Annotated in this window: 45 protein-coding genes (1 of these 45 running past the window's edge); 22 read left to right on the forward strand and 23 right to left on the reverse strand. The window is 71.6% G+C overall.

The window, feature by feature from the left end; genetic code table 11:
* The 3 genes from ACGFK0_RS00005 to ACGFK0_RS00015 all read left to right on the forward strand — a co-directional run.
* On the forward strand, window positions 1–407 hold a 407-nt coding region (locus tag ACGFK0_RS00005), incomplete at its 5' end, for an alpha-glucosidase C-terminal domain-containing protein (RefSeq protein ID WP_392897654.1).
* Between the two features lie 2 nt (window positions 408–409).
* Window positions 410–1,867, forward strand: a complete 1,458-nt coding sequence (locus tag ACGFK0_RS00010) for an aminoglycoside phosphotransferase (RefSeq protein ID WP_392897657.1) — start codon at window positions 410–412, stop codon at window positions 1,865–1,867.
* A 276-nt stretch (window positions 1,868–2,143) separates the two neighbouring features.
* Window positions 2,144–3,127: a C40 family peptidase gene (locus tag ACGFK0_RS00015; RefSeq protein ID WP_392897660.1), complete on the forward strand. Its 984-nt coding sequence runs from the start codon at window positions 2,144–2,146 to the stop codon at window positions 3,125–3,127.
* Window positions 3,128–3,350: 223 nt separating this feature from the next.
* Here ACGFK0_RS00015 and ACGFK0_RS00020 read toward each other — a convergent pair whose 3' ends face one another.
* Both ACGFK0_RS00020 and ACGFK0_RS00025 read right to left on the reverse strand, forming a co-directional pair.
* The gene (locus ACGFK0_RS00020; RefSeq protein ID WP_392897663.1) at window positions 3,351–5,174 is read right to left on the reverse strand and encodes an N-6 DNA methylase; all 1,824 of its coding nucleotides are present in this window, start codon (window positions 5,172–5,174) and stop codon (window positions 3,351–3,353) included.
* Between the two features lie 106 nt (window positions 5,175–5,280).
* Window positions 5,281–6,087 (reverse strand): PP2C family protein-serine/threonine phosphatase, encoded by an 807-nt coding sequence (locus tag ACGFK0_RS00025; RefSeq protein WP_392897666.1) that lies wholly within the window; start codon window positions 6,085–6,087, stop codon window positions 5,281–5,283.
* A gap of 139 nt (window positions 6,088–6,226) precedes the next feature.
* Here ACGFK0_RS00025 and ACGFK0_RS00030 point away from each other — a divergent pair, with 139 nt between their 5' ends.
* From ACGFK0_RS00030 to ACGFK0_RS00055, 6 genes are all read left to right on the forward strand, one after another.
* Window positions 6,227–7,165, forward strand: a complete 939-nt coding sequence (locus ACGFK0_RS00030; protein WP_392897669.1) for a metal ABC transporter solute-binding protein, Zn/Mn family — start codon at window positions 6,227–6,229, stop codon at window positions 7,163–7,165.
* Window positions 7,162–7,824 (forward strand): metal ABC transporter ATP-binding protein, encoded by a 663-nt coding sequence (locus ACGFK0_RS00035; protein ID WP_392897673.1) that lies wholly within the window; start codon window positions 7,162–7,164, stop codon window positions 7,822–7,824. Before ACGFK0_RS00030 ends, ACGFK0_RS00035 begins: the two co-directional genes overlap by 4 nt.
* Entirely contained in the window at window positions 7,821–8,714 is an 894-nt protein-coding gene (locus tag ACGFK0_RS00040; protein ID WP_392897676.1) for a metal ABC transporter permease, read from the forward strand. The genes ACGFK0_RS00035 and ACGFK0_RS00040 overlap by 4 nt, the downstream gene beginning before the upstream one ends.
* 294 nt (window positions 8,715–9,008) lie before the next feature.
* A complete protein-coding gene (locus ACGFK0_RS00045) occupies window positions 9,009–10,073 on the forward strand; it encodes a rod shape-determining protein (RefSeq protein WP_392897679.1) in 1,065 nt (354 codons plus the stop codon).
* Between the two features lie 121 nt (window positions 10,074–10,194).
* Window positions 10,195–11,196 carry a DUF5954 family protein gene (locus tag ACGFK0_RS00050; protein ID WP_392897682.1) on the forward strand — a complete coding sequence of 334 codons (1,002 nt, stop codon included), beginning with the start codon at window positions 10,195–10,197 and terminating at the stop codon, window positions 11,194–11,196.
* A gap of 94 nt (window positions 11,197–11,290) precedes the next feature.
* Complete coding sequence (locus ACGFK0_RS00055; RefSeq protein WP_392897685.1) at window positions 11,291–12,229, forward strand: MBL fold metallo-hydrolase; 939 nt, start codon at window positions 11,291–11,293, stop codon at window positions 12,227–12,229.
* Window positions 12,230–12,320: 91 nt separating this feature from the next.
* Here ACGFK0_RS00055 and ACGFK0_RS00060 read toward each other — a convergent pair whose 3' ends face one another.
* A complete protein-coding gene (locus ACGFK0_RS00060) occupies window positions 12,321–13,709 on the reverse strand; it encodes an FAD-dependent oxidoreductase (protein ID WP_392897688.1) in 1,389 nt (462 codons plus the stop codon).
* A gap of 113 nt (window positions 13,710–13,822) precedes the next feature.
* Window positions 13,823–14,920, reverse strand: a complete 1,098-nt coding sequence (locus ACGFK0_RS00065) for an amidohydrolase family protein (RefSeq protein ID WP_392897691.1) — start codon at window positions 14,918–14,920, stop codon at window positions 13,823–13,825.
* A gap of 173 nt (window positions 14,921–15,093) precedes the next feature.
* Between ACGFK0_RS00065 and ACGFK0_RS00070 the strand changes: the two genes are divergently transcribed.
* The 5 genes from ACGFK0_RS00070 to ACGFK0_RS00090 all read left to right on the forward strand — a co-directional run bounded on the left by ACGFK0_RS00070 (window position 15,094) and on the right by ACGFK0_RS00090 (window position 20,686).
* The gene (locus ACGFK0_RS00070) at window positions 15,094–16,557 is read left to right on the forward strand and encodes a hypothetical protein (protein ID WP_392897694.1); all 1,464 of its coding nucleotides are present in this window, start codon (window positions 15,094–15,096) and stop codon (window positions 16,555–16,557) included.
* 105 nt (window positions 16,558–16,662) lie between these two features.
* Entirely contained in the window at window positions 16,663–18,039 is a 1,377-nt protein-coding gene (locus tag ACGFK0_RS00075; protein WP_392897697.1) for an aromatic acid exporter family protein, read from the forward strand.
* Between the two features lie 50 nt (window positions 18,040–18,089).
* The gene (locus ACGFK0_RS00080) at window positions 18,090–19,112 is read left to right on the forward strand and encodes a LacI family DNA-binding transcriptional regulator (RefSeq protein WP_392897699.1); all 1,023 of its coding nucleotides are present in this window, start codon (window positions 18,090–18,092) and stop codon (window positions 19,110–19,112) included.
* Window positions 19,113–19,262: 150 nt separating this feature from the next.
* Window positions 19,263–19,835 carry a TetR/AcrR family transcriptional regulator gene (locus ACGFK0_RS00085; protein ID WP_392897702.1) on the forward strand — a complete coding sequence of 191 codons (573 nt, stop codon included), beginning with the start codon at window positions 19,263–19,265 and terminating at the stop codon, window positions 19,833–19,835.
* Between the two features lie 65 nt (window positions 19,836–19,900).
* The gene (locus tag ACGFK0_RS00090; protein ID WP_392897705.1) at window positions 19,901–20,686 is read left to right on the forward strand and encodes an MBL fold metallo-hydrolase; all 786 of its coding nucleotides are present in this window, start codon (window positions 19,901–19,903) and stop codon (window positions 20,684–20,686) included.
* Here the strand turns inward: ACGFK0_RS00090 and ACGFK0_RS00095 are convergent.
* Both ACGFK0_RS00095 and mtnA read right to left on the reverse strand, forming a co-directional pair.
* Window positions 20,677–22,935, reverse strand: coding sequence for an ATP-dependent RecD-like DNA helicase (locus ACGFK0_RS00095; protein ID WP_392899549.1), 2,259 nt, complete (start codon window positions 22,933–22,935; stop codon window positions 20,677–20,679). The genes ACGFK0_RS00090 and ACGFK0_RS00095 overlap by 10 nt on opposite strands.
* A gap of 9 nt (window positions 22,936–22,944) precedes the next feature.
* Window positions 22,945–23,961 carry an S-methyl-5-thioribose-1-phosphate isomerase gene (gene mtnA, locus ACGFK0_RS00100; protein WP_392897708.1) on the reverse strand — a complete coding sequence of 339 codons (1,017 nt, stop codon included), beginning with the start codon at window positions 23,959–23,961 and terminating at the stop codon, window positions 22,945–22,947.
* A 161-nt stretch (window positions 23,962–24,122) separates the two neighbouring features.
* Between mtnA and ACGFK0_RS00105 the strand changes: the two genes are divergently transcribed.
* The 4 genes from ACGFK0_RS00105 to ACGFK0_RS00120 all read left to right on the forward strand — a co-directional run bounded on the left by ACGFK0_RS00105 (window position 24,123) and on the right by ACGFK0_RS00120 (window position 32,310).
* Window positions 24,123–24,989: a hypothetical protein gene (locus ACGFK0_RS00105; protein WP_392897711.1), complete on the forward strand. Its 867-nt coding sequence runs from the start codon at window positions 24,123–24,125 to the stop codon at window positions 24,987–24,989.
* Entirely contained in the window at window positions 24,986–26,503 is a 1,518-nt protein-coding gene (locus ACGFK0_RS00110; protein WP_392897714.1) for a DNA polymerase Y family protein, read from the forward strand. Before ACGFK0_RS00105 ends, ACGFK0_RS00110 begins: the two co-directional genes overlap by 4 nt.
* A gap of 84 nt (window positions 26,504–26,587) precedes the next feature.
* On the forward strand, window positions 26,588–29,908 hold the full coding sequence (locus ACGFK0_RS00115; RefSeq protein WP_392897717.1) for an error-prone DNA polymerase: 3,321 nt from the start codon (window positions 26,588–26,590) through the stop codon (window positions 29,906–29,908).
* 182 nt (window positions 29,909–30,090) lie between these two features.
* Window positions 30,091–32,310 (forward strand): protein kinase, encoded by a 2,220-nt coding sequence (locus tag ACGFK0_RS00120; RefSeq protein WP_392897720.1) that lies wholly within the window; start codon window positions 30,091–30,093, stop codon window positions 32,308–32,310.
* A 534-nt stretch (window positions 32,311–32,844) separates the two neighbouring features.
* Here ACGFK0_RS00120 and ACGFK0_RS00125 read toward each other — a convergent pair.
* Together ACGFK0_RS00125 and ACGFK0_RS00130 are read right to left on the reverse strand one after the other, a co-directional pair.
* Window positions 32,845–33,774 carry a Ppx/GppA family phosphatase gene (locus ACGFK0_RS00125; protein ID WP_392897723.1) on the reverse strand — a complete coding sequence of 310 codons (930 nt, stop codon included), beginning with the start codon at window positions 33,772–33,774 and terminating at the stop codon, window positions 32,845–32,847.
* Between the two features lie 274 nt (window positions 33,775–34,048).
* Entirely contained in the window at window positions 34,049–35,023 is a 975-nt protein-coding gene (locus tag ACGFK0_RS00130) for a ribokinase (RefSeq protein ID WP_392897726.1), read from the reverse strand.
* Window positions 35,024–35,541: 518 nt separating this feature from the next.
* Between ACGFK0_RS00130 and ACGFK0_RS00135 the strand changes: the two genes are divergently transcribed.
* Entirely contained in the window at window positions 35,542–36,600 is a 1,059-nt protein-coding gene (locus ACGFK0_RS00135; protein WP_392897729.1) for a DUF2293 domain-containing protein, read from the forward strand.
* A gap of 168 nt (window positions 36,601–36,768) precedes the next feature.
* Here the strand turns inward: ACGFK0_RS00135 and ACGFK0_RS00140 are convergent, their stop codons facing one another.
* The 3 genes from ACGFK0_RS00140 to ACGFK0_RS00150 all read right to left on the reverse strand — a co-directional run bounded on the left by ACGFK0_RS00140 (window position 36,769) and on the right by ACGFK0_RS00150 (window position 39,294).
* Window positions 36,769–37,560, reverse strand: coding sequence for an aldo/keto reductase (locus ACGFK0_RS00140; RefSeq protein ID WP_392899552.1), 792 nt, complete (start codon window positions 37,558–37,560; stop codon window positions 36,769–36,771).
* A 274-nt stretch (window positions 37,561–37,834) separates the two neighbouring features.
* Window positions 37,835–38,302 (reverse strand): MarR family winged helix-turn-helix transcriptional regulator, encoded by a 468-nt coding sequence (locus ACGFK0_RS00145; protein ID WP_392897732.1) that lies wholly within the window; start codon window positions 38,300–38,302, stop codon window positions 37,835–37,837.
* Between the two features lie 176 nt (window positions 38,303–38,478).
* Window positions 38,479–39,294, reverse strand: coding sequence for an SDR family oxidoreductase (locus ACGFK0_RS00150; RefSeq protein ID WP_392897736.1), 816 nt, complete (start codon window positions 39,292–39,294; stop codon window positions 38,479–38,481).
* 770 nt (window positions 39,295–40,064) lie between these two features.
* On the opposite strand from ACGFK0_RS00150, the gene ACGFK0_RS00155 reads away from it, so the two are divergent.
* Window positions 40,065–41,396 carry a DUF222 domain-containing protein gene (locus tag ACGFK0_RS00155; protein ID WP_392897737.1) on the forward strand — a complete coding sequence of 444 codons (1,332 nt, stop codon included), beginning with the start codon at window positions 40,065–40,067 and terminating at the stop codon, window positions 41,394–41,396.
* Window positions 41,397–41,868: 472 nt separating this feature from the next.
* On the opposite strand, the gene ACGFK0_RS00160 is transcribed toward ACGFK0_RS00155, so the two are convergent.
* The 4 genes from ACGFK0_RS00160 to ACGFK0_RS00175 all read right to left on the reverse strand — a co-directional run bounded on the left by ACGFK0_RS00160 (window position 41,869) and on the right by ACGFK0_RS00175 (window position 45,524).
* On the reverse strand, window positions 41,869–42,672 hold the full coding sequence (locus ACGFK0_RS00160; RefSeq protein WP_392897739.1) for a transposase: 804 nt from the start codon (window positions 42,670–42,672) through the stop codon (window positions 41,869–41,871).
* Window positions 42,615–44,063 carry a group II intron reverse transcriptase/maturase gene (ltrA, locus tag ACGFK0_RS00165; protein ID WP_392897742.1) on the reverse strand — a complete coding sequence of 483 codons (1,449 nt, stop codon included), beginning with the start codon at window positions 44,061–44,063 and terminating at the stop codon, window positions 42,615–42,617. The genes ACGFK0_RS00160 and ltrA overlap by 58 nt, the downstream gene beginning before the upstream one ends.
* Before the next feature lie 562 nt (window positions 44,064–44,625).
* Window positions 44,626–45,108: a hypothetical protein gene (locus tag ACGFK0_RS00170; protein WP_392897744.1), complete on the reverse strand. Its 483-nt coding sequence runs from the start codon at window positions 45,106–45,108 to the stop codon at window positions 44,626–44,628.
* The gene (locus ACGFK0_RS00175) at window positions 45,105–45,524 is read right to left on the reverse strand and encodes a transposase (protein ID WP_392897747.1); all 420 of its coding nucleotides are present in this window, start codon (window positions 45,522–45,524) and stop codon (window positions 45,105–45,107) included. Before ACGFK0_RS00175 ends, ACGFK0_RS00170 begins: the two co-directional genes overlap by 4 nt.
* Before the next feature lie 311 nt (window positions 45,525–45,835).
* On the opposite strand from ACGFK0_RS00175, the gene ACGFK0_RS00180 reads away from it, so the two are divergent.
* On the forward strand, window positions 45,836–46,759 hold the full coding sequence (locus ACGFK0_RS00180) for a LysR family transcriptional regulator (RefSeq protein WP_392897749.1): 924 nt from the start codon (window positions 45,836–45,838) through the stop codon (window positions 46,757–46,759).
* A gap of 28 nt (window positions 46,760–46,787) precedes the next feature.
* The gene (locus tag ACGFK0_RS00185; RefSeq protein ID WP_392897752.1) at window positions 46,788–47,285 is read left to right on the forward strand and encodes a DinB family protein; all 498 of its coding nucleotides are present in this window, start codon (window positions 46,788–46,790) and stop codon (window positions 47,283–47,285) included.
* 155 nt (window positions 47,286–47,440) lie between these two features.
* Here the strand turns inward: ACGFK0_RS00185 and ACGFK0_RS00190 are convergent, their stop codons facing one another.
* The 8 genes from ACGFK0_RS00190 to ACGFK0_RS00225 form a co-directional block, all read right to left on the reverse strand.
* A complete protein-coding gene (locus ACGFK0_RS00190; RefSeq protein ID WP_392897755.1) occupies window positions 47,441–48,883 on the reverse strand; it encodes an arabinose isomerase in 1,443 nt (480 codons plus the stop codon).
* Window positions 48,884–49,128: 245 nt separating this feature from the next.
* Window positions 49,129–51,270, reverse strand: a complete 2,142-nt coding sequence (gene rhaD / locus ACGFK0_RS00195) for a bifunctional rhamnulose-1-phosphate aldolase/short-chain dehydrogenase (RefSeq protein ID WP_392897758.1) — start codon at window positions 51,268–51,270, stop codon at window positions 49,129–49,131.
* Between the two features lie 19 nt (window positions 51,271–51,289).
* On the reverse strand, window positions 51,290–52,471 hold the full coding sequence (rhaI, locus tag ACGFK0_RS00200) for an L-rhamnose isomerase (protein ID WP_392897760.1): 1,182 nt from the start codon (window positions 52,469–52,471) through the stop codon (window positions 51,290–51,292).
* A gap of 28 nt (window positions 52,472–52,499) precedes the next feature.
* Window positions 52,500–52,838: an L-rhamnose mutarotase gene (locus tag ACGFK0_RS00205; RefSeq protein WP_392897763.1), complete on the reverse strand. Its 339-nt coding sequence runs from the start codon at window positions 52,836–52,838 to the stop codon at window positions 52,500–52,502.
* Window positions 52,839–52,842: 4 nt separating this feature from the next.
* Window positions 52,843–53,940 (reverse strand): rhamnose ABC transporter substrate-binding protein, encoded by a 1,098-nt coding sequence (rhaS, locus tag ACGFK0_RS00210; RefSeq protein ID WP_392897766.1) that lies wholly within the window; start codon window positions 53,938–53,940, stop codon window positions 52,843–52,845.
* A 92-nt stretch (window positions 53,941–54,032) separates the two neighbouring features.
* The gene (locus tag ACGFK0_RS00215; RefSeq protein ID WP_392897768.1) at window positions 54,033–55,031 is read right to left on the reverse strand and encodes an ABC transporter permease; all 999 of its coding nucleotides are present in this window, start codon (window positions 55,029–55,031) and stop codon (window positions 54,033–54,035) included.
* Window positions 55,028–56,197, reverse strand: a complete 1,170-nt coding sequence (locus ACGFK0_RS00220; protein ID WP_392897771.1) for an ABC transporter permease — start codon at window positions 56,195–56,197, stop codon at window positions 55,028–55,030. Before ACGFK0_RS00220 ends, ACGFK0_RS00215 begins: the two co-directional genes overlap by 4 nt.
* 4 nt (window positions 56,198–56,201) lie before the next feature.
* Window positions 56,202–57,671 carry the 3' portion of a sugar ABC transporter ATP-binding protein gene (locus ACGFK0_RS00225; RefSeq protein WP_392897774.1) on the reverse strand. Its footprint extends 84 nt past the window's final position, so 1,470 of the gene's 1,554 nt are visible here — the last part of the coding sequence; the start codon falls outside the window, past its right edge — the gene reads right to left on this strand; the stop codon is at window positions 56,202–56,204.

A 57,671-nucleotide genomic window follows, 5' to 3' on the forward strand; every position in this document is an offset into this window, starting at 1 on the left:
TCGAGATCCGCCAACGCCACCCCGTCTTCGGCGTCGGCTCCTACGTCGAACTCTCCGCCTCCAACCCCTCCGTCCTCGCCTTCACCCGCGAGATCACCGAGGATGAGAGCCCGTGGGGCGAGATGGACACGGTCCTGTGCGTCAGCAACCTGTCGCGCTTCCCGCAGCCGGTCGAACTCGACATGAGGCGTTTCGAGGGCTACTCCCCCGTCGAGTGCATGGGCGGCGTCCAGTTCCCCGCCATCGGCGAGCTGCCGTACCTGATGACGCTTCCCGCGCACGGGTTCTTCTGGTTCCAGCTGATCCCCCCGGACGACGGCGACACCGGCCCGGCCGCGATGCCGGGCACGGCCACCGGCGCGGCCCGGAATTCGGCCCCCGGCGCCGGCGCGGGAAGGACCGTCTGAACGTGCTGCCACCTCACCCCGCCCTCACGCGCGACCTCGCGGAGTGGCTGCCGCGCCAGCGGTGGTTCGGCGGCAAGGACGGTCCCATCGACGAGCTGTCCATCGGCACCGCCACCGAACTGCGCGCCGGCGACCCGGGCCTGCACCACCTCATCCTCGACGTCACCCAGAACGGCGTCACCGACCACTACCAGCTGCTCCTCGGCGTCCGCCGCGACCTGCCGGACCGGCTCCTGCACGTCGAGATCGGCGGGACGTCCGGTGATCCCGGCCTGCGGGAAGGTCCGGACGTCCCGGAGGCGCACCTGTACGACGCCGCCCACGACCCGGACCTGACCCGGATCCTGCTGGACGACCTGGCCGCCGAGGCGTCCGTCGGCCCGCTGCGGTTCCGGCACACCGCCGGCGCCGGCATCCGGACGGATCTGACGAGCCTGCCCATCACCGCCGAGCAGAGCAACACCTCGCTGCTGTTCGGCGACGCCTACATCTGCAAGCTGTTCCGGCGGCTCAGCACCGGCGTCAACCTCGACCTGGAGGTCAACCTCGCCCTGACCCGCGGCGACTGCACGCACGTCCCCGCCGTCCTCGGCTGGATCGAACTGGAGCCGGGACGGGGCGCACGGGCCGGCGGGAACGGTGAGCCGGTCACACTCGCCCTGCTGTCGGACTACCTGCACACCGGCGCGGACGGCTGGAGCCTGGCGATCGCGAGCGTCCGGGACTGGTTCGCGCACACGCCGCCGGCGGGCGACGACGAATGGGCGGAGCTGGACGCGAGCGCCGCGGGCGGCGACTTCGCGGCGGAGGCCGAACGCCTCGGGGCCGCGACCGCCGAGGTGCACCGGGCGCTCGCGGACGCGTTCGGCGTGACGACGCTCCCGGCCGCGGAGGTGCACGCGATGGCGGCGCGGATGAACGCCGAGCTGACCGGCACCTGCCGCGCGGTGCCCGGCCTGGCCCCGCACGCGAAGGCGCTCACGGGGGCGTTCCTCGACCTGGCCGCGCAGGCGGGACCGCTGCCCGTCCAGCGCGTGCACGGCGACTACCACCTCGGGCAGGTCCTGCGCACCGAGAGCGGCTGGACGCTGCTGGACTTCGAGGGCGAGCCGGCACGGACGCAGCACGAGCGCCGGGCCCTCGCGCATCCGCTGCGGGACGTCGCCGGGATGCTGCGCTCGTTCGAGTACGCGGCCCGGTACCTCATCGCCAAGTCCGGCACGGTGCCGCCCGAGCCGGGAGGCCGGCTGGAGACCCGGGCGCACGCCTGGGCGGCGCGGAACAGGGCCGCGTTCTGCCGCGGCTACGCGGCCGCCGGCGGCGCCGACCCGGCGGCGCACTCGGTGCTCATCCGCGCCTTCGAATTCGAGAAGGCGATCTACGAGGTGCGGTACGAGGCACAGAACCGGCCGGCCTGGCTGCCCGTTCCGCTCACCTCGCTGGCTCATCTGGCCACATGATCAAAGACACCAAAGAGCGCCACTAATTCCACGCCATGATCATGCAAAATCGGCGGGCTCTCCCAATTCCGGCACGATCAACGGGGTACCCGGACTCTCGGCGGGGTGCTGATCACCGCCTCGCGGAAATCCCGCGGCACATCCGGCAATGGAACGGAGAGCAGAGAAATGTCCATCGCACGCCAGTCACATGCACGCCACCCACGGGGGGACGCCGGAAACGGAGTATTCGCCCGCCATACCCGCCACGACAGGGCGGGCGCCCGAAAACAGGGGATGCTCCGGACGGCCGTCACCGTGACGGCGACCGGGCTCGCGCTGGCGGTCCCGCTGAGTTCGCAGGCCTTGGCGGACCTCAATCCCGCCGTGCTGAAGAGCCTGCATCTGGACTCCGCCACGCTGAAGAAGGTGAAGGCGTACGACAAGTACCGGACGCGTGAGGCGGCCCAGCGTGAGGGCGCGAGGAAGGCCCTCAAGTTCGCCCGCAAGCAGATCGGAAAGCCGTACCGATGGGGCGCGGAGGGACCGGGCGGCTACGACTGCTCCGGGCTCGCGATGGCCTCGTGGCGCAAGGCGGGCGTCGAACTTCCCCGCGTCACCTACGCGCAGTACCGGAAGGTGGATCGGAAGGTGAAGCTGAAGGACCTCAAGCCCGGGGACCTCATCTTCTTCCGAGGCCGCCGACATGTCGGAATATATGTGGGTGACGGTAAGTATCTCCATGCGCCGCGCACCGGGGAGAGGGTGAGGATCGACAAGCTCACCAAGCGGCGCAGGAAACAGTTCGCCGGAGCGGTCCGGCCCGGTGCGCCCGAGTACAGGAAGTGGTCGCCTTCGGTGAAGGAACTCGTCGAGAAGATCGATCGGATGAGCACACAGAAGAGAGCGGACCAGAAACCGCCTGATAAGCAGCGGACCCCCCAGGTTCCGCCACCTACCGACACACTGCCCAAGAACGATGACAAGCCCAATACACCCGGCAATCCCCCACTGAACGCCCCCGGACACACCCCGGCGGACCAGGCGGCGCCACCCGGCGGCCCTGCCCCGGAGCCGGGCGATTCCGCGGCCCAGGGGCCGCGAAGCGACGCACCGTCGGACGAGACGAAGCCCGAACCGCGGCCCAGGTACGAAACCGGGCAGGCCGCGCAATCGCAGCCGGGGCCAGCCCGGAACCGCTCGGAATTCCGCCCGTGGGCCAAGTACGTGGGCCAGGGCCCGTTCGGCGCCCTGACGGCACCCGGTCACACCGCGAACTGACGACGAACCGTCAGCGAGACCGCCCGCGAGCGGAACGCTGAACGAGGGCGGTTGAACTCGGCAGGCACACCGGGAACGGCGGGGGCCGTTCCCGGACGTGCTTGTGAACACCCGGCTCGACGAACACCCGGCTCGACGAGTACCCGGCTTGTCGGGTACCGCGTACGAAGTCCGGCCCGCGAAACGGGTGCCGTCACGGGAAGACGAGGGGTCTTTCCGGAGGTTAGGGGTTCGGACGGAGGTGTCCGTCCACGAGCCCGTCGAAGCTCAGCCGGACCAGCGTCTCCCCCAGAGACGACATTTCGCGCAAGGTCTCCGTCAGGCAGGCCAGCTCCTGGAATGCTCGGCCGTAGGCGCGCTGACGTTCGAGGGACAGCCGGGGAATGCGGGTCCGGCGCAGGTCCATGCGGCTCGATCCGGTGCCGGTGCGGGCGTGCGCGAAGGTCAGGAAACCGGCGAGGAACCGCGCGTCGAGCCGCTTCCCGTCCGGGCGGTAGAGGGTGAGGTAGGGGCCGAGCGCGGCTCCGTGCTCGGTGATCACCCGGGCGGAGCCGGCGGTGGTGGAGACGACGTCACCGGGTTCGAGCATGATGAGGCCCGGACCGGCGGCGGACGTCCCGGACGGGCCCGTTCCGGCGCTCACGTCGCCGGCGGTGAGGACCGGCACGTCGCCACCGGGCGGCAGCCGCGCGGGCGCGTGGCTGATCGCGACGACCCCGGCCTTGGCCAGTTCGGACAGCGTCGTGAACGGCAGCGGCCGCCGGTCGGGCAGCAGTTCCAGGGAGGGCGGGGCGGGCGCGGCGGCGGCCAGCCGGTCCAGCGCCTCGGTGAAGCGGCGGCCGAACGCCTCGCCGCTCTGCCGGGGACGGTGCCGGGACGGGCTGACGTCGACCTCGTCGTCGAGCAGGTCGATGACCGGCACGGAGAACTCGCCGTCCGGGTGCCGTTCCCATTCGTACTCGGCCCGCTCCAGGTCGCCCTCGGCGTCCAGCAGCAGGACGGCGGCGGGCGGCCGCTCGCCCGGCTTCGGGCGGTGCAGGAGCCACAGGTCGGGGCCGCCGGGCGCCAGCGTCATCACGGCGCGCAGCGCGCCCGACCGCAGCAGGTTGCCGCGGACGCGGCGGCCTGGGCGCCGGCTCGCCGCCGCCGACGGCATCAGAACGGCGGCGCATCCGCCCGGCCGCACGTGGGCGAGGCAGTGCTGGGCCCAGGCCAGCTCGGATTCGCCGCGCGGCGGCAGCCCGTGCTCCCAGCGCGGATCGCCGGCCAGGTCCTCGTGCCCCCACGCGCGATCGCCGAACGGCGGGTTGCAGACGACGGCGTCGGCGACCTCGCCGGGAAAGCCGTCGCGCCGCAGGGAGTCGCCGGGGATGATGTCGGCCGGTGTCCCGGCCAGCAGCAGCCGGACCGCGGTGATCCGGGCGGCGGAGGCGTTGCTGTCCTGGCCGAGCGCCACCCGCGCGCCGGGCACCGACAGCAGCAGCGTGCCGAGCCCGCACGCCGGGTCGAGGACGACGTCGCCGTCCCGGCAGGCGAGGCGCGCCATCAGACCCGCCACGTCCCCGCGCGTCACGACCAGCCGCCGCGAGTGGGCCTGCACGTAGCGCTGGACCAGCAGGTCGAACGCGGCGGCGTGGCCGTGCAGGGCGGCGAGGTCGGCGAGCAGGTGGGGCAGGTCGGGATCGTCGGGGTCGATGGCGGGCGGATGCGGCCTTCCGAGCGTCGGTGCCCCGGAAGTCTCCGGGGCGTCTCCGCGGAGTTCGAGGAGGCGCAGGCCGGCCCAGCCGACGAGGTCGGCGAGCTGGAAGTCGTCGCCGGACGCGCGCAGCCGCTGCCAGAGCCGGTCGGCCGGCGACACCTCGAACGGCTTGCCGTTGCGGCGCAGCCAGTCCTCGACGTCGGCGATCGAGAACAGCGGGCTCGTCGCGGTACCGCCCACCGGGCGCGGGAAGTCGTCATGCCGGCGGCGCCAGTTGCTGACCGTCGCGCGCCCCACGCCCGCCAGCCGGGCGATGTCGCCGGCGGTCACACCCGGATCGCCGCTCATGCCGTCACCATACTTGATCTTTGCAACATCGATCGGCTCGAAGAATGACTGTGAACAGAGTCAATTTACCAGTTGTTGACCATGTCGGCTTGCGTCACGGGCCGGGTCACGGGCGGCGGAGCCGGCGGCCCAACCGGGCGAGCAGTCCGGGGTCCTCGGCCGCGCCGAGCGTCAGCGGCTCCTGCCGCGGGGCGATCGAGGGCGCGATGACGTCCGCGACGACGCAGGTGATGTTGTCCTGGCCGCCGGCCTCGTTGGCGAGTTCGATGAGGCGCGTGACGGCGTCCGCCGGACTTGCCGCGCGCGCCATCGTCTCGCGTATGTCCTCCGGCGCGACGAACCCGGAGAGCCCGTCGGAGCACAGCAGGTAGCGGTCGCCGGGTCGCGCGTTCTGCGAGAACACGTCGGGCTCGGCGCTGCCCCCGCTCTGCAGCGCCTTGATCAGCGCCGATCCCCGCGGATGGCGTGCGGCCTCCTCCTGGGTGAGCTGCCCGCCGTCGACGAGCGACTGGACCATCGTGTGGTCGCGGGTCAGCTGGACAAGGTCCCCGGCGCGCAGGACGTAGGCGCGGGAGTCGCCTATGTGCGCCACCGCGAATCGGACCCCGTCCCAGGCCATCGCGGTCAGGGTCGTGCCCATCCCCGCCAGGTCGGGATCCTCCCGGGCCAAGTCGTCCAGCCGGGCGGCGATCTCGGCCACGCCGTCGGCGAGGCCGGCGGCCGGGTCATCGGTGAGCGTCAGGTCGACGATGATCGCGATCGCGGTCCGGCTCGCGACGTCGCCGTGCGGGTGGCCGCCCATCCCGTCGGCGACCGCGAGCAGCCCCGGACCGGCGAACGCCGAGTCCTCGTTCACCTTCCGCCGCTTGCCGATATCCGTACCGGCCGCGAACCGAAGCGCATGGTGAGCCATGCATCCTAGTGAACCACGCTAAAACTCAATTCACAAGCATCCAGCGCAATAATCGGCTCCCGTCGGCGCACAACCGCGCCCGCAGATAGATCATGCTATGTTCTGCAATGAAAACCGTTTTCATTCTCGGGAGTCCCCCATGACCTCGCTTCAGCGTGCCCCTGGTCAGCGTGCCCGCCTGCTCGGTGCGGGCGCCGTGGTCGCCGCCGCGGCACTGGCGGCCGCCGCCTGCGGTTCGTCCTCCGACACCGGCGCGGTGACCTCGGGCGGCGCCCCCGTCGCCGTCGTCGCCTCGACGAACGTCTACGGCGACTTCGCGCGCCAGATCGGCGGCGACAAGGTCGAGGTGACGTCGTTGATCAGCGACCCCGCACAGGACCCGCACTCCTTCGAGGCCGGGACGCGCGCCCGCCTCGCCGTGTCCAAGGCCGCGGTCGTGATCGAGAACGGGGGCGGCTATGACGACTTCGTGGGCACGCTGCTGAAGGGCTCCGGGTCCAAGGCCGAAGTGCTCAACGCCGTCCGGATCTCCGGGAAGACCGCGCCGGACGGCGAGGAACTGAACGAGCACGTCTGGTACGACCTGCCGTCCGCCGGGCTGCTGGCCGACCGGCTCTCCGCCGCGCTCGCCAAGGCCGACCCCGGCGACGCCGGAACGTATTCGGCGAACGCCGCCGCGTTCAAGGCCAGGCTGAAGGCCCTCGAAGGAAAGGTGGCGGCGCTCAAGGCCGCGCACTCCGGCGACGGCGTCGCGATCACCGAACCCGTCCCCGTCTACCTCCTGGAGGCCGCGGGGCTGCGCAACCGGACGCCCGAGGCGTTCAGTGAGGCGATCGAGGAGGGCGGCGACGTGCCGCCGAGGGCGCTCCAGGAGACGCTCGCGCTGCTCACGGAGAAGAAGGTCGACGCGCTCGTCTACAACGCGCAGACCGGCGGGCCGCAGACCGAGCGTCTCAAGAAGGCCGCGGAGGACGCCGGCGTGCCCGTCGTGCCGGTCACCGAGACCCTCCCGGAGGGCCAGAACTACATCACCTGGATGGACGGCACCATCGCCGCCCTCCAGAAGTCGCTGTCGTGATCTCACTGCGCGACGCCGCGCTGGCGTACAGGGACCGGACGCTGTGGCGCGGACTCGACCTCGACGTCGCGGCCGGCGAGTTCCTGGTCGTGCTCGGGCCGAACGGATCGGGGAAGACCAGCCTGCTGAAGGTGCTGCTCGGGCTGCGGCGCCTCACGGCCGGGACGGTCACGGTGGACGGCCGTCCGCCACGGCGCGGAAGCGACCTCATCGGGTACGTCCCGCAGCACACGGCCGTCGCGCCGCACACCCCGCTGCGCGCCCGTGACCTGGTGCGGTTCGGGATCGACGGGCACCGGTGGGGGCCGCGGCGGCCACGTCCGGAGACCCGCCGCCGCGTCGAGGACGTCCTGCGGGACGTCGGCGCCGCGCCGTTCGCCGACGTCCCGCTCGACCTGCTGTCGGGCGGCGAACTGCAGCGCGTGCGGGTCGCGCAGGCCCTCGCGGCCGGCCCGCGCATCCTGCTGTGCGACGAGCCGCTGCTGTCGCTGGACGCCGAGCATCAGCGGATCGTCGCCGACCTCGTCGACCGGCGGTGTCGCGAGCACGGCACCGCCATCGTGTTCGTCACGCACGAGGTCGAGCCGGTCCTCCCGCTCGCGGACCGCGTGCTCGACCTCGGCGGCGTGCGGGGCGGTGTGGAGGTGGAGGCGGCATGAGCTGGCACGAGGTCTGGGGCGAGATCTTCAACTTCGAGGACTACGGGGCACTGCTCGGGCTGGTCCGCAACTCGCTCATCGCCGGGGCGGTGCTCGGGCTGGTCGGCGGGCTCGCCGGGACGTTCGTCGTCATGCGCGACCTCGCGTTCGCCGTGCACGGCATCGCCGAGTTGTCGTTCGCCGGCGCCGCGGCGGCGCTGCTGCTCGGGACCGGCGTCGCGGGCGGATCGATCGCGGGCGCGCTGCTGGCCGCCGCGCTCATCGGGGTGCTCGGCTCCCGGGCACGCGACCGCGGGTCGGTCATCGGGGTGCTGATGCCGTTCGGGCTCGGGCTGGGCGTGCTGTTCCTGTCGCTCTACAAGGGACGGTCGGCCAACAAGTTCGGCCTGCTCACCGGGCAGATCGTCGCGATCGACACGCCGCGGCTGTCGTGGCTGCTGGTGACATCGGCGATCGTGCTGGTGTGCCTCGCCGTCATGTGGCGTCCGCTGGCGTTCGCGAGCCTCGACCCGGACGTGGCGGCGGCGCGGGGCGTGCCGGTGCGGGCGCTGTCGCCGGTCTTCATGCTCGTGCTCGGCCTCGCGGTCGCCGTGTCGGTGCAGGTCGTCGGGGCGCTGCTGGTGCTCGCGCTGCTGTGCACACCGGCCGCGGCGGCCGTGCGGGTCACCGCGTCGCCGGTCCTCGTCCCGGTGCTGAGCACCGTCTTCGCGACCGTGTCGGTGGTGGGCGGCATCCTGCTGTCGCTCGGGTCGAGCATCCCGATCAGCCCGTACGTCACGACGATCTCGTTCGCGCTGTACGGGGCGTGCCGCGCGGCCGGGGCCGTCCGGGCCCGGCGCGGATGGACGGCCCGGCGAGTCACGGCGCGGCCGGACACCGTCGCCGCATGAACCCCGCGCTCATCTGACACCGTCGCCGCATGACACGGCGCGCGTCCAACAGTGCGCTCGTCCAACACAGCGCTCGTCCAACACGGCGCTCGTCCAACACCGTCGCAACATGATCTCTTGGTGCCCGCCCGGTATTTCCCTCCGGGCGGGGCCTGCGCGCCGGTCGGCGTTCCGGACATGCCGGACCCGTGTTCGCCAGGACGTTGCGATTCGCTTACCGGCGCGTGGGCATCGCCGCGGGACGTGAGGGCATCAACAGGGCTCTTGGGATTTTCGGGGCGATTGGGGGACGCGATGTGGGACTTCGCGGGCCGTGACACCGCTATCGACATGGGCAGCGCGACCGTGCGCATGCATCTCAGGGACCGGGGGGTCGTCTGCCGGGAACCGTCGCTTCTCGCCCGCTGCCGGCACACCGGACGGATCCTCGCGCTCGGCGGCCCCGCTCAGGAGATGGCGGGACGCAACCCCGAGGTGACCCTCGTCAGGCCGGTCCGCGAGGGCGCGCCGACCGAGACCGACGCCGCCGAGTACATGATGCGGGCGCTGGTCCGCCGCCACCAGAAGCGCCACTACACGGCCCGCCCCCGGCTGGTCGTGACGGTTCCGAGCGGGCTGAGCGCCGTCCACTACCGGGCGCTGCGGTTCTCCGCCTACCAGGCCGGCGCCCGCCGCCTCACGCTCCTGCCGACGCCGATCGCCGCCGCCATCGGGATGGGCATGACCTCGTCCATGCGCTCCGAGGTGACGGTCATCGCCAACATCGGCGCGGACGTCACCGACGTCGGCGTCATCGCGTTCGGCGGCCTCGTCACCTCCCACACCGTGCTCATCGGCGGGTCGGCGCTGGACCGCGCGATCGTCGATCTCGTCCGGCGCGAGCACCAGGTGTCGCTGTCGCACTCCGCCGCGGAGGCCGCGAAGCTGAAGGTCGGGGCGGTGCCGCCGCTCGGACGGCGGCCGGTGAAGCAGGTCGAGGTGAACGGGCGCGACATCGCGACGGGAATGCCGCGGACGATCGTCCTCACCACCGTGGACGTCGGCCGGGCGATCGCCGGCCCCGTCGCCGAGATCGTCGACGCCATCGGCGTCGGCGTCAGCGGCTGCTCACCCGAGATCTCCGGCGAGCTGCTCAGCGTCGGCGTCACCCTCACCGGCGGGTCCGCCCGGCTGCCCGGCCTGGACCGGCTGATCCGCGACCGGACGGGGCTGGGCGCGCGGGTCGGGGACGACACCGGCGACGCGGCCGTCCTCGGCGCCGGCGAGGTGCTGCGCGCGACCCGCTCCGAGGACAAGCCCGCCCGCGACAGCGCACCGAACCCGCATCTGCTGACGACCCTTCCCGAGCTCGAATACTGAGCGATTCCCGCCCTCGGCGGTCCGGCCGGTGGGGACGTCCGCCGCCGCGCGGGACGACCCGTTCACTGACCGGTAGGTCGTTTCCACGGCGCGGGACGCGGCGGCGCGTCACGATGGACGCATGTCCTTCGAAGGGATGCCGGGACACGACCTGATCAACGTCGACAGGGACCTGGAACCCGTGGCGGCCGTCCGTGATCAGGAGGCCGCCGAGCGGCGGCGCGCCTACCCCGAGATCGTGGGTGTGGGGCCGCCGGAGTTCGGCTGCGCCGAGCAGGCCGGCGGCGCGTGGCGGATCCTGTCGCTCGGCGCGCTGGAGCCCGGCGAGGCCCGCGTCGACCTGTCGTTCCACCTCCGCGACATCGCCGGCGACCACGATCCGGCGGTGCGCGATGACATGCTGCGCCTCGCGGACGCCCTCGATCGGACAGAGTTCGAACGGGCAGGGGTCGAACGGGCCGGAAGCGAAAGGGCCGAAAGTGAGCGGGCCGGGAGCAGCGCGGCGGCGGGTGGGGCGTCGGACCGCAACGAGTGCGCGGTGGGGCCGCTGCGGTTCCGGATCGTCCGCGTGCTGGGCTTCGCCCGGTTCGGCGCCGACGGGCCCGAGCCCGCCCGCGTCACCGACGGCGAGGACGGGCCGCTGCGCGGGTTCGCCATCGACCCGGCGGCCCCGGTCGGCCCGGCCGACGCGGCGCTCAGGCTGGAGCTGCTCGGCCTGGTGCCCGCCGAAGGCACCGTCCCGGAACGGCTGCGCCGCGAGGCGGTCACCGCGATCAGGGCGCACCCGGGCGTCGTGCTCCTGCCCCCGGAGTTCACCGTCCTGGAGGACCGCGACGGCCAGTGGCGGCCGGTCACCGGGGGGATCGGGCCGCAGGACGCCCGCGACTCCCTCGCGCACTACTTCCGCGTGCTGCTGCCGAAGGCGGGGCCGGGAGACTGCGGGCCGCCGCCGAGCCCCGGTGAGCTGGCCGAGTACGCGGAGGCCGCCGACCGCATCGACGCGGACGGCGGCGTCGAGTTCGTGGCGTGCGGGCGGCGCTTCCGGATCGTCCACGTCATCCGGATGATCCGGGTCGGCCCGGACGGTCCCGAACCGGCCCGCCCTTCCGACGAGGTCCCCTGACCGCGCGGCGGCCGCGGGCTCGCCCCACCCGGACTCGCCCCACCCGCAACTCGACCATCCGCGACTCGGCCGGCCCGCAATAGGATGCCGTCACATGAGCGACGCACCCGATCGCGAAGGTCCCGGAGCACCGCGCCTGGAAGAGGTCTCGGACGGGGTGTTCGCCTACGTCCAGCCCGACGGCACCTGGTGGATCAACAACACCGGTTTCCTCGTCGGGGAGCGCGGCGTGACCAGCGTGGACTCCTGTTCGACCGAGCGCCGGACCCGCGCCTACCTGGACTCGATCCGGTCGGTCACGGACCGGCCCGTCCGGACGCTGGTCAACACCCACCACCACGGCGACCACACGTTCGGGAACTACCTGTTCTCCGGCGCGACCGTCGTCGGTCATGAGCAGACGCGCGAGAACGCCCTCTCCTGGGGCAAACCGTTCGACGAGCCGGTCTGGACGAAGGTGGACTGGGGCGACGTCGAACTGGAGCCGCCGTTCCTCACCTACACCGAAGGCGTGACCCTGTGGGTGGACGAACTGCGGTGCGAGGTCCGGCACGTCGGGACGCCCGCGCACACCACCAACGACTCGATCGTGTGGATCCCGGAGCGGCGGGTACTGTTCTGCGGCGACCTGCTGTTCAACGGCGGCACCCCGTTCCTGCTGCAGGGCTCGATCGCCGGCGCGATCAAGGTGCTGGAGGAGGTCATCGCGCCGCTGGGCGCGGAGACGATCGTGCCGGGGCACGGCCCGGTGGGCGGTCCGGAGCTCATCGACCGCGTGGTCGGCTATGCCCGGTTCGTCCAGACGACGGCCGCGGCGGCGAGGTCGGCCGGGCTGACGCCGCTGGAGGCCGCCCGCGAGGCCGACCTCGGCCCGTTCGCCGAGCTGACCGACGCCGAGCGGCTCGTCGGCAACCTGCACCGCGCCTACGCCGAGCTGGACGGGCTCGAACCCGGCGGGCAGATCGACGTGGTCGCCGCCATCGGCGACATGGTCACCTTCAACGGCGGCCGTCCGCTGACCTGCCGCGCCTGAGCGCCCCCGCACCGCGCCGCCCCGCGCCGAACGCACGCCGCACGCCCGCCGCACGCCCGCCGCACGCCTTAGAAGAAGCGGTCGGCGAGCCTCAAAGAGCAGAGCGCATGTCCTGTTCGACGGCGTCGGCGGCCTTGCGTGCGGCGATCAGGACCGGGTCCCACGCGGGTGAGAACGGCGGCGCGTAGCCGAGGTCGAGGCCGGTCATCTCCTCGGCCGTCATCCCGTTCCACAGCGCGATGGCCAGGCCGTCGACGCGTTTGCCGGCGTTCTCCTCGCCGACGATCTGCGCGCCGAGCACCCGGCCGGAACGGCGCTCCACGATCATCTTCGTCTTCATCCGGGTGGCGCCCGGGTGGTAGCCGGCCCGGGTGGTGGACTCCACGACCACGCTCAGCGTCTCGAACCCCGCGGCGGCCGCCTCGCGTTCGTTCAGGCCCGTCCGCGCGACCTCCACCTTGCAGATCTTGGAGATGGCGGTGCCGGCGACGCCGGGGAACGTGGCGTAGCCGCCGCCGAGGTTGATGCCCGCGACGCGTCCCTGCTTGTTGGCGTGCGTGCCGAGCGGGATCGCGACGGGCCCGCCGGAGACCAGGTGGCGGGTCTCGACGCAGTCCCCGGCCGCCCAGACCCGTTCGGTGCGGGTGCGCATCCGGCGGTCGGTGACGATGCCGCCGGTCGGGCCGGTCTCGATCCCGGCGGCTCGGGCGAGGCCGGAGCCCGGCCGCACACCCAGCCCGAGGACGACGAGGTCGGCAGGCAGGGTGTGGTTCGGGGTGCGGACGGCCGTGACGTGCCCGTCCGGGGAGGTGTCGAAGCCCTCGACCGGTTCCCCGAGATGCAGTTTCACGCCGATGCCGCGCATCGCGTCCGCGATGATCGCGCCCATGTCCTCGTCGAGGGTCTGCATCGGCTGGTCGGCGAGGTCCACGAGGGTCACATCCAGGCCCCGCATCACCATCGCCTCGGCCATTTCCAGGCCGATGTAGCCGCCGCCCACCACGACCGCGCGACGCGCCCCCTCCTGCGCGACGGCCTGCCGGATGGCTATCCCGTCGCCGAGGATCTGGACGCCGTGCACACCCTTCGCGTCCGCGCCGGGCAGCGGCGGCCGTACCGGGACGGCTCCGGTCGCGACCATGAGGTCGTCGTAGGGCTCCCAGCGCTCCCCGCCGCCCTCGGCGTCGCGGACGCGGACGCGGCCGCCGTCCACGTCGATCTCGACGGCCTCGGTGCGCAGCCGCACGTCGATGTCGCGGTCGCGGAACTGGTCGGGGGTGCGGGCGATGAGCTTGTCGAGCTCGTCGACCACTCCTCCCACGAAGTACGGGATGCCGCACGCCGAATACGACACGTGGTGCCCGCGCTCGACGACGAGGATGTCCAGGTCGTCCGCCGCGCGCCGCCTGCGGGCCTGGGACGCGGCGCTCATCCCGGCGGCGTCGCCTCCGATCACGAGCAGCCGTTCACGTGCGGCCATGCCGGTCGCCTCCTGCAAGTCGTGTTGCCCTGTGTCGTGTGACCCTGCGTCGTGATGCCCTGTGCCATGGTGCCCTGTGTGGTGCCGGTGTCATGGTGCCGGTGGCATGGTGCTCAGATTCCGTACACGCGGCGGGCGTTGCCCGACGCGATCAGCTCGGCGACGCGTCCGGCATCGCGAGCCGTCCAGGCGCCGTCGTCGACGCCCCCGGCGAGCAGGCCCGCCAGGCCGCGCCGGAACAGCAGCGCGCCCAGGTGGTACAGCTCGGCGAGCCCGAACGCGTCCGACGAGTGAAGCACCTTCCCGAAGGGTGCCAGCTCAAGCAGCTCGGCGATCAGCGCGGGCGCCCGGTGCCCGAGGTTGTTGATCGCCAGGCCGGCGTCGGCGTACACGTTCGGGAGCACCTGGGCCAGGTAGCCAGCATGCCGGTGGAACGGGTAGTTGTGCAGCAGCATCGCGGGGACGGGGTCCATGGCGCGCAGCAGCTCGATGAGCAGCAGCGGGTCGCCGCGGCGCAGGTCGGCGTCCACGTCCCCGTAGCCGACGTGGAACTGCACCGGCAGCCCGGCGTCGACCGCGCACCAGACGAGGAACCGGTGCAGGACCTCGTCGCACACGCGCGGCCGCTCCTGGCCCATGAGCCGGCCGGCCGCGGCCGTCACCTGCGCGGCGGAGGGCCGCTCACCCGACAGCTCCAGCCCGGAGCGGTACGCGGCGATGGACTTGGCGCCCACGGCGTCCCGCCCGGTGATCCGGGAGCGCACCTCGTCCGCGAACCGCGCCGCGTCGACGCCGTCTCCGGCGACCTGTTCCGCGACGGTCTCCAGCCGGACGATCTCGTGGGCCTTCGCCCCGGCGAGACGTCCGAGATCCGGCGGTTCGAGCATCGCCCGCGGCGTGTACCCGGTGTCCACGCACAGGGCGTCCAGCCCGGCCGCCTCAAGGAACCGCCGGTTGACCTCGGCGGCGCCCAGTTCGGCGCGGCGGGCGAGGTAGGCGTCCGGCTCCGCGTGGGCCTCCAGGTCCATGACCGGCGGGCACCAGCGCCGCAGCGCGAACCCGACCTGCGTGTCGAACATGCTCACGCCCGGCGGGCCCGGTGTCTCCGCCTCCGTGAGGAGCTCCTCGAACTCCGCGCGGCCGAGGTCGCGGCCGAGGACGCCGTGGCAGTGGTGGTCGACCAGCGGCAGCGACTCCAAGTACTCCAGCACCGCACCCGCCTCCTCCCTGAAACAGATCTCCGATCTTCCTACGATGCCCTTACGTACACCGCGCACGTACACCGCGCACGTACACGCGCACGTACACGCGCCCATACGCGCCCATATACGCAGGCACATTGACCGCACCGCATTCTCCGCCACTCCGATCGGGAGCCAGCACCGTGGAACAGATCCCCGAACCCGTCACCTCCGGGAACGTGCTCAACGCGCGCACCCGCGCACGGCTCGGTACCCGCGCCGCCGAGATGGCGCGGCGGCTGACCGGGCAGGGCATCGTCGCCGTCGCGCTGACGTGGGTGGACATCAGCGGGATCACGCGCACGAAGACGGTCCCGGTGGAACGGCTGGAGCACGCCGCGGCGTGGGGCGTCGGGATGTCCCCGGTGTTCGACGTGTTCCTGCTGGACGACTCGATCGTGTCCGGGCGGCACATCGGCGGCCCGGTCGGGGACCTGCGGCTCCACCCGGATCTGGACCGTCTCGTCCCGATGGCGGCGCTGCCGGGCTGGGCGCACGCGCCGGCGCACCGGTACGCGCAGGACGGAACCGTCCATCCGCTGGACACGCGGGCCCTGCTGCGCCGCGAAACGGACCGGCTCGCGGGGAACGGATGGTCGGTGAAGGCGGCGTTCGAGATCGAGTGGGCCGTATCCAAGGCGAAGAACGACGGGGGGAAGAACGACGGGGCGAACGGGGACGAGGAGGGCTTCTCACCCGCCTGCCGCGGGCCCGCGTACGGGATGACGCGGGTCACCGAGCTGGCCGGCTACCTGCGGGACGTCCTCACCGCGCTGAAGGAGACGGGCGTCACGGTCGTCCAGCTGCATCCGGAGTACGCGGCCGGGCAGTACGAGGTGTCGGTGGAGGCCGAGGACCCGGTCGGCGCGGCCGACACCGCCGTCCTGGTCAGGGAGACGATCCGGGCGGTGTCGATGGCGCACGGCCTGGCCGCCTCGTTCTCCCCGAAGGTCGAGGCGGACTCGGTGGGCAACGGCTTCCACGTCCACCTCAGCCTGTGGCGCGCGAAGGCGGACGGTCCGGTGAACGCGATGGCGGGCGGCGACGGCCCGTGCGGGATGACGGCCGCCGGGGAGGCGTTCACCGCCGGGATCCTGCACCAGCTGCCCGCGCTGCTGGCGGTCGGGGCGCCGACGGTCGCCAGCTACCTGCGGCTGATCCCGTCGCACTGGGCGGGCGCGTTCGCCTGCTGGGGGCTGGAGAACCGGGAGGCGGCGCTGCGGTTCGTCGCCGGCGCCGACGGTGAGCGGGCCGCCGCGGCGAACCTGGAGGTCAAGTGCGTGGACGCCGCCGCCAACCCGTACCTGCTGCTGGCGGCGCTGCTGGCGGCCGGGCGGGACGGGCTCGGCGCCGACCGCAGGCTGCCGGAGCCGGTCGGCGTCGACCCGGCCGGTCTGGCGGCGGACGAGCGCGCCGCCCGGGGCATCGTCGCGCTGCCCGCGTCGCTGGCCGAGTCGGTCGCGGCGTTCGAGGACGACACCGTCCTGCGGGACGCGCTCGGCGAGGCCGTCACCGACACCGTGTCGACCGTCCGGCGCGGCGAGATCGCCCTGCTGGACGGCGCGACACCGCAGCAGGTCGCCGCCGTCACCCGCTGGCGCCACTGAGCCCCCGTCGGTTGGAAGCCCGATCGAGGAACAGCGACCAGGCGGCACGGGCCAACAAATCCCGACTTTGCTGCGAAATTGCCCACACAGGGGAAGAACCCCGGCATGGCACCCGCTTTCTTCCGCCGCCGCGACCGTCCGGGCCGCCGCGACAGTGCAGGCCGCCGCAACCGTCCGGGCCGTTACGGCCGTTCCGATCGCGCCGGCCGGTCGCCGCTGCGCGTGGCGACGGAGGTGCAGTCCGCCGCCTTCCGCATCGCCCGGCTGACGATCACCGCCACCGTGTCCTTCGTGCTGGCCCTGGCGGTCCTGCCGCCGGGCGGCCCGAAGCCGCTGCTGTCGCCGCTGACCGCGCTGCTGGTCGTCCAGTTCTCCGTTTACCAGACGATCAGGGCGAGCATCCTGCGGGTCGCCGCGGTCACCTCGGGGGTGCTGGTCGCCGTCATGGCCGCGAGCACCATCGGGTTCTCCTGGTGGACCCTCGGGCTGACCATCCTCGCCGCGCTCGTCATCGGGCACGTGCTGCGGCTGCGCGAGCACGTGCTGGAGGCTCCGATCAGCGCCATGCTGATCTTCGCGCTGGGGGCGGCCAGCGAGTCCGGCGCCACCACCCGCGTCCTGGAGACGCTGATCGGAGCGGCCACCGGGCTGGTGGCGACGCTGCTGGTGCCGTCGGTGCGCGTCCGGCCCGCCGAGGAGGCCGTGCAGGACATCACCGAGAAACTGCGGCGGCTGATCGAGGAGATCGCCGACGGGCTGCGGGGCGAACCCGCCGAGGACGAGGCGGCACGCTGGCAGGACGCCGCCGAGCAGCTCGCCCGGGAGATCGGCCGCACCGACCGGGAGCTGAGCGCGGCGGAGGAGAGCGTCCGGCTCAACCCGCGGACGCGGGCGCGGCGGCTCATCGACGCCGGCGTCGCGCTGCGCAACGCCATGGAGACGATCGAGCACTTCACCCTCTCGCTGCGCGGCCTGACCCGCTCACTGGCCGACGACGAGCGGTTCGGCGAGCACGGGCGGCTGCTGACCGACCCGGCGGTGCGCCGCGAACTCGGCGACGCGCTGTCCGGGATCGCCGTGAGCATCGCCGCCTACGGCCGGCTCGCCCGCTCCGACCTGGCCCGCGACGCCCGGCCGTTCCTCGCCGAGCACGATCTCGAAGCGCGGGTCGACATCGCCCGCGAGCGCCGCGCCCGGCTCACCCGCAGGCTGCACGAGCGGGCCGCGTCCGGGGACCTGTGGCCGCTGTACGGCGAGGTGTCCATGGACGTCGACCGCCTCATCGAGCATCTCCGGGTCGAGCACCGGGCCCGCGCCCGGGAGCACTGGCGGCGGCACCGCGGCGCGGCCCGGCATCTGCCCCCGCGTCCCGTCCGCGTCGTCCAGCAGGCCGGGCACCAGCTGCGCAGGGCCGCCGAGTCGGCCGCCGCCGCGGCCGAGCGGAACGCCAGGGAGTCCGGCGACCCCGACCACCCTCCCTGACAGGTGCCCCCAACTTTCGGTGGAACCTCCGAGATCTCTATGCTTCGGGGATGCAACAGGACGAGGATTCCGGCCGGGTGACCCTGGCCCAGGTGGCCGATCAGGCCGGTGTCTCCGTTTCGACCGTCTCGAAAGTTTTGAACGGGCGCGAGGACGTGGCACGCAAAACCCGCCTGCGGGTGGAGCGCCTGCTGGAGCACCACGGCTACCGGCGGGGGGCCAGGTCGGCGCCCGACGCCCCGCTCATCGAGATCGTCCTGCACGAGATCGAGAGCCTGTGGACCATGGAGCTGATCCGCGGGGTGGAGAGCGTCGCCAAGGCCAACGACGCCAGCGTGGTGCTGACCGAGAGCGGCACCCGGCACTCGCCCGGCCCCGAGTGGATCAGCGGGGTGCTCCGGCGCCGGCCGCTCGGCGTCGTGCTGCTGTTCTCCAGCCTGGCGCCGGAGTACAAGAAGCGGCTGCGGTCCCGCTCGATCCCGTTCGTCATCATCGACCCGGCCGGGGACCCCGAGCCGGACGTGCCCTCGGTCGGCTCGGCCAACTGGTCCGGCGGGCTGGCGGCGACCCGGCACCTCGTCGACCAGGGCCACCGCCGCATCGCGATCATCACCGGTCCCGCGGACATGCTGTGCTCCATCGCGCGCCTGGACGGGTTCCGCTCGGCGATGAGCATGGCGGGGCTGGACGTCGACCCGTCGATGGTCTCCTACGGCGACTTCCACGTGCAGGGCGGCTTCGAGCGGGCGATGGACCTGCTCGGGCGGCCCGACCGGCCGACGGCGGTCTTCGCGGGGAGCGACCTGCAGGCGCTCGGGGTGCTGGAGGCCGCGCGGGTGCACGGGCTGCGCGTACCGGACGATCTGTCGGTCGTGGGGTACGACGACGTCGCCGTCGCCCCGTGGGCCAGCCCCGCGCTGACGACCGTCCACCAGCCGCTGCGGCAGATGGCGGAGTCCGCCACCCAGATCCTTCTCGGCATCCGGGCGGGGGAGGCCGTCGCCACCCGCCTGGAGCTGTCCACCAGCCTCGTTGTCCGCAAGAGCACCGCCCCGCCGCCCGCCACGGAGTAGGACCGGGCCGGTGAGATCGTTCCGGCGCGGAAAGCGTATGACCTGCCCACGGGGTCGAAATGTTTCGAAACCTGAAAGACTGTTCGGGCTGTTCGATCGAACAAAGCGATCAAGGTTGAATAAATAGACCGGTCGCCATAGTCTCAGTGCATGGCACCCCGAGGTGAGACGAGAGAGCGGGTCCTGCGGACGGCGGCGGAGCTGTTCCAGCGGCAGGGCTACCACGGCACCGGCCTCAACCAGGTCCTCGCGGACAGCGGGGCGCCGAAAGGTTCGCTGTACTTCCACTTCCCGGACGGCAAGGAGCAGCTCGCGTCCGAGTCGGTGGCGCTGTCCGGGCGGACGGTGGGCAGTGCGCTCGCCGAGGCCGTCCTCGCCGCACCCGACGCCCCCGCCGGAATCGCCGCCCTCGGGGAGCACTTCGCGCGCAGCCTGCTGGACTCGGACTTCAGCAAAGGCTGCCCGGTCGCGACCGTGGCGCTCGAGACGGCCGCCGAGAACGAGACCATCCGGGCCGCCTGCGAAGGCGCCTACGACGAGTGGCAGCGCGGCATCGCCGTCGCCCTGCGCGGATGGGGCGTCCCCGGGGAACGGGCCGAGCCGCTGGCCGCGATGGTCCTGTCGTCCCTGCAGGGCGCCATCATGCTCGCTCGCGTGCGGCGCGACGTGTCCGTCATCCACGCGGTCACACGGCAGCTCAGCGAGCTGGCCCACCCGCAATAGCCGGCCCCACCGCAATAGCCGGCGCGATTGCAGTAGCCGGCCCGACCGAAAGCCAAGGAGACCTCATGCGCGTTCATCATCTGGACTGCGCCCCCATGCGGGAGATCGAACCCGCCGACGAGGCGGGGACCGCGCTGAGCCCGGCGCGGGCCGCCGGGCACGTCCTGCTGGTCGAGACGGACACGGCCGGGCTCGTCCTCGTGGACGCCGGGATCGGCCTGGACGACATCGAGCACCCGTCCGAACGGCTTCTGGACGACTGGGTCGCGATGGCGGGGCCCACGCTCGATCCGTCCGCGACCGCCGTCCGGCAGGTCGAGGCCCTCGGGTACTCCCCCTCCGACGTCCGGCACGTCGTGCCGACCCACCTGCACCGCGACCACGCCGGCGGGCTGAGCGACTTCCCGGAGGCGGCGGTGCACCTGTTCGAGGCGGAGCGGGCGGACGGCGGCAAGACCCCGGCGCAACTCGCCCACGGCCCGAAATGGGTCGTCTATGAGGACGGGCGGGGCGACACCTGGCAGGGGTTCGGCGGCGTCCGGTCCCTCGCGGGCGTGCCCGAGGACATCCTGCTGGTCCCGCTGGGCGGTCACACCCCCGGGCACGCGGGCGTCGCGGTGCGCGACGGGGATCGCTGGCTGCTGCACGCGGGCGACGCGTACATGTACCACGGCGAGGTCGACCGTCCCGAGCCGGTCACGCATCCGCTGATGGAGCTCGTCCAGGCCGGCGGCGAGGTGGACCGGGAGCTGCGGCTCGCGAACGTCGACCGGCTGCGGGCGCTGGCGCTCGGTGGGGAGGTCGAGGTGTTCTGTGCCCACGACCCCTGGGAGCTGCAGCGTTACCGCTGAGAGAGGCCCGGCTCCGGGGAGAGACGCTGCGCCAGGGCGGTGTGGCGGCGTCCCGCGCCGGCCGTGCGGACCGCCGCGGCGAGGGCCCGGCGCGACCCGACCAGGACGACGAGCTTCTTCGCGCGGGTGATCCCCGTGTACAGGAGGTTGCGGCGCAGCATCATCCACGCGCCGGTCGTGAGCGGGATGACGACGGCCGGGTACTCGCTGCCCTGCGAGCGGTGGATCGTGATCGAGTAGGCGTGGGCGAGCTCGTCCAGCTCGTCGAAGGCGTAGTCGATGCTCTCGTCCTCGTCGGTCACGACGGTGAGGGACTGGTCTTCGAGGGAGACGGACGTGACGACGCCGACCGTGCCGTTGAAGACGCCCGCCTCGCCCTTGTCGTAGTTGTTGCGCAGCTGGGTGACCTTGTCGCCGACGCGGAAGACGCGTCCGCCGTAGCGGCGTTCCGACCGCGCATCGTCGTGCGGCGTCAGGGCTTCCTGCAACAGCATGTTCAGGGAGCCGGCGCCCGCGGCGCCGCGGTGCATGGGCGCCAGGACCTGGACGTCGCGGCGCGGGTCGAGGCCGAACCTGCGGGGGATGCGGTTGGCGACGACGTCCACGGTCATCTCGGCCGCCTCCTCCTGCTCCTCGCACGGGAACAGGAAGAAGTCGGGGTAGCCGCTGGTGCGGGGGTGGTCGCCGGAGTTGACGCGGTGCGCGTTGACGACGATGCCGGACTGCTGCGCCTGCCGGAAGATCTTCGTCAGCCGGACGCGCGGGATCACCTCCGCGCCGAGCAGGTCGGCCAGCACCTCGCCCGCGCCGACGGACGGGAGCTGGTCGACGTCCCCGACGAGCAGCAGGTGCGCGCCGCGCGGGATCGCCTTCACCAGTTTGTTCGCGAGGATCAGGTCGACCATCGAGCTCTCGTCCACCACGACGAGGTCGGCGTCGAGGGGGTTGTCCTGGTCGAACTTGGGGTCGCCGCCGGGCTGGAGCTGGAGAAGGCGGTGGACGGTCGCGGCCTCGTGCCCGGTCAGCTCGGCGAGGCGCTTGGCGGCCCGTCCGGTCGGCGCCACCAGGACGATCCTGGCCTTCTTCGCGGCGGCCAGTTCCACCACCGAGCGGACCGTGAAGCTCTTGCCGCAGCCGGGGCCGCCGGTCAGCACCGACACCTTCGACGTCAGCGCGAGCTTGACCGCGTCCTCCTGCTCGGAGGCGAGGGCCTGGCCGGTGCGCTGCTTCAGCCACGGCAGCGCCTTGCCCCAGTCGACGTCGGCGAACGCCTTCAGCCGGTCGGTGGGCGCGTCGAGCAGTTCCAGCAGGCCGCGGGCGAGGGACCGTTCGGCCCGGTGGAACGGCACCAGGTACACGGCCGGGATCGTCGCGGCGTCCTCCCCCTCCCCCGGGATCGGCTCCCGGACGACGCCCTCGTCGCCGGCCAGTTCGTCCAGCGCCGGGACGATCAGCTCCCGCTCCACGCCGAGGATCTTCTCCGCGGCCGTGACGAGGTTCGGCTCGGGCAGGAAGCAGTGGCCGTCGTCGGCGGCCTCCGACAGCGTGTACTGGAGCCCCGCCTTGATCCGCTCGGGGCTGTCGTGCGGGATGCCGACGGCCTGCGCGATCGTGTCGGCCGTCTTGAACCCGATGCCCCACACGTCCGACGCCAGCCGGTACGGCTCCCGGCGGACGATGTCGACGGACTCGTCCCCGTACCGCTTGTAGATGCGGACGGCCAGGGACGTCGAGACGCCGACGCCCTGCAGGAAGACCATCACCTCCTTGATGGCCTTCTGCTCCTCCCACGCCTCACCGATGCGTTTGGTGCGCTTGGGACCGAGGCCCTGGACCTCGACGAGGCGTTCCGGCTCCTCCTCGATGATCCGGAGGATGTCGGTGCCGAAGTGCCCGACCATCCGGTCGGCCATGACCGGCCCGATCCCCTTGATCATGCCGGAGCCGAGGTAGCGGCGGATGCCCTGCACGGTCGCCGGCAGGACGGTCGTGTACGACTCGACCTCGAACTGCTTGCCGTATTTGGGGTGCGACCGCCACCGTCCGACCAGGCGCAGGCTCTCCCCCACCTGCGCACCCAGCAGCGCGCCGACGACGGTGAGTAGATCGCTGCCGCTCTTGGCGGTCGCCACACGGGCCACGGTGTAGCCGGTGTCCTCGTTGGCGTAGGTGATCCGTTCCAGGACGGCCTCGAGTTCCGCGGGTCGCGGCGGCGTGGCATGGGGCGTCGAGGAGGTCGGCACGAACATCATGATGGCTCATCCGGGCGTCGCGCCGGCCGAGATCTCCAGCACGCCCGTCTCGGTGACGAGCGCGGTCACGAGGCGGGCGGGCGTGACGTCGAACGCGGGGTTGAATCCGCCCACTCCGGCCGGGGCGGTCCTCGCGCCGCCCCAGGCGAGGATCTCCTCGGCGGGACGTTCCTCGATCGGGATGCCGCCGCCGTCCTGGACGGCCGGGTCGACGGTGCTCCACGGCGCGGCGACGACCAGCGGGATGCCCGCCGCCTCGCAGGCCAGCGCCACGCCGACCGAGCCGATCTTGTTGGCGGTGTCGCCGTTGGCGGCGATGCGGTCCGCGCCGATGACGGCCACGTCCGCCAGCCCGCGCAGGATCGTGCTCGGCGCCGCGGCGTCCGCCTGGACGACGCACGGGATCCCCGCCCGGTCGAGTTCCCACGCGGTGAGCCGGGCACCCTGGAGGAGGGGACGCGTCTCGTCCACGAGGACGAGCTCGATGCGCCCCCGCGCGTGCAGTTCCCGGACGACGCCGAGGGCCGTCCCCCACCCGGCCGTCGCGAGCGCACCGGCGTTGCAGTGCGTGAGGACGCGCAGGGGGCGGTCTCCGATGCGGCCGAGGATCCAGTCCGCGCCGAACGCGCCGATAGCCCGGTTGCCGCGTACGTCCTCGTCCAGCAAAGCCTGGGCCTCCGCCGCGACGGCGTCGGCGCCCTTGCCGACTAACGGCAGGACGCGGTCGACGCCGGCGGCCAGGTTCACCGCGGTCGGCCGGGCCTCCCGGACGCGGACGATCGCGGCGTCGCGCAGGCCGTCGTCCCAGCGCTCCCGCGCCGCCTCGCGCACGGCGATGGCGACGCCGAACGCGCCCGCCACGCCCAGCGCGGGGGCGCCGCGCACCACCAGCCGCCGGATCGCGTCCACGAGCGTGTCGACATCGCGGGCCACGACGTACTCCACCCGGGCGGGCAGGACGGTCTGGTCCAGCAGCCGCAGCCCGTCGCCCGTCCACGTGATGGTGCGCACGTCGCTCGTCATGGCGTTCATGATGCCCGGAAAATTCCGTGAACTCCCACGCCATCGGACGTTCAGCGTGCACCGTCACACTGCGTGACCTGCGAGAACTTGACACGGGTCGAACTTGTGTTCGAAATTGTGCAGGAGCCACGGACGACCTGTGGGGCGAAAGGAGGACGACCGTGCCGGAGGCGGCGCTGCGGGAGCTGGTGCTGGACACGGCACCGCGTGATGCCGGCCTGCGTGATGCCGTACAGCGTGATGCCGTACAGCGTGATGCCGGCCTGCGTGACACGGTGCCCGTGCTGCCGGCGCTGCACCCCGTGCTCCCCGGCGGACTGCGGCCCGGCTCGGTCATCGGTCTCGGCGGGTCCGGCCCCGCGTCCCCCGGCAGCGCGTCCCTCGGCCCCGCGTCCCTCGGCAGCGCGTCCCTCGGCAGCGCGCTCGTCGCGGGCGTCTCGCTTCACGGCGGCGAGGAAGGCACGGGCGGCTGGTGCGGCGTCGTCGGCCTCCCCGGCTTCGGTGTGGCGGCCGCCGCGGGGATGGGCGCCGCCCCCGAACGCCTCCTGCTCGTCGACGATCCCGGCGACCGCTGGCCCGACGTGGTCGCCGCGCTCTGCGAGGCCGTGGACCTGGTTCTGCTGTGCCCGCCCGAACGTCCTGGCGCCGCCGCCGTCCGCCGCCTGTCGGCGCTGGCCCGCAAGCACGGCTGCGTCCTCACGCTGACCGGCGCGTTCGCCCGCGACTGGCCGGGCACCCGGCTCCGGCTCCGCCTGGACGACGTCGACTGGGAGGGTCTCGCGGACGGCCACGGCCGCCTCACCGGCCGCCGCGTCCAGATCGTCGCCGAGGGCCGTGACGCGCCCGGCCCCGGCCGCCGAGCCCGCGTCTGGCTCCCCGCCCCCGACGGCACGGTGCAGCCCGACGAGACCGTCCGGCCGCCTCTGGAACTCGTCCCCGAACCCGTCGCCGAGGGGGGTCGGGGCCATCCGCGGACTTCCACCCTTCCGCCGCGCGTGCGCGTGCCCGCCGAGGAGGGGATCGCGTGACGCGCGTCCTGGTCGTGTGGTGCCCGGACTGGCCGGTGACGGCGGTGGGCGTGGACGCGTCCACCGCCGGTGCCGCGGTGGTGCAGGGGCAGGTGGCGGCCTGCACGGCGGCGGCGCGGGCAGCAGGAGTCCGGCGCGGCCAGCGGCTCCGGGACGCGCAGCGGCGATGCCCTGAACTCGTGGTGCGGGAACGGGACGCCGACGCGGAGGGGCGCCTGTTCGAGACCGTCGCCGAGGCCGTCGCAGAGCTGACGCCGCGCGTGGAGGTGGTGCGGCCGGGCCTGTGCGCGCTGCCGGCGCGCGGCCCGGCCCGGTTCTACGGGGGCGAGGAGGCACTGCGCGTCCTCGTGCAGGACACCGTCGTCGAGGCGGGCTACGACTGCGGGTCGGGCGTCGCGGACGGGCTGTTCGCCGCGGAACTGGCCGCGCGGGCCGGGGAGGGCGGCGTCGTGGTCGCGGAAGGCGGGGCGGCGGCGTTCCTCGCCCCGTACCCGCTGTCGGTCCTGGACAGGCCGGACCTGGCGGACCTCCTGCGACGCCTGGGCGTCAAGACGCTCGGGGACTTCGCGGCGCTGCCGTCCGGTCACGTCGCCGCGCGGTTCGGGACGGACGGGGCGCTCGCGCACCGCCTGGCCAGGGGCGAGGAGCCGCGCCCGCTCGCACCCGCCAAGGCCGCCGCGGACCTGTCGGTGCGGGCCGCGTTCGACCCGCCCGCCGAACAGGCCGAGCGGGTCGTCTTCGGGGCGAAGCGGCTCGCCGCCGAGCTGCACGAGGGGCTCGCGGCGGGCGGGCTGGCCTGCGTCCGGCTGGAGGTCGCGGCCGGGTTCGCGGACGGGCACGTGCTGCGGCGGCTCTGGCGCCACGACGGCCTGTCGGCGCTGGCGGTGGCCGAGCGGGTCCGGTGGCAGCTGTCGGCGTGGCAGCCGCAGGGCGCCCAGGCCGAGCACATCTGGGGCGGGGTCACATGGCTGGAGCTGGCACCCGACCAGATCGTCCCGGACGGGGGAAGGCAGGACGCGCTGTGGGGCCGCACGGCCGTCACCGACCGCATCGCCCGTGCCGCCGACCGCATCCAGGCGCTGCTGGGGCACCAGGGGATCACCCGGCCGGTGCTGGTGGGCGGGCGCGGGCCGGGCGAGCGGGTCGTCCGGGTCCCGGTCGGCGACCTGGCGCCCTCGGGTCTGCCCGACGGGCCGTGGCCGGGTCGCGTGACCGGGCCCGCGCCCGCGGTCGTCCCGGCGGCACCGTCCCACGTGGAGCTGGTCGACGCGGCCGGCGACGCGGTGGTGGTGTCGGCGCGCTGCGAGGTGTCCGCGCCGCCCGCCATGCTCACGGTCCGGGGACGCCACGCCGCGGTGACCGGCTGGACGGGCCCGTGGCCCGCCGACGAACGCTGGTGGGACCCGGACCGGTCGCGTCGCAGGGCACGTTTCCAGGTCACCACCGACGACGGCGACGCCTACCTGCTCACCGTCGAGGGCGGCCGGTGGCATGTCGAGGCCGTGTATGACTAGGCCCCGTATGACCGGGCGCGCACTGACCGGGCGCGCACTGACCGGGCGCGCACTGGCCAGGCGCGCACTGGCCAGGGGACGCTGATGGGGTGGCACAACCCGCCGATCCCGTGGCGGGAGTTCGAGGAGCGGCTGTCATGGCGTCCCCCCGAACGGCGACCGGACGAGCCGCCGGAGGCGCCCCGCCTCCCGCGCCGTGGTGTCCAGGACGGTGCCGTCGCGGACGTGCCGTGGGCGGAGCTGCACTGCCACTCGTCGTTCAGTTTCCTGGACGGGGCCAGCGACCCCGCGTCGCTCGTCGCGGAGGCGGCGCGGCTCGGCGTGGAGGCGATGGCGATCACCGACCACGACGGCATGTACGGGGCGGTCCAGTTCGCGCAGGCCGCGAACGACGCCGGCATCGGGACGGTGTTCGGCGCGGAGCTGAGCCTCGGCCTGCCGGGGCCGCAGACCGGGGAGCCCGACCCGGCCGGACGGCATCTGCTGGTGCTCGCGCGCGGCGCCCCGGGGTACGCGCGGCTCTGCTCGGCGATCACCGCCGCGCAGCTCGCTGGCGGGCGCAAGGGCCGTCCCGTGTACGACCTGGACGCCCTTGCCGACGCCCACGGCGGGCACTGGACGGTGCTGACCGGATGCAGGAAGGGCCCGGTCCCGGCGGCGCTGGAGGCGGGCGGGCCGGACGCGGCGGAGCGGGAGCTGCGGAACCTGGCCGGCATGTTCGGCCGGGAGAACGTGTTCGTCGAGCTGATCGACCACGACCAGCCGGACGACGACCACCGCAACGACACCCTGTACGCACTGGCCGGGCGGGCCGGGGTGGACGTGGTGGCGTCCAACAACGTGCATTTCGCGGCGCCCGGGGCCGACGCGCGGCTGGCGCAGGCGATGGCGGCGGTCCGGGCCCGCCGCAGCCTGGACGACATGGTCGGCTGGCTCCCGGCGGGCGGCACGGCCCACGTCCGGAGCGGCGCGGAGATGGCCAAGCGGCTGGCGCGCTTCCCCGGCGTCCTGGAAAGAACGGTCGCTCTGGCGCGGGAGTGCCGGTTCGGCTTCGACGTCGTCGCGCCCCGCCTGCCGGACTGGCCCGTCCCGGAAGGGCACACCGAGGCGAGCTGGCTGCGGCACCTGGTGAAGGAGGGCGCGCTCAAGCGGTACGGGCCGCCGGAGCGGGAACGGATCTCCGGCGCTTACGAGCAGATCGCCAAGGAGCTGGACGTCATCGAGCAGCTCCGCTTCCCCGGCTACTTCCTGATCGTGCACGACATCGTGGAGTTCTGCCGAGGCAGGGGCATCCTGTGCCAGGGACGGGGATCGGCGGCGAACTCGGCGGTCTGCTACGCGCTCGGCATCACGGGTGTCGACGCCGTCCGGCACGGGCTGCTGTTCGAGCGGTTCCTGTCACCGGGACGGGACGGGCCGCCCGACATCGACCTGGACATCGAGCACCGCCGCCGCGAGGAGGCCATCCAGTACGTCTACGGCAAGTACGGGCGCGAATGCACGGCCCAGGTCGCGAACGTCATCAGCTACCGGCCGCGCATGGCCGTCCGCGACGCGGCACGGGCGCTCGGCTTCTCCCCCGGGCAGCAGGACGCGTGGTCGAAGGGCATCGATCCGCGCGACCCCGTCGGTTCCGAGTCCGACATCCCCGCGTCGGTGATGGAGCTGGCGAAGCGGATGCTGACGCTCCCCCGGCATCTCGGCATCCACTCCGGCGGCATGGTGATCGCCGACCGGCCCGTCGGGGAGATCTGCCCGATCGAGTGGGCGACGATGCCGAACCGCAGCGTCCTGCAGTGGGACAAGGACGACTGCGCCGCGGCCGGGCTGGTGAAGTTCGACCTGCTCGGCCTCGGCATGCTCGCGGCGCTGCACGACTGCTTCGACCTGGTGGAGGAGCACCACGGGCGGCGGTACGACCTGCAGTCGGTCCCGGCCGAGGACCCCCTCGTCTACGACATGCTGTGCGACGCCGACACGGTCGGGGTGTTCCAGGTGGAGTCGCGGGCGCAGATGGCGACGCTGCCTCGGCTGAAGCCCCGCGAGTTCTACGACCTGGTGGTGGAGGTGGCGCTGATCCGGCCGGGGCCGATCCAGGGCGGGTCCGTCCACCCGTATCTGCGTCGCCGCAAGGGCATGGAACCCGCGGCGTGCCCGCATCCGCTGATGGAGCCCGCCCTGTCGCGGACGCTAGGCGTGCCGCTCTTCCAGGAGCAGATGATGCAGCTCGCCGTGGACTGCGCCGGGTTCACCCCGGCGGAGTCCGACCAGCTCCGGCAGGCGATGGGTGCCAAGCGCGCACCCGAGCGCGTCGAGCGGCTGAAACGGCGCCTCCTGGACGGGATGGCCGAACGCGGCATACCGGCCGGCATCGCGGAGGGCGTGTACGAGAAGATCCTCGGCTTCACCGGGTTCGGTTTCCCCGAGTCGCATGCGCAGAGCTTCGCGCACCTGGTGTACGCGAGCGCCTGGCTGAAGCGGCATTTCCCGGCCGCGTTCACCGCCGCCCTGGTGCGTAACCAGCCGATGGGCTTCTACAGCCCGCAGAGCCTTCTGGCCGATGCCAGACATCATGGTGTCGTGGTCAGGGGCGTGGACATCAACGCCAGCGACGTCCACCCGACGCTAGAGGAAACGGGCCCGGCCGACTCCGCGGCCGGCTCCGGGGTCGATTCCGCGGCCGACTCCGGCCATCCGCACGCGCCCGCCGAGCCTCAGCCCGCGATCCGGCTCGGCTTCACCGGCATCCGCAACCTCGGCGACGAGACGGCGGAGGCCGTCGCGGCGGGCCGCCCCTACACGAGCATGGAGGACCTCGCCCGGCGGGTACCGCTGTCGGCCGGCGCCCTCGAGGCGCTCGCCACGGCGGGTGCGTTCGACCGCTTCGGCCTGTCACGGCGCGAGGCGCTGTGGGCGGCGGGTGCGCTCGCGGGCTCCGGCCCAGGGCAGCTCGAAGGGGTGACGCCCGGCGCGTCCGCACCCGCGCTGCCGGCGATGACGCCGATCGAGGAGACGCTCGCCGACCTGTGGGCCACCGGCGTGTCCGGCACCCATCCCGTGGCGCACGTCCGGGAGGCGCTGGACGAACTGGGCGCCCTGTCGTCCAGGCGGCTCGCCGAGACGCCGGGCGAGACCAACGTCGTCGTCGCCGGGCTCGTCACCCACCGGCAGCGCCCGCCGACCGCCGGCGGCATCGTGTTCATGACGCTGGAGGACGAGACCGGCATCATCAACGTCGTGTGCCCGCCGCAGGTGTTCAAGCGGCACCGCGGCCTCGCCGTCGACTCGCAGGCGCTGCTGGTCAGCGGGCGGCTGGAACGCGCCGACGGCGTCGCCAACGTCCGCGCGACCCGGCTGCGGCGCCTGCCCGTCCCCGGCCGCGTCCGAGCCCGCAACTTCCACTGAGCAGTACCCGCCGGCACTGAGCAGTACCCGCCGGCCCGTACCCCTGGCCCGTACCCCCGGCCGGATAGTCCGGCGGACGCTAGAACCTCGCCGCCTCCTCTGACATCGTAAGGAACGGTTGGGCCGCGTGCCGCCGCGTGGGCGGCCGCCAAGACGCGGCTCGTGGGCGAAAGGTGATCTCTATGGACGGCCCGCGAGCGTCTTCTCTGCGCGAACTGCGCCCGGAAGACCCCACGCGGATCGGCCGGTACCGCATCGAGGCCAAGATCGGCGAGGGCGGGATGGGCGCGGTGTACCTCGGCCGCGACCCCGACGGGCGTGCCGTCGCGGTGAAGGTCGTGCGGTCCGCGCTGTCCGACGACCGCACGTTCCTCGCCCGCTTCCACGACGAGGCCGCCAACGCGCAGCGCGTCGCGTCGTTCTGCACCGCGCAGGTACTGGAGCACGGCGACGACCTCGGCCTCGCCTACATGGTCACCGAGTACATCGAGGGCCCGTCCCTGCTGGAGCACGTCACCGAGAACGGCGCACTGTCCCCCGGGATGCTGCACGGAGTCGCGGTCGGGGTTGCCGCCGCGCTCGTCGCCATCCACAGCGCCGACCTGGTGCACCGCGACCTCAAGCCCAGCAACGTGCTGCTGTCCATCTCCGGGCCGCGGGTGATCGACTTCGGGATCGCCCGGGCGCTGGACGTGGCGTCCGCGCACACCCGGACCGGCCAGGTCGTCGGCACCCCCGGCTGGATCGCGCCCGAGCAGATCACCACCCAGCAGGTCACCCCCGCCGTGGACGTGTTCGCGTGGGGCTGCCTGGTGGCGTTCGCCGCGAGCGGCCGCAACCCGTTCGGGCAGGGCCCGTTCCAGCTCATGGCGGCCCGCGCCGTGCACGCCGAACCCGAGATCGGGGAGCTTCCGCGGTCGCTGGCCCGGCTCGTCCAGTCCGCGCTGCGCAAAGACCCCGAGCAGCGGCCGGACGCCCGCGACCTGCTGCTCGCCCTCGTCGGCGGCGCGGCCGAGGCCGACGTGACGACCGAGCTGGGCGAGTCGTGGGCGCCCCCGCCGGACGATCCCGGCGCCACCTCCCGGGACGTCACCGCACGGTCCACCGCCTCGCCGCCCGTCGCGGCAGCCGCGCCCGCGGCTCCGGCTCCATCCCTCGCTCCGTCTCCGCCTCCTTCTCCCGCTTCATCGCCCGCTCCCTCTCCGGCACCGGCTCCGGCTCCGGCTCCCTCTCCGGCTCCGGTGACGGATCTGGCGCCGGAATGGCCGCTGGAACAGACCGTCCAGGAACCGAGAACCGAGTCGGCGTACGATCCCGGCAGCGCCGAACCCGGCACCGCCCCCGTCACGGAACACCGGTTCGCCGCGCCTCCTCCCGTGCTGCCCCCGGTCCCCGGCTGGCCCGACGGCCCGGGCGGGCAGCGTGGCCCGGACCCGCAGGGCGGGCGGCGTGCGCAGGGTGGGCTGTCCCGGCGCACCACGCTCATCGCCTCGACGATGGTCGGGGTGCTGGTCGCGGCGGCCGTGGCCGGAGGGATCTACTACTTCAACCGGCCGTCCGGCGAGACGGGGAACAAGGGCGGCCCGGCGGCGTTCCCGTCCGCGCCCTTGCTCGTCCGGATCGACAACGAGGCGGGCTGGCCGAAGTCGTGCCACGCCGACATCGGCATCTACAAGCCCGGCGAACCGGCCGCCACCAAGCTCATCGGCGGAGACCGGTGCGAAGTACTGCCCGAGCCGTCCCCGGACCGCAGCCGCATCGCGTTCACCCGCACGGGCGGCGGCAAGGCCGAGGCGTGGGTGATGAACGCCGACGGCAGCGGTGCGCGGAAGGTCACCGACACCGCGGGCGGACGGGTGACCTGGTCGCCGGACGGCACACGCCTCGCGTACATGGGCGAGGTCGACGACACCCGGCAGATCTTCACGATCACGCTGCAAGGGCACCGGGTCACACAGCTCACCGACGACGACTCGCCCAAGGACGATCCGATGTGGTCGTCCAAGGACAAGCTCGTGTTCTGGAGCGAGCAGGACGGCGTCCTGCAGATCCACACCCTCGACCCGAACCGTCCGCGGTCCGCCTGGACGAGGCTGACCAAGGACGGCGTGCGCGCGAACGACCCCGAATGGTCCCCCGACGGCTCCAAGATCGCCTACACCCGGGGCCCGGACGACAGCACCTCGATCTGGGTCATGAACGCCGACGGGTCCGGCGCCCACGCCCTCACCGCGGGAGGTCCGAAGGACATGGACCCGGCGTGGTCCGCCGACGGCCAATGGCTCTGCTACGTACGCGGCAAGGTCACCGATCCGGTGATCCGCGCAGTCCGGGTGGACGGCACCGGCGACCGGGTGATCACCCCGCAGGGCCACACGTTCGGGCACCCCAGCTGGATGTAGCGCGGGCCGCCACTACCCTGCCTCGGACGCGATGGCGACATGACACCTGGGTGAGACGCGGCGGGCCGGCGCTCGCGGTCGTGGTCCTGTTGAGCGGCGGCTACCTGTGGTTCTGGCTCCGCTCCCCCCGAACACCGGGTGGGGCAGATCTGTACGGCCCCTACGCCGTACCGATCCCCGACGACAAGGAGCCTGCGGGTATCCGCGGTGCCTCCATGTGGGCATCGGCCGCCTGCCAGGACGTCCTGGGCACCGCCCGGTACCGGGCATGGCCGCAGCACGAGAAGCGTCTGTTCACCTCCGAGGACGGCGGCCCCGCCCTGGACCGCTCACCGACGCCGAACTCGCGGACTTCGCCCGCTTCGCCGAGTCGTCCGCCGCCCGACACGGCTGCGAGGCGCCCGTCCTGCCCCCGGCGGCCGACCCCTGACCAATCGCCGACCCCACCCACCAGCCTGCCACCCGGCCCGTCGCCGGCCCGTCGCCGACCCGTCGCCGACCCGTCGCCGACCCATCACTGGTCCGCGCCGGGACTCAGCCGGTGATCATGTCGAGGCGGCGCAGGATCACGCCCTCGCGCAGCGCCCACGGGCAGACCTCCAGCTCGCTCAGCTCGAACAGGTCCATCGCGGCGTCCGCGACGATCGCGCCGGCGAGCAGCTGCTGGGCGCGCCGCTCGGAGACGCCCGGCAGCCCGGCGCGTTCGGCGGACGGCATCGGCGCGAGCTTCTCGGCCCACTCGGTCAGGTCGGCGCCCGCCAGGGCACGCCGCTGGTACGGCCCGTCGGCGGTGGGGGCGGCGCCGCCGATCCGGGCGAGCTGCTTGAAGGTCTTGGACGTGGCGACCGCGTGGTCGGCCGGACCGTACCGGGAGACGTCCCCGACCCGGCGGGCGATCTCCGCCCGGACATGCCGGCGCAGGTCGCGGACCTCGTCCGGGGACGGCGGGTCGGCGGTGAACCGGTCACGGGTGAGACGGCCCGCGCCGAGCGGCAGCGAGAACGCCACATCCGGTTCCTCGTCGATCCCGGACGCGATCTCCAGCGAACCGCCGCCGATGTCCACCACGAGCAGCCGGCCCGACGACCAGCCGAACCAGCGCCGGACGGCGAGGAACGTCAGCCGCGCCTCCTCCTCACCCGACAGCGACCGTATGTCGATCTCCTTGTCGGCGCGGACCCGCGCGAGGATCTCCTCACCGTTCACGGCGTCGCGGACGGCGGAGGTCGCGAACGCGACGAGGTCCTCGACGCCTTTGTCCTCGGCGATCTGCAGCGCCTCGTCGACGAAGTTCCGCAGCAGGGCCTCGCCCTCCTCGGACAGGCGGTCATTCTCATCGAGGTGGGCGGTGAGCTGCAGGTCCGCCTTGTGGGAGTACGCGGGGAGGGGCCTCGCCCCCTCGTGCGCGTCCACCACCAGGAGGTGCACCGTGTTCGAACCCACGTCCAGCACGCCGAGTCGCATGGGCAAAAAGTATCCGACGGCCCCGCCGCAATTCGGGACGGGCAGGCCGAAACCATCATGACCGGCCTGTTTCCGCACGTGAGGCGGGGGACGGGGCACAGCAATGTGGCCACCGGGCACGCTGCGTGGTCCGGACGACACCCGGCCGCGGCGCGGTGCCGGGCATGGACACGGGTTCGGAATACCGACTCCGCGCCCGCACCAGCCGCCGAACCCGGTGGATCAGCCCGGTGGATCAGCCCGGCGGATCAGGCCAGCGGATCAGGCCAGCGGGTCAGGCCGGCGGCAGTTCGTCCGCCGTCGGATAGGAACTTTGCGCCCCCCTCTTGCGGACGGCGGCCGCACCCACGCGGGTGGCGTAGCGGGCCGCGTCACGCAACGAGTCGCCGCGGGCGAGCCGGAGGCAGAGCGCGGCGGTGAAGGCGTCGCCCGCGCCGGTCGTGTCGACGGCCTCCGCCTTCGGGGACGGGATCGACGCCGTCCCCTCACCACCGGCGACCACGACCCCCTCGGCGCCGAGCGTGACGACGACCGACCGGGGCCCGGACCGGACGAGCGCCGCCGCCATCTCCTCCGGCTCCTCCGGGCCACCGTCGCCACCGCCACCGCCACCGCCCAGCAGGTAGGCGGCCTCGTGTTCGTTGACGACGAGCGGGTCGCAGAGTGCCAGCAGCCCCTCCGGGACGGGGGCGGGCGGCGAAAGGTTCAGCACCACCCGTCCACCGGCGCCGGCCGCGGCGCTTGCGGCCGCCTCGACGGCGGGCATCGGCACCTCCAGCTGGAACGACACGACGGACGCGCCGGCGATCATGTCGCCGGCCGCCGCGATGTCGTCCGGGCCGAGCCGCGCGTTGGCGCCGGGCGAGACGATGATGCTGTTGTCACCGTCCGGCCCGAGCGTGATCAGGGCGACGCCGCTGGGCGCGCCCTCGGTGGTGGTCAGGTGGGCGAGGTCGACGCCGTCCGCGGCGAGGGCCGCGCGCAGGAACCCGCCGTGCCCGTCGTCACCCACCCGTCCGACGATGCCGACCCGCCCGCCGAGCCGGGCCGCCGCGACGGCCTGGTTGGCGCCCTTACCGCCCGGATGGGTGGCGAGGTCGGAACCGAGTACGGTCTCCCCCGGAACGGGCCTCCGCTCGACGCCGACCACCAGGTCCGCGTTGACCGACCCAACGACGACGACGTCCCAATCACGCGAGCCTTGCCCATCACGCGAGTCTTCCCGATCATGCGGGTGCTGTCCGATCACGGTGTAACCGACTACACGCGCCGGGGCCTCCAGCGCAACTCATGTCGCTACCGACTGCGCAGCTCAGCGAGGTCCACCACCTCCGCCAACTCCTCCACGGACGCGTAGTAGCCACGCCCGGCAAGCGCCCCGTTCCGCGTGACCAGAAACGCGCTATGACGGCGCACACCGGCGAACTCGGCCAGCACCCGGTGCGCCCCACTAAGCCGCACCGTCGCAACCCGCACCCCACCGGCCCCCGTCCAACTCCCCCGACCATCCCCCATAGACAGAACGTTACGACCCTTAACATTCCGTAACGCACATGACCCTATGCCGACACCTTCCCTACCCCCGACGCCTTCCCCACCCCGACGCCTTCCCCACCCGACGCCTTCCCTGCCGCGACACCGTTCCCTGCACCGACGCCGTTCCCTGCACCGACGCCGTTCCTGTGCCTATAGGGGTTCTGACGCCAACGCGGATCCGGTGTCGGCACCGGTCCTGTGCTCACGTGGTGTCCTATACCGTGGTGCGCCGTGAGCGAGGTGCACGAATCCCGGTTGGCGCGCCGGGTGACCGAGGCCGCCGACGAACTGCTGCGCCGGTCACGCTCGGTCGCCCCCGTGGACGTTTTCGCCCACATCGGCTGGATCAACGCAGCACAGGTCGACCGCTGGCGGCAGGGCCGGCTCGACCATCTGCACGACGCGATGAACGTCCGTCCAGACAAGATCGCCAACGCCCTGCGGGCCCTGCGCGCCTGGGCGCAGGCACGGAACCTCGAACCCGCCGAGACCGCCTACACCGCCGCCACCCGTGACCGCCGTCCCCTCCGCTTCACCGCCGACGGCGGCGAACCCGCCGAACGCGAACACCGCACGCACTGGATCTCCCCGGACCTGACGCCCGCCCAGCGCGACCGCGTCACCGCGCGCGACGCCAAGGTCCCTGACCTCGTCGTCCTGCAGGCGGTAGCCGAGTGGACGTGCGGCGGCTGCCACGGCACCGGCGACTTCAAGATCGTCGAAGATTCGGTGCCGCTCTGCATGGCCTGCGCCGACCTCGGCCACCTCGTCTTCCTGCCCGCCGGAAACGCCGCGCTCAGCCGCCGGGCCAAGAAGGAGAGCGGGCTGTCGGCCGTCGTCGTCCGGCACAACCGGCGCCGCAAGCGCTACGAGCGGCGCGGCATCCTGGTCGAGGAGTCCGCGCTGGAGCGGGCCGAGGAGCAGTGTCTCGCCGACGAAGACGCACGGGCCCGCCGACGCGACCGTGCCCGCGAGCGCCGCGCCGAACAGGATGCAGAGTTCGTGACCCGGATGACGGCCGAGATCGTCCGGCTGTTCCCGGGCTGCCCCGCGGACCGTGCCGCAGAGATCTCCCGGCACGCGGCCCTACGCGGCAGCGGCCGTGTCGGCCGGACCGCCGCAGGCCGCGACCTCGACGAGGACGCCGTCACGCTCGCCGTGGTCGCGTCCGTCCGGCACCTGGACACCGGCTACGACGCCATGCTGATGGCGGGGGTGCCCCGGCGCGACGCGCGCGACCGCATCCGCGGGGACGTGGACAGCGTCCTCACCACGTGGCGCCAGGCCTGACGCCGCGCCAATCAACCACAGCGCCGCCCGACCACAGCACCGCCCGACCCACAGCACCACCCGACCACAGCACCGCCCGACCCACAGCACCACCCGACCACAGCGCCGCCCGACCCACAGCATCAGCCAAGCACGGGTCAGCGAATCATGGGCCGACCAACCACGGGGTCAGCCGCTGTTGAGGGTGGCGGGGTCGGGGCCGACGCGGATGCCCTTATCCAGCTCACCGATCGCCTTCATGTCGTCCGGGGACAACTCGAAGCCGAACACGTCGATGTTCTCGGCGATCCTGGACGGCGTCACCGACTTCGGAATGACCACGTTGCCGATCTGCAGATGCCACCGCAGAACGACCTGCGCCGGGGTGCGGCCGTGGTCACGCGCGATCCGGCCGAACGCCGGATCGTCCAGCAACCCTCGGCCCTGGCCGAGCGGCGCCCACGCCTCGGTGCGGATGCCGTGGTCCCGGTGGAAGGCGCGCAACCCGTCCTGCTGGAAGTACGGGTGAAGCTCAATCTGATTGACGGCCGGGACGACGTCCGCCTCATCGATGACCCGCCTCAGCGTCTCCACGGTGAAGTTGGACACGCCGATGGAACGGGCACGCCCGTCCTCCTTGAGCTTCTCCAGCGCCCGCCACGTCTCCAGGTAGGTGCCGCGGTCCGGCATCGGCCAGTGGATCAGGTAAAGGTCCAGCTGGTCGAGACCGAGGCGGGACAAGCTCGCGTCGCAGGCCCGAAGTGCGTTGTCGTATCCGTGCTCGCTGTTCCACAGCTTGGTGGTGATGAACAGCGCGTCGCGCGGCACACCCGAACCACGCAGGGCCCGCCCAACGCCCTCCTCGTTGCCGTAGGCACTGGCCGTGTCGATGCTGCGGTAACCGTTCTCCAGCGCCGTCTCCACCGCGCGTTCTGCCTCGTCGTCGGGGACCTGGAAGACCCCGAATCCGAGCTGCGGCATCGCGGCCCCGTCAATGAGATCAACGTTCGGTACGGTCACGGTCTCCGTCCCCCTCTGGTGCCCTTGGGCTATTCGGCTGCGCACTGGGAGACCCCCTGCCCAGCAGGGAACTCCTGACTCACCCGATCAACAGCGTCTTCCCGACACCGACACCGACACCGACCCGGACCCCGACCCGGATCGGATCAGACCGACGCCGGACCGGACCGGCTGCACCAGCAGGCTTCCCAGCCCACCGACGGTCGGCTGATTCGGCGGTCGGGATCCACGGTGTTCATGATGCGGGGTGGGTTTCGGCGGTCTCGCGAGTGCGTTGATTGCGGGCGACTTCCTGGAAGGCGTCCTTGAAGGCGTCGAAGCGCTCTTCGCCCAGCGTCCGCCGGTGGCGTTGCTCGATGTCGGCGAGGATGGCTCGGGCCTTGGCGACCTCGTCGAGGCCACGCTCGGTGGGGACGATCCGCTTGGCGCGGCGGTCGGTGGGGTCGGGTTCGCGGCGGACGTAGCCGAGCTCGACGAGTTCGTCCACGATCGTGCCGACGATCTGCTTGTGCTGCCCGGACCGAGCCGACAGTTCGGTGGCGCGCACGCCGGCGGGGTCGAGGAACGCCAGGACGGTGCCGTGCCGTGGCCGGACGTGCGGGTGCCCCTGCTCGGCCAGGCGCTGGAACAGCTCCTCCTGCAGCGCCCGCATCAGCTGGCCGGCCAGCATGCCCAGGTCGGGTGTTCTGCGCTCCGCGTTCATGAATGCCTCCCGGAAAGCATAATCACTAGCCTTGATCATCAATGTCAGTGACTATACTTTCCTCCGCAAGACGCAATCCGCCGAGGCCGTCCACCTGGAGCCGGAGTCGGCCCGCGCCCGTGTGCCCCGGGACGATGCCCGGGGCACACGCTCGACTGACGGCCGGTGTGCGGCCGTCAGGTCACGTCCGTCGAGTGGGCCAGGTCCTTCTGGGACTCGACGTCCGCCAGCCGGTCGCTCAAGGCCGCGTGAACCTGTCCATAGGCGTCCGAGCCCAGCAGCAGGCGGCGCGGCGGGACGTCGAGAGCCGCGGCGTCGAGCATCGCGGCCGCGACCTTGGCCTGATCGCCGGGCATGTCGTCCACGGGCACCCTGTCGCCGCGCATGATGACCGGACTGGACGCGTACGCCGCGTGGACGGCGGCCCGCTGCACGGCGGAGTAGAACGAGGTACGGACCATGCCGGGCTCCACCAGGGTGGTCTTGATGCCGAACGGCTCCAGCTCGGGGGCCAGCGCCTCGAAGAAGCCCTCGATGCCCCATTTGGTGGTGTGGTAAAGCGAGAAGCCGGGGAAGGCCATGTGGCCGCCCATGCTGGACATCTGCAGGATCCGGCCCCCACCCTGGGCCCGAAGGTGCGGGACGACCGCCCGGACGAGCTGGATCGAGCCGGTCAGATTGGTGGCGATCAAGTCGTCGATGTGGTCGTCGGTGAGTTCCTCGGCGGCTCCGATCACCCCGTACCCGGCGTTGGAGACGACGACGTCGATGCGGCCGAGGTCGGCGAACGCGGCGTCCACGACCTCGCGGAGACGGACGGTGTCGGTCACGTCCAGCGGACGCACCCACAGCCGGTCGCCGTACTCGGCCAGTCCGGCGAGGCGGCTCGGGTCGCGGAGGGTCGCTGCGACACGGTCGCCGCGGGCGAGTAGCTGCTCGGTCAACTCGCGGCCGAGACCGCGGGACGTTCCGGTGATGAACCATGTCTTCATGTCTCCATCACACGGCGGCGAGGTCCGGGTGAACAACGACGAAGCCCCACATGACCGACAGGCTCAGCCTGTCAATCGAGTTCCCAGAATGGGACAAGCAGGTCGATTTCGCAGGTCCTACTTCGCACAAGGCAGCGTCTTCTGGCCGGTCGTCCGGGAGGACGGCTCATTCGAAAATGCGGACGGGAGCGAGCATCGGGCTGATGCAGGCGACGCGGGGCGACTGCATGAATCTCCGCAAGGCTCTGCGCACTTATCTCACAGAGCACTGGGCCTGTGACGTCCGCAACCAATTCCCCGCGCTGGTCGACGCCCACCCCGATTATAAGCAGAGATTCCGTTCCAACTCGGACGACCCGGACAGATACTCCTCCTGCGAGGCCGCGAGGCCGCGAGGCCGCGAGGCGGCGAGCACGCGGGCTGAGCCTTATCGCGTCCCTTGCGGTGGTCTTTTGTCGGATTTGTTGGCTGATGCAGGTGCCTGGTTGCGGTGGCCCCTGACCGTTCAGCGGATCCGTCCAGGTCAGCGCCAATTGCTGTCACTTCGACTGAGGTCGGCGGTTGGGTTAGGTATTCATCGCCCGGGTCGGCGTCGGCTGAGCTCAGAGAATAAACCGGACGAAAAGCATTATCGGCAATGCCCCGGCTTCTCCCATCTCCCATCTCCCATCTCCGCTTCGCGCACAACTCATCGGTCATGTAGCTGGAGAGCCTCAATATTCTAACCTGATATCGACTTTTCGATCTTTGACGTTCGATAATATGGGTTCGTGAGTTCGAGTCTTTCGATCGACGTCGAGTCGGCGTCCACCGGCGAGCTGGTGGACGCGGCCGCCTCGATCGCGGCCGAACTCGCCCGCCGTCCCGTGGCCGACAATCCGGCCGTCTGCATGGAGCAGGCCGAGACACTGGCCCGCACCATCGACCTGCACGAAAGCACCCTTGCCGGATTGATCGGCCAAGTCGATCGCGCTGGGGAGATGCGCCGGTGGGGCCTGCCGTCCGCGCTGGCGTGGCTACGAACGCATATGGGCATGCGGGAGTCCCGCGCCAAGGAACGGCTGGCCCTCGCCCGCCAGCGGGATCGTCTCCCGCGAGTGGCCGACCGGCTGGCCTGCGGTGAGCTGTCCTACGGGTACGCGGCCACGATCGCCGGTGCCGTCGCCCGCCTGAACGACGAAGACTGTGCAGCCGCCGAAGAGATCCTGCTCGACCTGACCGGCCAGGGGTTCTCGGCGGGCAAGGTCGCCGCGTTCGGCAACAAGATCACCGACCTGATCGCCGAACGCGACGGCACCGAACAGGCACCCGACGACGACACCCGGCGCGGCTACGAACGCTCCTGGATCGACTCCACCCGCTCCCTGGACGGCGGCCGCTACATCAAAGGCTGGCTCAACGCCGAAGACGCCGCCATCTGGGACGGCACCCTGGCCCCCCTCGCCAAACCCGCCGGGACCGACGACCGCCGCGACCTGTCAGAACGCACCGCCGCCGCGCTCATCAGCGTCCTGTCCGGCGGGCACAAGGGCACCAAGGTCACCGTCATCTGCGACCTGGACACCCTCACAGGCGGTGGCGCCCCCGCCCGCCTCACCGACGGCACCCCCATCCCCGCCGAACAGGCCCGCCGCATCGCCCTGGCAGCCGGAGTCTCCCCACTCATCCTGGGACGCGGCAACACACCGCTCTACCTAGGACACAGGGAACGGTTCGCCTCCCCCGGCCAACGGCGCGTCCTGGAAACCCTCTACCCCACCTGCGCGGTCCACGGCTGCGAAGTCCCCGGAACACTGTGCGAGGTCGACCACGTCAACGGCTGGGCCCTCGGACACAGCCCCACCGACATCGACAAACTCGCCTTGGCCTGCGGCTGGCACAACCGCTGGAAAGCGTCCAACCCCGCCCTCATCCACATCACCAAAGGTCAGGACGGACGATACGCATACCGCGTCCGGCCACCGGATGATCCATCTCCCACACCACCGACACCCCCCGCCACGGACCTGTGGAATCCGACCGCAAGCCACAGGGTTCAGCCCCGGCCCCGCCGACACCGGCCCAACCCGACCCGGGGCCGACGCCAGGCAGCAGGCCCCTGACCATCGCGGGAATCAACCGTGCCAATCGCTTCCACCAGCAGCCCGGCAGCCGCTGCCCCACCCCGGCCTGGCGATGTTCGGCTGGCCGAATGCGAAACACGAGCAATGGCGGTGACTGCCACCGCACAGCCACCGGTGCCCACAATCAGCGTGGAATTGCCTACCCGTCCTCCGGCCAACCGCGTGTCCCAACCAACCGCGTGTCCCAACCAACCGCCTGTCCAAGCCACTCGCGTCCTGCACCCGGCCGCGTCCTCTATCAACCCGCCTTCGCCGCCCAACCGCCATCTCCGCTCATCGCCGACGCCCACCGGCGCAGCATCAACCGCACCCCGCAACCAGCCGCACCAGTACACCCACCTGACGACACAACCCCAGCCGAAGTGACTCCAGCCCTCAACCAAGCCGCACCCGAGCACCCACCCGCAGAGGCGGAAGGTGTCAAGTCAAATGAGACAGGGGCGAGTGATCGTTAGGCGGCGTGTTCGTCCTGGTCAGGGCCGGTCCGGTCAGTGGCGTCCTCGTCGGGCCGGTTGATCCACGCGACCGCCGGGATCTTGGGCAGTGCCGGCGTCTGGGTGAACCGCCGGGGGTTGCGGGTGCGGAACGCCCGGATGGTCTCGGCCCGCTTGTCCTGGATCGCGTCGGCAGTGCCGATGTGGACGCTGAACGGTGTGTGCAGCCCGATCCCGGCATGGTAGTGCCGGTGATTGTAGTAATCGAAGAAATGATGGCAGAACGTCTCGGCCTCGTCGAGTGAGCCGAAGTTCTCCGGAAACACCGGGCAATACTTGAGGGTCTTGAACTGCGCCTCGCTGTAGGGGTTGTCGTTACTGACCTTGGGGCGGGAGTGGGACTTGATGATGTCGAGGTCGGCCAGCAGTGCGGTCACCGGCTTGGAGGTCATCGAGGTCCCGTTGTCGGAATGGATGGTGCCAGGCACGATCCCGCCGTTGGCGATGAACGAGTTCTGCATGAACTGCTCAGCCAGTTCCCCCGTCTCGCGCCGGTGCACCTCCCAGTGCACGACATGGCGGGAGAAAATGTCGAGCATCACATACAGATCATAGAATTGCCGCAGACCCGGGCCCTGCAGTTTCGTGTAGTGGTCGGACCGGGGCGCGGTTCTGGGATCTCTCCCTGCCCGTTTCCCCGGCCCGCCCTCCGCACCGGCCGTGCGCGTCTCCACGCAACCGGCGCTCCACGGGTTCCCTCCGGCTATGCGGTTGCGGTCGTGGTGTTCGGCCATGGTGTCGGGATGTTGCTCGCGCGCCATCGGTAGCGGGTGACCGCTACTTTCTGGCAGAGGAACAGCATCATGTTGCCCTCGGCGGGCCGGTTGCCTGGCCTGGCGGTTAGGAACCGGCGGTAGAGGGTCTTCCAGTTGATCCCTTTGTGTCGTTTGAGCAGCCACCGCGTGACCCTGTTCCAGGTGAACTGGTCCAGGTAGCGGAAGGTCCGCGCGGACACGCCGTGCCGGAAGAAGTTGCACCATCCCCGCAGCACCCAGTTGAGCTGGCGTAGCAGTTCGCCGAGCGTTGTGAACCGCGATCTGTTCGTCAGCGCCCGCACCTTCGCCATGATCGAAAGCAACGCCTTCTTCGACGGATAGGTGTAGACGTATTTCTTGTTGGTCCCCCTCTTGCGACGCCGCTGGATGCGGAATCCCAGGAAGTCGAACCCCTCATCGAGGTGACAGACTCTGGTCTTGGCCTCCGAGAGCCGCAGCCCCAGCGGGGCCAGGACCTCGGGGACCTCGTCCCAGAGCGCGTCCGCCTGCTCTTTAGAACCATGCACCATGATCACGAAGTCGTCCGCGAAACGGACGATCCGGTAGGTGGCTCCGCCGCGCTTGCGGTGCCGGTAGCGCCCGCTGCTGTCGCCGAAGGCGTCCCATTTGGCGCAGAAGTGTTCGTCCAGCGCCGAGAGGGCGATATTGGCGAGCAATGGTGATGCGATACCGCCTTGGGGCGTCCCGGTGGTGGTGTCCTCAAGATGCCCGTCCGACGTCATGATGCCCGCCTTCAGGAACGCCTTGATCAGAGCCAGGACGCGTTTGTCTGCGACCCGCCGCCGCACCCGGTCGAGAATCGCCGAGTGCGCCAGCTCGTCGAAACATGCCTTGATGTCCGCCTCGAACACCCAGGTGTAGCCCTTGGTGCCGAAGTAATGGACCTCGGCGATCGCGTCCTGGACCCGTCGCTTCGGGCGAAAGCCGTAAGACACCGGCTTGAAGTCCGCCTCGAAGATCGGCTCCAGCACCAGGACAAGGGAGGCTTGGACCAGCCGGTCCATCGCCGACGGGATGCCCAGACGCCGGAACTGGCCCCGCTTGCCCGGCTTGGGGATCATGCGTTCCCGCACCGGGAGCGGAGTGAACGTGCGTGCCTTCAACTGCTCACGCGCGTCGTTCAGGAACGCCTCGACATCGCCGTCCCCGCAGAGGAAGGCCGGGATCACCCGGTCCACCCCCGGAGTGCGTCCTCCCTTGTTGCTCCTCACCCTCTCCCAGGCCACCGTGAGGAAGTCCGGGTGATAGACGAGGTTGAACAGATCATCAAACCGGCGGCCGGGATCATCGGCCGCCCAGTGGTGCAGCTTGGTCTGCATCCGTCGTACCCGTCGCTCGGCCCAGAACGGGTCGGGCCACGGCTCACCGGTATTCACCAGCGTCTCCGTCCCTTGCAGTACTCCACGTGCGTGAACCCGCTGGACCCCTTCGCCCTGCAGGCGGCTTTCCCGCCCTCCACGGCAGGTCGTTACTCCTGCGACTACTACGAGTCCTCCGCCCCACCCCGCGGCCATCGGCCGACGACGCGCCAACCCGCTCCCCCCGAGCCTGGACGGCCGGGCCGAGACGGGAACCACGGGGCGGTTCCCACGTTCACCATCAACCGATCGTCGGGTGAGGTGGCCAGCTATACCCCTGCGGCATCGTCACGGCTACGCCGCAGACCTTCACCGTGACCTCCCGGCCGGCGATATCGAACCGACCGAAGAGTTCTCCGCCCCGCGATGAGGGGACGGGTGCGCGCCGCCATCCAGCCCATATCCACCGGGTTTGAGCTGGTGGAATCCTCTTGAGAGGCGTTATAGCGCTGGTTCCTCTCGTCCACCTTCCCGTCTCGCTTGCCGGACCCGCACCATCCGGAAGTGCTGGCGCGTTCCGTCGTTGTCGGGGCTGCTCACCACCCTCCCCGGCGTCTCCCGGATCAGGCTGCCCCCAGCTTCACCGGCCCGCTGCGACGGGACGGCGGCGGAGTCCTTCCACCTCCACTCGGTTACATGGCGCCTCGTGGCGCTCGATATCCCAGCTCCAGATTTCGTTGGGGGCGTGCGCGGCCAGGTAGGGCTTTTTGCGCGCCTCGTGCCGGGCCTGAGCGCGCCGCTCGCGGACCTGGTCACGCCGGCGCAGCTCCCGGTACATCGTCGACACCGACGCCAGGTAGACGCCCTCGTCCAGCAGCGCGGCCCACACCTGGCGGGGTGCCTTGTCGGCGAACCGGCCGCTGTTGAGGACGTCGGCCAGCTCCTGGCGCTCGGCCCGGCTCAGCGCGTTGGGCGGCGCCGGACGCGATGCCCGTTCCCCGGCAGCCGGCGACCGCCGGTTCCGGTAATAGCTGCCACGCGGAACGCCCGACAGCACGCAACTCGCGGTGATCGGCAGATGCTCCGACAGCAGCTCCAGGGTTTCGTGCCGGCAAGTGCTCACGAGTTCTCGTTGTCCGCTCTCTCGGACATCATCTCCAAGAGAGCGAAACCTTTTCCCATGATGTCCAGCGCGGCCTCGGTCTGCGCCAGCTTCTTCTCCGCCCGCTCTTTTCCGCGGGCCAGCCGCTCGTTCTCCTTACGCAGACGCTCCACCTCGGCCTGCTCCGGCAATTTCCCCTTCTTTGTGGCCGGCCCAGCCGCGCCCGACGCGGTCAACTCGCCGGCATCACGCTGACGCCGCCACAACTGGATGCTGGACTCGTAAAGGCCCTCCCGGCGCAGCAAAGCACCTTTATCGCCGTGCTCGGCCGCCTCATACTCCTCGACCATCCGCAGCTTGTAGGCGGCGCTGAAGGTCCGCCGCTTGGGCCTGCCGGCTCGTGGCCCGTCATCGGACGGGAGGTCATGGCTGGTCATCGTCACTCTGCTCGGTACCCGTTCTCGCCCTGTCCGTATCAGTTAGGGAACTTCATCCCCTCGTGTCTCACCTGAGCCTGACACAGAGGGGAGGCCACCTCAGCCGTCCACCCACCCCAGCCACATAGTCCCGATAAAGGCCACCGCAACAAGCACAACAAACATCAGCCCCCCGCGTAGGCTCAGCCACGCAATAGCGCCACGTCACCTTCACTGCGTCACCACCCACATTGCGTCACCACACTCCCACCGTCACCACACTCACAACGTCGCACGTCACTCCCGGGGAGGTGCGTAGGATCGGTGTGGCCATGGAGCTTCGGCAACTGGAATATGTGCTGGCCGTCGCGGAGGAACTCCACTTCGGGCGCGCCGCCGCACGCATGCATGTGACGCAGCAGTCGGTGAGCGAGCAGGTCCGCCGGCTGGAGCGGGAGTTGGGCAGTCCGCTGTTCGTGCGTACCAGCCGACGGGTGTCCCTCACTACGGCCGGTGAAGCGTTCCTGCCCGAGGCCCGCCGGGTCGTCGACGCCGCTCGGCACGCCTTGGACGTCGGACGCCGCGCCGCCCGCGGGGCCGTGGAGATCCGCGTCGGCTACGCGGACGATCTCGGCCCCCGGCTCTTCGGCCTCGCGGTGCCGCGTACCCCGTCCATCACGGTGACGCCTCGGCCGATGACGACACCGGAGCAGATCGCGGCCCTGTCCGAGCATCGCCTTGACCTGGGGCTCGGCTGGACGCCGGATGTCGGCCCCGGCCTGTCCAGCCTGCTGGTCGCCCGTGAGCCGCTCGTGGTCGCGCTCACCGAGGGCCATCCCCTAGCGGACGGGACCGTCGTGGACCCGGCTGATCTGTCGCACCAGCCGCTCGCCGTCGTCCCCCGCGATGTGAACCCGTTGCTGCACGACCGCATCATCGGACAGCTCGTGACCCTCGGGACGGCCGTCACCGTCCACCAGGAGATTCCCAGCCTCGACCGGATGCTGCCGCTCGTCCTCGCCGGTTCCGCCCTGGGGATCACGGTTCCGAGCGCCGCGGCGGCGAATCCGTTCGCCGGGGTGGTCTACCGGCACTTCATCGACCCCGTCCCGCACATCGACTGCAGCCTCATGTGGCGGCGTGACGACACCAGCGCGGCGGTCGCGGAGCTCGTTCGTGTGGTGCGCGAACTGCGTGACGAGGGCGCGTTCCTGCCGCCCGACCTGGATGGCGGACGCCGTGAGAACCGGGCGTAGGCGTGAGAACCGGGCGTAGGGTCGCGGGATGAATGAGCCGCGTGGGGATGTGCGTCCGCCTGGTCTGAACTCCGATGAGAGGACGACCCTGCTGGCGTTCCTCGACTATCTGCGGGACGCGGTGATGGCCAAGGCGTCCGGTGTCCCGGACGTGGCAGCGCGCACGCCCGGGGTCGCGTCCGGCACAAGCCTGCTGGGCCTGGTCAAGCACCTGACGCACACCGAACTGAACTGGTTCGTCTGGGCCTACGAGGGCACCGACGTTCCGCGGTGGGACGGCGCGGAACCACCGCGTGAGGAGGAGACGGCCGAGAGTCTCGTCGCTGCGTACCAGGCGGCCATCGACCGCAGCAACGCGATCATCGCGGGGTGCCCGGATCTCGATCGGGTGTGTGCCCGGTCGCTGCGGGAGTCGCCGCCGCCCTCGATGCGCTGGCTGCTGGTCCACATGATCGAGGAGACCGCGCGTCACGCCGGGCACGCCGACATTCTGCGGGAGCAGATCGACGGTTCGGTGGGCCGCTGACCAAGCCGTTCACCAAGCGGTTCACCATGCCCTTCACCAACCCTTGCTCGAGCCGTTCACCACGCCGTTCACCAAACCCTCCGCCGAGCCGTTCACCAAACCCTTGGCGGCCCCTTCGCCGAACCCTTGGCCGAGCGTCCCAGCGAGCCGTCCTGTCAGGGGTTCACTTCGACGAATTCGATCTCCATTAGGTCGGCGACGGCCTTCAGGTCGGCGATGCGGTGGCCGGTGCCGAGGGCCCAGTGGTGGGAGATGCCGGTGGCGCTCCACGCGTCGGTCCACTCGCCGGGGTCGCAGCCGAAGTCGACGCGGGAGGTGGTGTTGCCGATCTGCAGCAGGGGGCCGTCGACGGTCTCGCCCTCGGACGCGGCGAACGCGAAGCGGCCGTCGCGGCGCTGGATGATGCCGAACGCGGTGACGGGGCCGTGCTTGACGTCGAACTCGACGGACACGCCGTAGCCGCGCTTGCCGTGGTAGACGCCGAGGCCGCGCAGCAACGGACGGCGGGCGCTGATCGCCAGGTGGGCGGGCCCGTCATGGCCCATCTCGACGTGGCCGCGTTGGAAGTCCAGGGCCTGCAGCTCGGTGAAGGAGCCGCCCGCGCCGAGCCGGTCGGCGATCAGCATGGCGAGGGACGTGCGCAACTCGTACTCGCCGGCCGCCGGGATCCCGCGCGCGGTGAGCAGCGACGCGCCGAGGATCATTCCGGCGCCGAGCCGCTCGTGAATCTCGCCGTCGAGCCCCCGGTGGTAATAGGCGAGGCTGTCGAGCTCGAAGTCGTCCGCGAGCCGGTCGAGGCCGGCGGAGACGCGGGCCGCCCAGGTCAGGTCGTCGTCGTTGACGGACGGGTCCAGCTCGAAGATCTTCTCCGCCTCGGCCTTCTTGGCAGCGGCCTCGGCGGCTGAGACCTTCTCCACCCGGACGCGCAGGTCGTCGAACTCCAGTACCTCGACGTGCCCGCCGAAGTTGGCGCTGACGAGCGTCAGGTCGGTGGAGACGTCCAGCATGCCCGGGTAGAGGTGACCCATCAGGCCGTGCCGGCCGCGGCGCAGCGCGGCCCGGACCCCGGCGGCGCGGACCCAGCGACCGATCTTCGTCCAGGCCCGCTCGTCCTCCAGGTATCCGGAGACCGAGCGGAACGGGACGCCGCAGCGTTCGAACGCGTTCGCCATCTCCGGCAGCGGGCAGGCGCCGCAGTAGGCGAGCCACTGCCCGGTGTCGAGGGAGGCGTGGTCCATCGACTCGGTCGGCTGCAGGTTGATCAGCAGGACCGGGGCGTCCGCCCGCTGCGCGACGGGAACCAGCATCGTCGCGGTCATGTAGGTGGTGAGGAAACCGACGATGATGTCGCAGCCGGCGGCACGGAGTTTTTCGGCGGCCGCCGCACCCTCCTGCGCGTCGGAGATGAAGCCGACGTCGACGACCTCGGCGCCGAGGCCGCGCATCCGTTCCGAGACCCGCTCGGCGGACCGCTGGAGTTGCGGCAGCAGGTCCGGGAACTGGGGCCAGTAGGCGCCCAGCCCGCCGGCCACCAGGCCGACCTTCACCGGCGGCACCTTCACCGGCGGCATCACCGGCTGGGCGGTGTTGTCTGTCATTCCTGTCCTCCTGTCGGTCAACGGGCCGCGGCGCTCCCGGCCGGTCCCGCGTCCTCCCCAGCGCGGGAACACTTCCCCAGCGCGGGAAGACTCCCTCGGCGCGGGAACACTTCCTCGGCGCAGGGACGCTGCTTCAGTGCAGGGGCGCTGCTTCAGTGCAGGGACGCCGCTTCAGTGCAGGGACGCCGCTTCAGTGCAGGGACGCCGCTTCAGTGCAGGGACGCCGCTCAGCGCAGGGACGCCGCTCAGCGCAGGAACGCTGCGGCGACGCCTGCGTCGACGGGGATGTGCAAGCCGGTGGTGTGGGTCAGGTCCCCGCCGGTGAGGGCGAAGACGGCGGCGGCGACGTGCTCGGGCAGCACCTCGCGTTTGAGCAGCGTCCGCTGGGCGTAGAACTCGCCGAGCTTCTCCTCCTCGACGCCGTACACGGCGGCGCGCTTGGCGCCCCAGCCGCCGGCGAAGATGCCGGAGCCGCGGACGACGCCGTCGGGGTTGACGCCGTTGACGCGGATGCCGTGCTCGCCGAGTTCGGCGGCCAGCAGCCGCACCTGGTGGGCCTGGTCGGCCTTCGTCGCACCGTAGGCGATGTTGTTCGGCCCGGCGAACACCCCGTTCTTGGAAGAGATGTAGACGATGTCGCCGCCCATCCCCTGCTCGATCATGACACGGGCGGTTTCGCGGGCGACCAGGAACGAGCCGCGCGCCATGACGTCGTGCTGCAGGTCCCAGTCGGCGGTGGTCGTGTCCAGCAGCGGCTTGGAGATCGACAGCCCGGCGTTGTTGACGACAAGGTCGACGCCCCCGAAGGCGAGGACGGCGTCGTGGACGGCCGCGGCGATCTCGTCCTCGGAGGTCACGTCGGCGACGACGGCGACGGCGGCGTCGAAGGGACGCGGCGCGTTCGCGCCGATCTCGGCGGCGACCTTCTCGGCGGCGGCGACGTCCCGGTCGGCGACGACGACGCAGGCGCCCTCGGCGGCGAGGCGGCGGGCGGTGGCGGCGCCGATGCCGGAGCCGCCGCCGGTGACCAGCGCGACCCGGGTGGCGAGCGGTTTCGGCTTGGGCATCCGGCGGAGTTTGGCCTCCTCCAGCTCCCAGTACTCGATGCGGAACTTCTCCGCCTCGTCGATCGGCGCGTACGACGACAGGGCCTCCGCGCCGCGCATCACGTTGATCGCGTTGACGTAGAACTCGCCGGCGACCCGCGCCGTCTGCTTGTTGGCGCCGAAGCTGAACATGCCGATGCCGGGGACCAGCACGATCGCCGGGTCCGCGCCGCGCATCGGCGGAGTCCCGGGGGTGGCGTGCCGGTCGTAGTAGGCCGTGTACTCCTCGCGGTAGGCGGTGTGGAGTTCCCTGAGGCGGGTGCGGACGTCGTCGAGGGGGGCGTCCGGCGGCAGGTCCAGGACCATCGGGCGGATCTTGGTGCGAAGGAAGTGGTCGGGGCACGATGTGCCGAGCGCGGCGAGCCGGGGGTGCTCGGCGCGGGACACGAAGTCCAGGACGGTGTCGCTGTCGGTGAAGTGCCCGACCTGCGGACGGTCGGTGGACGCCAGCCCCCGCAGCAGCGGGAACAGCGCCGCGGCGCGGGCGCGGCGCTTCTCGTGCGGCAGCGGCGGGTGGACGACGACGCCGAACGGGTCCGCCTCACCGTGTTCGGCGGCGCCGTGTTCGGCGGTCCCGTGTTCGGCGGTCCCGTGCTCGCCGGTCCCGTGCTCGGCGGTATGGGTCTTTGCGGCGCAGGTCTCGGCGATGTAGGCCTCGGCGGTGCGGATGATGTCTAGGGAGTTGGCCTTGCACTCCTCGCTCGTCGCGCCCCAGGCGGTGATGCCGTGGCCGCCGAGGATGACGCCGATCGCCTGCGGGTTCGACTTCTTGATCTCGGCGATGTCCAGGCCGAGCTGGAAGCCGGGACGCCGCCACGGCACCCACGCGACCCGGTCTCCGAAGATCCGGCGGGTGAGTTCCTCCCCGTCCGCCGCCGTCGCGATCGCGATGCCGGAGTCGGGGTGCAGGTGGTCGACGTGGGCGGCCTCGACCAGGCCGTGCATGGCGGTGTCGATGGACGGGGCCGCGCCGCCCTTGCCGTGCAGGCAGTAGTCGAACGCGGCGACCATCTCGTCCTCGCGTTCGATGCCCGGGTACACGTCGGCGAGGGCGCGCATCCGGTCGAGCCGCAGCACGGCCAGGCCCGCCTCGGTGAGGGTGCCGAGGTCGCCGCCGGACCCCTTCACCCACATCAGCTCGACGTCGCGGGCCGTCACCGGGTCGGTGACGGTCCCCTTCGCTGAGGCGTTGCCGCCCGCGTAGTTGGTGTTGCGCGGGTCCGAGCCGAGGGTGTTGGCGCGTTCCAGCAGCTGCTCCACCTCACGTGGGGTGGACGTCATCGGTTCGTTCTCCTTCACGTCAGGCGCCCCAGCCGGCGGCGTGGCCGTCCTTGCGCTCTTCGGCGATCCGCTCGTAGTACCCGGACGCCTTGTAGGCGGCGACCGGGTCCGGCGCCAGGCCCATCTCCTCGCGCAGTTCCGCCAGCAGCGGGCGGACGTCGGTGTTGTAGGCGTCCATGAAGACCGCGTTGGCTTCGAGCACGTCACCCGACGTCTGCGCGGCCGAGAGCGCCTCACGGTCGACCAGCAGCGCCTTCGCCGTGGCCTCCTGGACGTTCATCACCGAGCGGATCTGGCCCTGGATCTTGGGTTCGATGTTGTGGCACTGGTCGAGCATGAACGCCACGCCCGTCTCCGCGGTCCGGCCGGGCAGCGGGTAGCCTCCGCCCCGCACCACCTCGTACATGATCCGGAACAGCTGGAACGGGTCGGCGGAGCCGACCATCAGGTCGTCGTCGGCGTAGAAGCGGGAGTTGAAGTCGAACCCGCCGAGCTTCTCCTCCCGCAGCAGGAACGCGACGATGAACTCGATGTTGGTGCCGGGCGCGTGGTGCCCGGTGTCCACCACGACCTGCGCCTTCGGGCCGAGCCTCAGGCAGTGGGCGTAGGACGCGCCCCAGTCCGGCACGTCGGTCATGTAGAACGCCGGCTCGAACAGCTTGTACTCCAGGAGGAACCGCTGGTCGTCGCCGAGCCGCTCGTAGACGGCGGCGAGGGCTTCGGCCATCCGGTCCTGGCGGGTGCGGATATCGTCCTGCCCCGGGTAGTTCGTGCCGTCGGAGAACCACAGCTTCAGGTCGCGGGAACCCGTCATGTCCATGATGTCGACGGCTTCGAGCAGGTGGTCGAGGGCCTTGCGGCGGACGGCGGGTTCGGGGTTGGTGACGCTGCCGAGCATGTAGTCGTCGTCCTGGAAGACGTTGGTGTTGACGGCGCCGATCCGTACCCCCTTCTCTTCGGCGTGTGCGGCCAGTGCGGCGTAGTCGTCCACCTTGTCCCAGGGGATGTGCACGGCCACGCTGGGCGCGACACCGGTGAAGCGATGCACCTGCGCGGCGTCGTCGATCTTCTCCTGCGGGGTGCGGGGGACGCCCCGCTGGGCGAAGACCTTGAAACGGGTCCCCGAGTTCCCGTAGGCCCACGAGGGAGTCTCGATCTGCTGGCGGCGCAGGGCCTGCTTCACCGCGCTGGTGTCGTTCACGATTACCTCTCTCAATCCAGCACTTCACTCAATCCAGGTGGAAGACCTCGGGGAGCGGCCGCATCCCCTCATCGGGGCGGCCGTCGAGGTCCTCGAAGTACTGCGCCATCTCCGCCTGCCACCGCGCGTTGACATCGGTGCGGGCCATGCGCTCCTGCGCGGCTTCGAAGTCGTCGGTTTCCAGGTAGCCGACGAGCAGGCCGTCCTCGCGCAGGAACAGCGAGTAGTTGTGCCAGCCGGTGTCGCGGAGCGCGGCCCGCATGTCGGGCCAGACCGCCTGGTGGCGCAGCTTGTACTCCTCCAGGCGGTCCTGCCTGACCTTCAGCAGGAAGCAGATCCGCTTCTTGCGCGAAGTGTCCGTGTCCATGTGCTCAGAAGTGGTACTCGTCGATGTTCTTGGCGTCGAAGACCGTCGGCGGGCCGAGGATGATCTCGCCGTTGGCGCCGATGGTGCGCTCGCCGAGCTTGCCGGCCTTCAGCGTCTCGCCCTGCTTGCCGGTGATCTGGCCGGACGCCAGCGCCGCCGCCGCGTAGGCGGCGAGGTGGCCGAGGTCCTTCGGGTCCCACAGCGCGAACGACTCGACCGTGTCGTTCTTGATGAACTTGCGCATCTGGTCCGGGGTGCCGAGGCCGGTCAGGACGACCTTGCCCTTGTACTCGGAGCCGGAGATGTAGCGGGCAGCGGCGGCGATGCCGACCGTGGTCGGCGAGATGATGCCCTTGAGGTTCGGGTACGCCTGCAGCAGGCCCTGCGTCTGCTGGAACGACTTCTGGTCGTTGTCGTCGCCGTAGGCCACCTTGACGAGTTTCATGTCGGCGTACTCGGGCTTCTTCAGTTCCTCCTTCATGAACTCGATCCAGGTGTTCTGGTTGGTGGCGTTCGCGGTCGCCGACAGGATCGCGATCTCGCCCTTGTGGTCGATCTGCTCGGCGAGGAGCTTGACCTGGCTGCGGCCGATCTCCTCGGAGCTGGCCTGGTTGATGAACACGTCCCGGCATTCGGGGTTGGTGTCGGAGTCGTAGGCGACGATCTTGATGTCCTTCGCCATCGCCTGCTTGAGCGGGCCGCACACCGCGTTCTCGTCGTTGGCGGCGATGAGGATCGCGTCGTGCTGCTGCTGGATGAGCGTGTTGATGTAGGACACCTGCGAGGACGCCGACGCGTCGGACGGGCCGACCTCCTTGGCCTCCGCGCCGAACTCCTTGGCCGCCGCGATGCCGGCGTTGTCGACGATCGTCTCGTAGGGGTTGTTGACCTGCTTGGGCAGGAACGCGATCTTCAGGCCCTTCTTGAGGGGCGCGTTCGGGTCGGCGGTGGCGTTCCCGCCGGTCTTGCCCTCCCCGGAGGCGGACGAGGAATCCTTGGTGGTTCCGCCGCAGGCGGCCAGGCTGAGGGCCAGGACACCGGCCGCGGCTGTGGCCGTCAACCGGGCCGCCAGCCGCCGCGGGGCGCGCGAACGAGTGGTCATTTGGGTGCCTTTCACAATCCGTGTCGTGCTTCGGGGGTGGGTGGACGGGGTGGGTGGACGCGGCGGGGGGCTTGCGGGGGTCGCCCCCCGGACTAGGGCGCGGCGGCGGGGGTGGCAGGTCGCGCTCCCCTCCGTCTGCCTTGGGCCTCGCGCACCACGGCGATCAGCCGTGGCGTGAGGACGCTGATGATGAGCAGGAGGCCGGTGACGATCGACTGGACCTCGGTGGAGACGTCGTTGAGCATCAGCAGGTTGCGCAGCAGGCCGATCAGCAGCACGGCGGCGATGACGCCGCCGAGGGTGCCCTTGCCGCCCTCGAAGTCGACGCCGCCGAGCAGCACCGCCGCGATGACGGCCAGTTCCAGGCCGAGTCCGTTGTCGGCGCGGGCACTGCCGTAGCGGAGCGTGTAGACGATGCCGGCGAACCCGGCGACCAGGCCGGACATCACGAACAGGATCATTTTGATGCGCTTGACGCGGATGCCGGCGAAGTAGGCGGCGTCCTCCTGCGCGCCGATCGCGAACAGCGACCGTCCGATGCCGGTGGCGTGCAGGACGACGCCGGTGGCGATGGCGAGCAGGACGAACAGCGCGATCGGGTACGGGATCGGGGTACCGGGGATGGACGAGGTCGCGAGGTCGGTGTAGGTGAACGGGAACTCGGAGATGGCGCCGGTCCCGAGCGTCACGTAAGCGAGACCGCGGTAGAGGGTCATCGTGCCGATCGTGACGGCGAGGGACGGCAGCCCCAGCCTGGTGACGAGCAGCCCGTTGACGAGGCCGCAGACGACGCCGACGACCAGCACCAGCGGGATGATCGTCTCGATCGCCATGCCGCCGTCCCACATCTTGCCGGTCAGCGCGCTGCACAGGCCGAGGATGGAGGCGACCGACAGGTCGACCTGCCCGCACACGACCAGCAGCGTCATCGGCAGCGCGATCAGCGCGATCTCGCTGAGGTCGAGCAGCGCGAACGACAGGTTGCCGTTGCTCGCGAAGTCGGGGGAGAATCCGGCGCCGCCGAAGAAGACCGCGATCAGCAGCGCGGTGATGGCGGTCTCCCACCGCACCAGGTGTCCCAGTCGGCTCATGACCGGCCCTTCCCTTCCGGAGCCGTGGTCTCGGTGGTCCCGGCCGCCGTGTCCATGTCCCGGCGCGCGTCCCGATCGGCCTGCGCATCACCGTTGGGCCGCGCCGCCACGTCGTGGTGCGCGGTCGACTCCAGGGACCGCTGTTTCAGCGCCCGCGTGACGCGGAGCGCCAGCAGCCGGTCGACGCTGATGGCCAGCAGCAGGAGGACGCCGGTGATCGCCTCCTGCCAGAACGAGTTGACCTTGAGCACCACCAGGACGCTGCCGATGGTGGTGAGCAGCAGCGCGCCGAGCGCCGCCCCGTACACGGTGCCGACGCCGCCGGTGATCGCGACGCCGCCGACGACGACGGCGGCGACGACCGTCAGCTCCCAGCCGTGCGCGGCGTCCGCGACGACGGTGCCGAACCGGGCGAGCCACAGCACCCCGGCGAGGCCGGCGAGCGCTCCGCTGACCAGGTAGGCGGTGAGGATGCGGCGGCGGATCGACACACCGGCGAGCATCGCGGCCTCGGGGCTGGACCCGATCGCGTAGTACTCGCGTCCGGACGAGTAGGAGCGCAGGTAGTAGCCGGCGGCCAGCATCACGGCGACGGTGATGATCGGCAGGTAGGGGATGCCGAGGATGCCGTCGTTGCCGAGGCTGAGCACCGACGCGGGAAGCTCGGAGGCGCTGATCTGGTCGCCGTGGGCGATGCGGTAGTCGAGCCCTTGGATCACGTACAGCGTGCCGAGGGTGACGACCAGGGACGGCACCCGGCAAAAGCTGACGAGCAGGCCGTTCACCAGCCCGCAGGCCAGTCCGATGAGGACGCCGGCCAGGAGGACGAGCACGACGTTCCGGTCGCCGCCGGAGGCGAACTTGCCGGCGGTGAACGCGACGAGCCCGACGACGGAGCCGACCGACAGGTCGATGTTGCGGGTGACGACGACCATGCTCTGCCCGACGGCGAGCAGGACCAGGATCGAGGCGTTGAGGAAGATGTCCTTCACGCCCTGCTCCGACAGGAACCGAGGGTTGGCGATCGTGGTGCCGACGACGAGGACGACCAGGGCGCCGAGGATGCTGAGCTCGCGTGCGCGCAGCACCAGTTCGACCAGGCGGCGCCCGCCCCCGCGGGCACCGCCCGATCCCGGCCGGGCCGGTGACTGGGTGAGTACGGTCATCGGTTCAGGCCGCCTTTCCGGTGCCGGCGCGGCCGGTCGCGGCGGCCATGACGCTCTCCTCGGTCGCGTCCGCGCGGGGGATCTCGGCGGTGAGCCGGCCCTCGTGCATGACGAGCACGCGGTCGGCCATTCCGATCACCTCCGGCAGGTCGGAGGAGATCATCAGTACGGCGAGGTCCTGCGCGGCGAGCTCCGACAGCAGCCGGTGCACCTCGGCCTTGGTGCCGACGTCGATGCCGCGGGTCGGCTCGTCCACGATGAGGACGGCCGGCTCGGTGGCCAGCCACTTGGCGAGCACGACCTTCTGCTGGTTGCCGCCCGACAGGACGCCGACGGCGTCGGTGAGCCGGGAGTACTTGAGCTGGAGGCGCAGCCCCCAGTCGGCGGCGCGGCTGCGTTCCACCTTCCGGGAGATCAGGCCGCCGCGGCCGGTCTCGCGGCGCAGCGTACGCAGCTGGGTGAGGCCCATGTTGCGTTCGATGGACATGTCCATGACCAGGCCCTGCTGGCGGCGGTCCTCGGGGACGAGCGCGAGGCCCGCCGACATCGCGGCGGTCGGGCTGCCCGGGGGCAGCGGCCGGCCGGTGACCTCGACGTTCCCGGCGTCCCAGCGGTCCACGCCGAAGATCGCGCGGGCGACCTCGCTGCGGCCGGCGCCGACCAGCCCGGCCAGCGCGACGATCTCGCCGCGGCGGACGTCGAAGGAGATGTCGGTGAAGGCGCCCTCGCGGGTCAGCCGGCTGACCTTCAGCGCGACCTCTCCGGGTGTCACGTCCTGTTTGGGGTAGAGGGTGTCGAGGTCGCGGCCGACCATCCGGCGGACGAGGTCGTCGGGGGTGAGGCCGTCGGTCGGGTCGGTGCCGACGTGGGCGCCGTCGCGCAGCGTCGTGACCCGGCGGCACAGCTCGAAGATCTCTTCCAGCCGGTGCGAGATGAACAGGACGGCGCAGCCGTGCTCGCTCAGGGTGCGGGTGACGGCGAACAGGCGGGCGACCTCCTGGCCGGTGAGCGCGGCGGTCGGCTCGTCCATGATGAGGACCCGCGCGTCCCGGGAGATGGCCTTGGCGATCTCGACGACCTGCTGGTCGGCGATCGACAGGCCGCGGGCGGGCTGCTGCGGGTCGAGCGCGACGCCGAGGCGCCGGAACAGCTTCGCGGTCTCGGCGTGCATGGCGCGGCGGTCGATGCGGCCGAGCCCCGAGGGGAGAGAACGGGTGCGCGGCTGGCGGCCCATGAAGATGTTCTCGGCGACCGACAGGTCGGGGAACAGGGTGGGTTCCTGGTAAATGACGGCGACGCCGGCGGCCTGCGCGTCGGCGGGGCCGTGGAACGTCACCGGCTCGCCGTCGACGCGCACCTCGCCCGCGTCGGGGCGGTACACCCCTGCGAACGTTTTTACGACCGTGGACTTGCCGGCGCCGTTCTCGCCGGCCAGGGCGTGCACCTCGCCCGGGTACAGCTCCAGGGTGACGCC

Source organism: Spirillospora sp. NPDC048823 (assembly GCF_043198445.1).
Taxonomy (GTDB): Bacteria; Actinomycetota; Actinomycetes; order Streptosporangiales; family Streptosporangiaceae; genus Spirillospora.

Excerpts from the sequence above, each read along its gene's own strand:
- ACGFK0_RS00175 (WP_392897747.1), bottom strand. The coding sequence starts at position 45,524 with ATGACCAGCCATGACCTCCCGTCCGATGACGGGCCACGAGCCGGCAGG.
- ACGFK0_RS00180 (WP_392897749.1), top strand. The coding sequence starts at position 45,836 with ATGGAGCTTCGGCAACTGGAATATGTGCTGGCCGTCGCGGAGGAACTC.
- ACGFK0_RS00080 (WP_392897699.1), top strand. The coding sequence starts at position 18,090 with ATGCAACAGGACGAGGATTCCGGCCGGGTGACCCTGGCCCAGGTGGCC.
- ACGFK0_RS00085 (WP_392897702.1), top strand. The coding sequence starts at position 19,263 with ATGGCACCCCGAGGTGAGACGAGAGAGCGGGTCCTGCGGACGGCGGCG.
- ACGFK0_RS00075 (WP_392897697.1), top strand. The coding sequence starts at position 16,663 with ATGGCACCCGCTTTCTTCCGCCGCCGCGACCGTCCGGGCCGCCGCGAC.
- ACGFK0_RS00115 (WP_392897717.1), top strand. The coding sequence starts at position 26,588 with ATGGGGTGGCACAACCCGCCGATCCCGTGGCGGGAGTTCGAGGAGCGG.
- mtnA (WP_392897708.1), bottom strand. The coding sequence starts at position 23,961 with ATGACGAGCGACGTGCGCACCATCACGTGGACGGGCGACGGGCTGCGG.
- ACGFK0_RS00095 (WP_392899549.1), bottom strand. The coding sequence starts at position 22,935 with ATGTTCGTGCCGACCTCCTCGACGCCCCATGCCACGCCGCCGCGACCC.
- ACGFK0_RS00145 (WP_392897732.1), bottom strand. The coding sequence starts at position 38,302 with ATGAACGCGGAGCGCAGAACACCCGACCTGGGCATGCTGGCCGGCCAG.
- ACGFK0_RS00190 (WP_392897755.1), bottom strand. The coding sequence starts at position 48,883 with ATGACAGACAACACCGCCCAGCCGGTGATGCCGCCGGTGAAGGTGCCG.
- ACGFK0_RS00160 (WP_392897739.1), bottom strand. The coding sequence starts at position 42,672 with ATGGCGCGCGAGCAACATCCCGACACCATGGCCGAACACCACGACCGC.
- ACGFK0_RS00045 (WP_392897679.1), top strand. The coding sequence starts at position 9,009 with ATGTGGGACTTCGCGGGCCGTGACACCGCTATCGACATGGGCAGCGCG.
- ACGFK0_RS00205 (WP_392897763.1), bottom strand. The coding sequence starts at position 52,838 with ATGGACACGGACACTTCGCGCAAGAAGCGGATCTGCTTCCTGCTGAAG.
- ACGFK0_RS00125 (WP_392897723.1), bottom strand. The coding sequence starts at position 33,774 with ATGCGACTCGGCGTGCTGGACGTGGGTTCGAACACGGTGCACCTCCTG.
- ACGFK0_RS00140 (WP_392899552.1), bottom strand. The coding sequence starts at position 37,560 with ATGCCGCAGCTCGGATTCGGGGTCTTCCAGGTCCCCGACGACGAGGCA.
- ACGFK0_RS00040 (WP_392897676.1), top strand. The coding sequence starts at position 7,821 with ATGAGCTGGCACGAGGTCTGGGGCGAGATCTTCAACTTCGAGGACTAC.
- rhaD (WP_392897758.1), bottom strand. The coding sequence starts at position 51,270 with ATGACGTCCACCCCACGTGAGGTGGAGCAGCTGCTGGAACGCGCCAAC.
- ACGFK0_RS00050 (WP_392897682.1), top strand. The coding sequence starts at position 10,195 with ATGTCCTTCGAAGGGATGCCGGGACACGACCTGATCAACGTCGACAGG.
- ACGFK0_RS00060 (WP_392897688.1), bottom strand. The coding sequence starts at position 13,709 with ATGGCCGCACGTGAACGGCTGCTCGTGATCGGAGGCGACGCCGCCGGG.
- rhaS (WP_392897766.1), bottom strand. The coding sequence starts at position 53,940 with ATGACCACTCGTTCGCGCGCCCCGCGGCGGCTGGCGGCCCGGTTGACG.
- ACGFK0_RS00120 (WP_392897720.1), top strand. The coding sequence starts at position 30,091 with ATGGACGGCCCGCGAGCGTCTTCTCTGCGCGAACTGCGCCCGGAAGAC.
- ACGFK0_RS00020 (WP_392897663.1), bottom strand. The coding sequence starts at position 5,174 with ATGAGCGGCGATCCGGGTGTGACCGCCGGCGACATCGCCCGGCTGGCG.
- ACGFK0_RS00015 (WP_392897660.1), top strand. The coding sequence starts at position 2,144 with ATGCTCCGGACGGCCGTCACCGTGACGGCGACCGGGCTCGCGCTGGCG.
- ACGFK0_RS00055 (WP_392897685.1), top strand. The coding sequence starts at position 11,291 with ATGAGCGACGCACCCGATCGCGAAGGTCCCGGAGCACCGCGCCTGGAA.
- ACGFK0_RS00025 (WP_392897666.1), bottom strand. The coding sequence starts at position 6,087 with ATGGCTCACCATGCGCTTCGGTTCGCGGCCGGTACGGATATCGGCAAG.
- ACGFK0_RS00220 (WP_392897771.1), bottom strand. The coding sequence starts at position 56,197 with ATGACCGTACTCACCCAGTCACCGGCCCGGCCGGGATCGGGCGGTGCC.
- ACGFK0_RS00090 (WP_392897705.1), top strand. The coding sequence starts at position 19,901 with ATGCGCGTTCATCATCTGGACTGCGCCCCCATGCGGGAGATCGAACCC.
- ACGFK0_RS00215 (WP_392897768.1), bottom strand. The coding sequence starts at position 55,031 with ATGAGCCGACTGGGACACCTGGTGCGGTGGGAGACCGCCATCACCGCG.
- ACGFK0_RS00030 (WP_392897669.1), top strand. The coding sequence starts at position 6,227 with ATGACCTCGCTTCAGCGTGCCCCTGGTCAGCGTGCCCGCCTGCTCGGT.
- ACGFK0_RS00185 (WP_392897752.1), top strand. The coding sequence starts at position 46,788 with ATGAATGAGCCGCGTGGGGATGTGCGTCCGCCTGGTCTGAACTCCGAT.
- ACGFK0_RS00150 (WP_392897736.1), bottom strand. The coding sequence starts at position 39,294 with ATGAAGACATGGTTCATCACCGGAACGTCCCGCGGTCTCGGCCGCGAG.